General features: G+C 58.1%; 64 protein-coding genes, 1 tRNA gene and 1 pseudogene (2 of these 66 cut by a window edge). 42 read left to right on the top strand and 24 right to left on the bottom strand.

Annotated features, from left to right (window positions below):
• Positions 1 to 383: the 5' portion of a tyrosine-type recombinase/integrase gene (locus KFK14_RS19740; RefSeq protein ID WP_212608895.1), read on the bottom strand. It extends 820 nt beyond the left edge of the window; only the first 383 of its 1,203 coding nucleotides appear in the window; its start codon is at positions 381 to 383; its stop codon lies off the left edge, out of view.
• Positions 383 to 1,111 (bottom strand): TraY domain-containing protein, encoded by a 729-nt coding sequence (locus KFK14_RS19735; protein WP_212608894.1) that lies wholly within the window; start codon positions 1,109 to 1,111, stop codon positions 383 to 385. Before KFK14_RS19735 ends, KFK14_RS19740 begins: the two co-directional genes overlap by 1 nt.
• Before the next feature lie 117 nt (positions 1,112 to 1,228).
• Between KFK14_RS19735 and KFK14_RS19730 the strand changes: the two genes are divergently transcribed.
• The 14 genes from KFK14_RS19730 to KFK14_RS19665 all read left to right on the top strand — a co-directional run bounded on the left by KFK14_RS19730 (position 1,229) and on the right by KFK14_RS19665 (position 15,181).
• A complete protein-coding gene (locus tag KFK14_RS19730; protein WP_212608893.1) occupies positions 1,229 to 1,477 on the top strand; it encodes a YhbY family RNA-binding protein in 249 nt (82 codons plus the stop codon).
• A gap of 176 nt (positions 1,478 to 1,653) precedes the next feature.
• Positions 1,654 to 1,851: a hypothetical protein gene (locus KFK14_RS19725; RefSeq protein WP_212608892.1), complete on the top strand. Its 198-nt coding sequence runs from the start codon at positions 1,654 to 1,656 to the stop codon at positions 1,849 to 1,851.
• Entirely contained in the window at positions 1,844 to 2,176 is a 333-nt protein-coding gene (locus tag KFK14_RS19720; protein WP_212608891.1) for a hypothetical protein, read from the top strand. The genes KFK14_RS19725 and KFK14_RS19720 overlap by 8 nt, the downstream gene beginning before the upstream one ends.
• The gene (locus KFK14_RS19715) at positions 2,176 to 4,356 is read left to right on the top strand and encodes an AAA family ATPase (protein WP_212608890.1); all 2,181 of its coding nucleotides are present in this window, start codon (positions 2,176 to 2,178) and stop codon (positions 4,354 to 4,356) included. The genes KFK14_RS19720 and KFK14_RS19715 overlap by 1 nt, the downstream gene beginning before the upstream one ends.
• Positions 4,356 to 5,015, top strand: coding sequence for a hypothetical protein (locus KFK14_RS19710; RefSeq protein WP_212608889.1), 660 nt, complete (start codon positions 4,356 to 4,358; stop codon positions 5,013 to 5,015). The genes KFK14_RS19715 and KFK14_RS19710 overlap by 1 nt, the downstream gene beginning before the upstream one ends.
• Complete coding sequence (locus KFK14_RS24380; RefSeq protein ID WP_425516632.1) at positions 4,954 to 5,118, top strand: hypothetical protein; 165 nt, start codon at positions 4,954 to 4,956, stop codon at positions 5,116 to 5,118. The genes KFK14_RS19710 and KFK14_RS24380 overlap by 62 nt, the downstream gene beginning before the upstream one ends.
• Positions 5,119 to 5,340: 222 nt before the next feature.
• A complete protein-coding gene (locus KFK14_RS19700; RefSeq protein WP_212608887.1) occupies positions 5,341 to 5,670 on the top strand; it encodes a hypothetical protein in 330 nt (109 codons plus the stop codon).
• Between the two features lie 57 nt (positions 5,671 to 5,727).
• Complete coding sequence (locus tag KFK14_RS19695; RefSeq protein WP_212608886.1) at positions 5,728 to 6,624, top strand: hypothetical protein; 897 nt, start codon at positions 5,728 to 5,730, stop codon at positions 6,622 to 6,624.
• Positions 6,624 to 11,132, top strand: a complete 4,509-nt coding sequence (locus KFK14_RS19690; protein ID WP_212608885.1) for a thermonuclease family protein — start codon at positions 6,624 to 6,626, stop codon at positions 11,130 to 11,132. The genes KFK14_RS19695 and KFK14_RS19690 overlap by 1 nt, the downstream gene beginning before the upstream one ends.
• Positions 11,133 to 11,667: 535 nt before the next feature.
• Complete coding sequence (locus KFK14_RS19685; protein WP_212608884.1) at positions 11,668 to 11,805, top strand: hypothetical protein; 138 nt, start codon at positions 11,668 to 11,670, stop codon at positions 11,803 to 11,805.
• Between the two features lie 372 nt (positions 11,806 to 12,177).
• Positions 12,178 to 12,447: a hypothetical protein gene (locus tag KFK14_RS19680; RefSeq protein ID WP_212608883.1), complete on the top strand. Its 270-nt coding sequence runs from the start codon at positions 12,178 to 12,180 to the stop codon at positions 12,445 to 12,447.
• 481 nt (positions 12,448 to 12,928) lie between these two features.
• Positions 12,929 to 13,255: a hypothetical protein gene (locus KFK14_RS19675; RefSeq protein WP_212608882.1), complete on the top strand. Its 327-nt coding sequence runs from the start codon at positions 12,929 to 12,931 to the stop codon at positions 13,253 to 13,255.
• A 162-nt stretch (positions 13,256 to 13,417) separates the two neighbouring features.
• On the top strand, positions 13,418 to 14,236 hold the full coding sequence (locus KFK14_RS19670; protein WP_212608881.1) for a TIGR04255 family protein: 819 nt from the start codon (positions 13,418 to 13,420) through the stop codon (positions 14,234 to 14,236).
• Between the two features lie 474 nt (positions 14,237 to 14,710).
• On the top strand, positions 14,711 to 15,181 hold the full coding sequence (locus tag KFK14_RS19665; protein WP_212608880.1) for a hypothetical protein: 471 nt from the start codon (positions 14,711 to 14,713) through the stop codon (positions 15,179 to 15,181).
• A 65-nt stretch (positions 15,182 to 15,246) separates the two neighbouring features.
• Here the strand turns inward: KFK14_RS19665 and KFK14_RS19660 are convergent, their stop codons facing one another.
• The 6 genes from KFK14_RS19660 to KFK14_RS19635 all read right to left on the bottom strand — a co-directional run bounded on the left by KFK14_RS19660 (position 15,247) and on the right by KFK14_RS19635 (position 17,925).
• The gene (locus KFK14_RS19660; RefSeq protein ID WP_212608879.1) at positions 15,247 to 15,681 is read right to left on the bottom strand and encodes a hypothetical protein; all 435 of its coding nucleotides are present in this window, start codon (positions 15,679 to 15,681) and stop codon (positions 15,247 to 15,249) included.
• Between the two features lie 253 nt (positions 15,682 to 15,934).
• Positions 15,935 to 16,234, bottom strand: a complete 300-nt coding sequence (locus tag KFK14_RS19655; RefSeq protein WP_212608878.1) for a hypothetical protein — start codon at positions 16,232 to 16,234, stop codon at positions 15,935 to 15,937.
• A 27-nt stretch (positions 16,235 to 16,261) separates the two neighbouring features.
• Entirely contained in the window at positions 16,262 to 16,657 is a 396-nt protein-coding gene (locus KFK14_RS19650) for a hypothetical protein (RefSeq protein WP_212608877.1), read from the bottom strand.
• Between the two features lies 1 nt (position 16,658).
• Positions 16,659 to 17,033 carry a hypothetical protein gene (locus KFK14_RS24120; protein WP_246524712.1) on the bottom strand — a complete coding sequence of 125 codons (375 nt, stop codon included), beginning with the start codon at positions 17,031 to 17,033 and terminating at the stop codon, positions 16,659 to 16,661.
• Positions 17,030 to 17,266, bottom strand: coding sequence for a hypothetical protein (locus KFK14_RS19640; RefSeq protein WP_212608876.1), 237 nt, complete (start codon positions 17,264 to 17,266; stop codon positions 17,030 to 17,032). The genes KFK14_RS24120 and KFK14_RS19640 overlap by 4 nt, the downstream gene beginning before the upstream one ends.
• Entirely contained in the window at positions 17,263 to 17,925 is a 663-nt protein-coding gene (locus tag KFK14_RS19635; protein WP_212608875.1) for a hypothetical protein, read from the bottom strand. The genes KFK14_RS19640 and KFK14_RS19635 overlap by 4 nt, the downstream gene beginning before the upstream one ends.
• 423 nt (positions 17,926 to 18,348) lie before the next feature.
• Between KFK14_RS19635 and KFK14_RS19630 the strand changes: the two genes are divergently transcribed.
• Positions 18,349 to 18,582, top strand: a complete 234-nt coding sequence (locus KFK14_RS19630; protein WP_212608874.1) for a hypothetical protein — start codon at positions 18,349 to 18,351, stop codon at positions 18,580 to 18,582.
• Between the two features lie 139 nt (positions 18,583 to 18,721).
• Here KFK14_RS19630 and KFK14_RS19625 read toward each other — a convergent pair whose 3' ends face one another.
• The 6 genes from KFK14_RS19625 to KFK14_RS19600 all read right to left on the bottom strand — a co-directional run bounded on the left by KFK14_RS19625 (position 18,722) and on the right by KFK14_RS19600 (position 20,485).
• Positions 18,722 to 18,910 (bottom strand): hypothetical protein, encoded by a 189-nt coding sequence (locus KFK14_RS19625; protein WP_212608873.1) that lies wholly within the window; start codon positions 18,908 to 18,910, stop codon positions 18,722 to 18,724.
• The gene (locus KFK14_RS19620) at positions 18,907 to 19,539 is read right to left on the bottom strand and encodes an SOS response-associated peptidase family protein (protein ID WP_212608872.1); all 633 of its coding nucleotides are present in this window, start codon (positions 19,537 to 19,539) and stop codon (positions 18,907 to 18,909) included. Before KFK14_RS19620 ends, KFK14_RS19625 begins: the two co-directional genes overlap by 4 nt.
• Complete coding sequence (locus KFK14_RS19615; protein ID WP_212608871.1) at positions 19,532 to 19,750, bottom strand: hypothetical protein; 219 nt, start codon at positions 19,748 to 19,750, stop codon at positions 19,532 to 19,534. Before KFK14_RS19615 ends, KFK14_RS19620 begins: the two co-directional genes overlap by 8 nt.
• Positions 19,747 to 19,989 carry a hypothetical protein gene (locus KFK14_RS19610; RefSeq protein WP_212608870.1) on the bottom strand — a complete coding sequence of 81 codons (243 nt, stop codon included), beginning with the start codon at positions 19,987 to 19,989 and terminating at the stop codon, positions 19,747 to 19,749. Before KFK14_RS19610 ends, KFK14_RS19615 begins: the two co-directional genes overlap by 4 nt.
• Complete coding sequence (locus tag KFK14_RS19605) at positions 19,976 to 20,260, bottom strand: hypothetical protein (RefSeq protein ID WP_212608869.1); 285 nt, start codon at positions 20,258 to 20,260, stop codon at positions 19,976 to 19,978. Before KFK14_RS19605 ends, KFK14_RS19610 begins: the two co-directional genes overlap by 14 nt.
• A gap of 66 nt (positions 20,261 to 20,326) precedes the next feature.
• On the bottom strand, positions 20,327 to 20,485 hold the full coding sequence (locus tag KFK14_RS19600) for a hypothetical protein (protein WP_212608868.1): 159 nt from the start codon (positions 20,483 to 20,485) through the stop codon (positions 20,327 to 20,329).
• Between the two features lie 106 nt (positions 20,486 to 20,591).
• Here KFK14_RS19600 and KFK14_RS24280 point away from each other — a divergent pair, with 106 nt between their 5' ends.
• From KFK14_RS24280 to KFK14_RS19570, 7 genes are all read left to right on the top strand, one after another.
• Positions 20,592 to 20,723: a hypothetical protein gene (locus KFK14_RS24280; RefSeq protein ID WP_281417166.1), complete on the top strand. Its 132-nt coding sequence runs from the start codon at positions 20,592 to 20,594 to the stop codon at positions 20,721 to 20,723.
• Positions 20,724 to 20,912: 189 nt separating this feature from the next.
• A complete protein-coding gene (locus KFK14_RS19595; protein WP_212608867.1) occupies positions 20,913 to 21,077 on the top strand; it encodes a hypothetical protein in 165 nt (54 codons plus the stop codon).
• 110 nt (positions 21,078 to 21,187) lie between these two features.
• A tRNA-Tyr gene (locus KFK14_RS19590) sits at positions 21,188 to 21,281 on the top strand.
• A 163-nt stretch (positions 21,282 to 21,444) separates the two neighbouring features.
• Complete coding sequence (locus KFK14_RS19585; protein ID WP_212608866.1) at positions 21,445 to 22,731, top strand: tyrosine-type recombinase/integrase; 1,287 nt, start codon at positions 21,445 to 21,447, stop codon at positions 22,729 to 22,731.
• A 431-nt stretch (positions 22,732 to 23,162) separates the two neighbouring features.
• Entirely contained in the window at positions 23,163 to 23,531 is a 369-nt protein-coding gene (locus KFK14_RS19580) for a hypothetical protein (RefSeq protein ID WP_212611287.1), read from the top strand.
• The gene (locus KFK14_RS24370) at positions 23,512 to 23,697 is read left to right on the top strand and encodes an RNA polymerase sigma factor (protein WP_212608865.1); all 186 of its coding nucleotides are present in this window, start codon (positions 23,512 to 23,514) and stop codon (positions 23,695 to 23,697) included. Before KFK14_RS19580 ends, KFK14_RS24370 begins: the two co-directional genes overlap by 20 nt.
• Before the next feature lie 361 nt (positions 23,698 to 24,058).
• Positions 24,059 to 25,345: a tyrosine-type recombinase/integrase gene (locus tag KFK14_RS19570; RefSeq protein WP_212608864.1), complete on the top strand. Its 1,287-nt coding sequence runs from the start codon at positions 24,059 to 24,061 to the stop codon at positions 25,343 to 25,345.
• A 264-nt stretch (positions 25,346 to 25,609) separates the two neighbouring features.
• Here the strand turns inward: KFK14_RS19570 and KFK14_RS19565 are convergent, their stop codons facing one another.
• Both KFK14_RS19565 and KFK14_RS19560 read right to left on the bottom strand, forming a co-directional pair.
• The gene (locus tag KFK14_RS19565; protein ID WP_212608863.1) at positions 25,610 to 26,926 is read right to left on the bottom strand and encodes a PQQ-dependent sugar dehydrogenase; all 1,317 of its coding nucleotides are present in this window, start codon (positions 26,924 to 26,926) and stop codon (positions 25,610 to 25,612) included.
• Entirely contained in the window at positions 26,923 to 27,348 is a 426-nt protein-coding gene (locus KFK14_RS19560) for a DUF2231 domain-containing protein (protein ID WP_212608862.1), read from the bottom strand. The genes KFK14_RS19565 and KFK14_RS19560 overlap by 4 nt, the downstream gene beginning before the upstream one ends.
• Positions 27,349 to 27,536: 188 nt before the next feature.
• Here KFK14_RS19560 and coxB point away from each other — a divergent pair, with 188 nt between their 5' ends.
• The 7 genes from coxB to KFK14_RS19525 all read left to right on the top strand — a co-directional run bounded on the left by coxB (position 27,537) and on the right by KFK14_RS19525 (position 34,176).
• Positions 27,537 to 28,508 carry a cytochrome c oxidase subunit II gene (gene coxB / locus KFK14_RS19555; protein ID WP_212608861.1) on the top strand — a complete coding sequence of 324 codons (972 nt, stop codon included), beginning with the start codon at positions 27,537 to 27,539 and terminating at the stop codon, positions 28,506 to 28,508.
• Positions 28,505 to 31,027, top strand: coding sequence for a cbb3-type cytochrome c oxidase subunit I (locus tag KFK14_RS19550; RefSeq protein WP_212608860.1), 2,523 nt, complete (start codon positions 28,505 to 28,507; stop codon positions 31,025 to 31,027). The genes coxB and KFK14_RS19550 overlap by 4 nt, the downstream gene beginning before the upstream one ends.
• A complete protein-coding gene (locus tag KFK14_RS19545; RefSeq protein WP_212608859.1) occupies positions 31,024 to 31,404 on the top strand; it encodes a hypothetical protein in 381 nt (126 codons plus the stop codon). The genes KFK14_RS19550 and KFK14_RS19545 overlap by 4 nt, the downstream gene beginning before the upstream one ends.
• Entirely contained in the window at positions 31,401 to 32,000 is a 600-nt protein-coding gene (locus tag KFK14_RS19540; RefSeq protein ID WP_212608858.1) for a cytochrome c oxidase assembly protein, read from the top strand. The genes KFK14_RS19545 and KFK14_RS19540 overlap by 4 nt, the downstream gene beginning before the upstream one ends.
• Before the next feature lie 116 nt (positions 32,001 to 32,116).
• Positions 32,117 to 33,079, top strand: coding sequence for a c-type cytochrome (locus tag KFK14_RS19535; protein WP_343227771.1), 963 nt, complete (start codon positions 32,117 to 32,119; stop codon positions 33,077 to 33,079).
• 63 nt (positions 33,080 to 33,142) lie between these two features.
• Entirely contained in the window at positions 33,143 to 33,631 is a 489-nt protein-coding gene (locus KFK14_RS19530) for a sigma factor (protein ID WP_246525069.1), read from the top strand.
• A 212-nt stretch (positions 33,632 to 33,843) separates the two neighbouring features.
• Entirely contained in the window at positions 33,844 to 34,176 is a 333-nt protein-coding gene (locus KFK14_RS19525; RefSeq protein ID WP_246524711.1) for a pyridoxamine 5'-phosphate oxidase family protein, read from the top strand.
• A 174-nt stretch (positions 34,177 to 34,350) separates the two neighbouring features.
• Here KFK14_RS19525 and KFK14_RS19520 read toward each other — a convergent pair whose 3' ends face one another.
• Positions 34,351 to 34,572: a hypothetical protein gene (locus KFK14_RS19520; protein ID WP_212608855.1), complete on the bottom strand. Its 222-nt coding sequence runs from the start codon at positions 34,570 to 34,572 to the stop codon at positions 34,351 to 34,353.
• Between the two features lie 205 nt (positions 34,573 to 34,777).
• Between KFK14_RS19520 and KFK14_RS19515 the strand changes: the two genes are divergently transcribed.
• The 4 genes from KFK14_RS19515 to KFK14_RS19500 all read left to right on the top strand — a co-directional run bounded on the left by KFK14_RS19515 (position 34,778) and on the right by KFK14_RS19500 (position 37,840).
• Complete coding sequence (locus KFK14_RS19515) at positions 34,778 to 35,350, top strand: hypothetical protein (protein ID WP_212608854.1); 573 nt, start codon at positions 34,778 to 34,780, stop codon at positions 35,348 to 35,350.
• 416 nt (positions 35,351 to 35,766) lie between these two features.
• Positions 35,767 to 36,483, top strand: coding sequence for a glutathione S-transferase (locus tag KFK14_RS19510; RefSeq protein WP_212608853.1), 717 nt, complete (start codon positions 35,767 to 35,769; stop codon positions 36,481 to 36,483).
• An 86-nt stretch (positions 36,484 to 36,569) separates the two neighbouring features.
• Positions 36,570 to 37,052: a VOC family protein gene (locus tag KFK14_RS19505; RefSeq protein ID WP_212608852.1), complete on the top strand. Its 483-nt coding sequence runs from the start codon at positions 36,570 to 36,572 to the stop codon at positions 37,050 to 37,052.
• A gap of 365 nt (positions 37,053 to 37,417) precedes the next feature.
• On the top strand, positions 37,418 to 37,840 hold the full coding sequence (locus KFK14_RS19500) for a VOC family protein (protein ID WP_212611240.1): 423 nt from the start codon (positions 37,418 to 37,420) through the stop codon (positions 37,838 to 37,840).
• A gap of 251 nt (positions 37,841 to 38,091) precedes the next feature.
• Here the strand turns inward: KFK14_RS19500 and KFK14_RS19495 are convergent, their stop codons facing one another.
• The 3 genes from KFK14_RS19495 to KFK14_RS19485 form a co-directional block, all read right to left on the bottom strand.
• The gene (locus KFK14_RS19495) at positions 38,092 to 38,643 is read right to left on the bottom strand and encodes a M23 family metallopeptidase (protein ID WP_212608851.1); all 552 of its coding nucleotides are present in this window, start codon (positions 38,641 to 38,643) and stop codon (positions 38,092 to 38,094) included.
• 31 nt (positions 38,644 to 38,674) lie between these two features.
• Positions 38,675 to 39,757, bottom strand: a complete 1,083-nt coding sequence (locus KFK14_RS19490) for a L,D-transpeptidase family protein (protein WP_212608850.1) — start codon at positions 39,755 to 39,757, stop codon at positions 38,675 to 38,677.
• 72 nt (positions 39,758 to 39,829) lie between these two features.
• A complete protein-coding gene (locus KFK14_RS19485) occupies positions 39,830 to 40,405 on the bottom strand; it encodes a murein L,D-transpeptidase catalytic domain family protein (RefSeq protein ID WP_343227770.1) in 576 nt (191 codons plus the stop codon).
• A gap of 872 nt (positions 40,406 to 41,277) precedes the next feature.
• Between KFK14_RS19485 and KFK14_RS19480 the strand changes: the two genes are divergently transcribed.
• The 8 genes and pseudogenes from KFK14_RS19480 to KFK14_RS19450 all read left to right on the top strand — a co-directional run bounded on the left by KFK14_RS19480 (position 41,278) and on the right by KFK14_RS19450 (position 50,827).
• Complete coding sequence (locus KFK14_RS19480) at positions 41,278 to 41,547, top strand: hypothetical protein (protein WP_212608848.1); 270 nt, start codon at positions 41,278 to 41,280, stop codon at positions 41,545 to 41,547.
• Between the two features lie 285 nt (positions 41,548 to 41,832).
• Positions 41,833 to 42,210 carry a hypothetical protein gene (locus KFK14_RS19475; RefSeq protein ID WP_212608847.1) on the top strand — a complete coding sequence of 126 codons (378 nt, stop codon included), beginning with the start codon at positions 41,833 to 41,835 and terminating at the stop codon, positions 42,208 to 42,210.
• A 1,836-nt stretch (positions 42,211 to 44,046) separates the two neighbouring features.
• Positions 44,047 to 44,634 (top strand): RNA polymerase sigma factor, encoded by a 588-nt coding sequence (locus KFK14_RS19470; protein ID WP_212608846.1) that lies wholly within the window; start codon positions 44,047 to 44,049, stop codon positions 44,632 to 44,634.
• A pseudogene (locus tag KFK14_RS24365) lies at positions 44,634 to 44,780 on the top strand (FecR/PupR family sigma factor regulator); the annotation flags it as partial. The gene KFK14_RS19470 and the pseudogene KFK14_RS24365, both read left to right, overlap by 1 nt.
• Before the next feature lie 210 nt (positions 44,781 to 44,990).
• Entirely contained in the window at positions 44,991 to 45,617 is a 627-nt protein-coding gene (locus tag KFK14_RS24115) for a FecR family protein (RefSeq protein ID WP_246524710.1), read from the top strand.
• Positions 45,618 to 45,715: 98 nt separating this feature from the next.
• On the top strand, positions 45,716 to 48,292 hold the full coding sequence (locus KFK14_RS19460) for a TonB-dependent receptor (protein ID WP_212608844.1): 2,577 nt from the start codon (positions 45,716 to 45,718) through the stop codon (positions 48,290 to 48,292).
• The gene (locus KFK14_RS19455; RefSeq protein ID WP_343227769.1) at positions 48,286 to 50,415 is read left to right on the top strand and encodes an Atxe2 family lasso peptide isopeptidase; all 2,130 of its coding nucleotides are present in this window, start codon (positions 48,286 to 48,288) and stop codon (positions 50,413 to 50,415) included. Before KFK14_RS19460 ends, KFK14_RS19455 begins: the two co-directional genes overlap by 7 nt.
• A gap of 136 nt (positions 50,416 to 50,551) precedes the next feature.
• Positions 50,552 to 50,827 (top strand): HU family DNA-binding protein, encoded by a 276-nt coding sequence (locus KFK14_RS19450; protein WP_212608842.1) that lies wholly within the window; start codon positions 50,552 to 50,554, stop codon positions 50,825 to 50,827.
• A gap of 48 nt (positions 50,828 to 50,875) precedes the next feature.
• Here KFK14_RS19450 and KFK14_RS19445 read toward each other — a convergent pair whose 3' ends face one another.
• From KFK14_RS19445 to KFK14_RS24275, 4 genes are all read right to left on the bottom strand, one after another.
• The gene (locus KFK14_RS19445; protein WP_212608841.1) at positions 50,876 to 51,058 is read right to left on the bottom strand and encodes a hypothetical protein; all 183 of its coding nucleotides are present in this window, start codon (positions 51,056 to 51,058) and stop codon (positions 50,876 to 50,878) included.
• 126 nt (positions 51,059 to 51,184) lie between these two features.
• Positions 51,185 to 52,885, bottom strand: coding sequence for an asparagine synthase-related protein (locus KFK14_RS19440; RefSeq protein ID WP_212608840.1), 1,701 nt, complete (start codon positions 52,883 to 52,885; stop codon positions 51,185 to 51,187).
• A 74-nt stretch (positions 52,886 to 52,959) separates the two neighbouring features.
• Positions 52,960 to 53,616, bottom strand: a complete 657-nt coding sequence (locus tag KFK14_RS19435; RefSeq protein ID WP_212608839.1) for a lasso peptide biosynthesis B2 protein — start codon at positions 53,614 to 53,616, stop codon at positions 52,960 to 52,962.
• Between the two features lie 68 nt (positions 53,617 to 53,684).
• The gene (locus KFK14_RS24275; protein WP_212608838.1) at positions 53,685 to 53,813 is read right to left on the bottom strand and encodes a benenodin family lasso peptide; all 129 of its coding nucleotides are present in this window, start codon (positions 53,811 to 53,813) and stop codon (positions 53,685 to 53,687) included.
• A 222-nt stretch (positions 53,814 to 54,035) separates the two neighbouring features.
• Between KFK14_RS24275 and KFK14_RS19425 the strand changes: the two genes are divergently transcribed.
• On the top strand, positions 54,036 to 54,117 hold the start of the coding sequence (locus tag KFK14_RS19425; RefSeq protein ID WP_212608837.1) for a hypothetical protein. Its footprint extends 143 nt past the window's final position; the window shows 82 of its 225 coding nt (coding positions 1-82); it begins with the start codon at positions 54,036 to 54,038; its stop codon lies beyond the right edge, outside the window.

Below are 54,117 nucleotides of genomic sequence, written 5' to 3'. Positions count from 1 at the left end.
AACTCAGGCACCAGTTGCTGGCGAAGATGGCGTTTCTTGTTCGCCATGTCCTTCCCGTCTGTCTGCTCCATGCGCTCGATATATTCTTCTGCGGCTTCGGCGAAGGAGCGGTGGAGCTTGCGGCCGGTAGGCAGGTCCAGGCGGCCCTCTCGCGATTTTGTCCGGAAGGTCTCGATGGCGCGCTCCGCCTGTTCCCGCGTGACCCCGTCACTTTCCCTACCGATGACACGATGGATGCGGGTTCCATCGACCATAACGTTTACGAGGTAGCGGACGTCGCCATTCTTCATTCGCTCGGCAGTGATGCCATGCTCATGAAGTTTTTCGCCACATTCTAAAGCACGCACCGCTGGACGTGTTAGGCGAAGAAAGCGAATGGACATTAAACTGCCTTTGTCTGGCGTGCGCGATCTAAATGCAGCGGGTCTAAAATCTGTTTTACGATGTCCCGTCCCCGATCGCTTTCTTCGTCATACAGTTCGCAAGCCGTCTCGAGTAGTCGCTCAGCATGGTCGCACTCGTCGGCCGCTGCCGAAAGCGCTTCGGTCATCGCCGCATACTGAGCATGCTCTTCGTTCGTTTTAGGAAGTGTCAAAACCATACCGTTGAATTTTGGACTTGCTGCGAGAAGTCGTTCAGCGCTTGTTTCCGGCGCGCGAAGTGGCCAAGCATCGTCAAATTCCGCTTCCAGTTTCCTCATTTTTGAGCGTGCTGCCTCCAGCGACTTTAAAGCTTTCGCGATTTCCGAGCTGTTAGGTGGCAACGGCCGCCAAGAGGAAAAGTATCGTTCCGTCAACATTTTGGCGGCGGTCCAAGTAGCGTGATCCTCATGCCAAGGCCTCCCCGAAAAAGCCTCTGCGCGGGAAAACTCGTTGGCGAGCCCAATAAAGAACGCGATATTTTTCCCGCCCCCCAAATCTTTTTCCCAGCTCAAAGACTGCTCAAGCCGTCGCTCGATTTCTTGAGTTAATGATTTTCCAGACGCTGTCGCGGCAGCCTCCAAGCGCCTCTTCACATCAGCGGTGGTACGAACGGCGATTGCTGACCGCTTCGCTTCGTCGCGCTCTGGGGGCCTTCCACCGCTCTTTTTAGAAGTCTGCCTGTCTGACATTCCGAAACCTTCCCGATGTTTCCGCAATGTATGTATTGCATGATCTTGCCTGTCAAGGAATGATCAGGTAGGTATTAGTGCAATGCAGATATTGCAGGAATATCTTGGAGGGTTAGTATGGATGATCAGGTTCATAGCGAAGCAGCCCCTGCGACAGCTGATGGTGGTGTCGAACTGGTAAAGGTCCGCGTATTACCAGACGGGCGGGTGGATCGCCGCAATGCTGCAGCGGCACTTAACCGTCGCCCGAAGACCTTGGCGGAATGGCAGTCAAAGGGTTTTGGACCACGTCCGTTTTTGGTGGGCGGGCGCGTCTTCTACAAATGGGCTGAAGTGCAAGCCTTTGCCCGCGGTGAAGCGGCCTAACGTCATGCCACACAAAAACGCCCCCGCCCGTATGGGCGAAGGCGTTGGTGAGCCGGGAAGCTTCACTAGCGCATATAGCATCGAACAGACTCGCCATCAATTCTTGGCACGTCGCCTCGGTATTTCTTTTAACCGCGCCGTTCTGATTGCGCCGCTCGTTTTCGGGGAGGCCGCGCATGGCTAGTCAACCCGATCACAAAGTCGTTGTCCGCCGCATTGGCTCCGGCTTTTCCGTCCGCATTGAACCGCCGATCGAAGGCGAGGATCTGAACGGGGATTTCGACAGCTATAAGAATGCCCGCGGTTGGGCCGGTGGCATCCGGATGACGCGGGGTTTCCGCCTCATTGATGAAACGGAGGTGGGCCATGAATAATGGCTATCCCAACAACCCCGGCTTCCGCAAAGGATCGCCAGACACCTCCTCCGCTGCAGCGGTGTCGATTTCGGAAAGCGCCGCCAGCATTGAGGGCCGTGCGCTCCGCATCATCCGCGACGCTGGCTGGTGGGGTGCGACCAGCGATGAGGTGGCCGACAAGCTCGGCCTGCCGAACCACTATGCCGCCCGGCCTCGCATCTCTGGCCTGCGGGCGCGGAAGGAAATAGCGGACAGCACACGTCGCCGGACGAACGCATCCGGGCGTCGCGCTGCCGTCTGGGTGCTGCCGGAATTTGCGCCAGCGAAGGCGGGCGTCAGCTGATGGCCACCTCTCCCATCGATTTCGCGAGCATGATGCCGCAGGTTGCCGTTCATTTGCTGGGGGAGCCTAAGCAGATCGCTGGCGGTGAGATGCGCTACGGCACACACGGCAGCTTATCGGTCAATCTGGAGGACGGCACTTTCTACAGCCATGAGGAAAAGGCTGGCGGCGGCGTTATCGACCTTATCATCCGCCAGGTGGGCGGTGACAGGGTAGGAGCCCTCAAGTGGCTGGAAGAGAATGGGTATAAGGAGCCGTTCGAGCAGCAGGATAATGTCCGGCAGATCGGTGACCGGCGCAAATCTGTCAGCATATTCTACGACTATTGCGACGAGGACGGAGCCGTTCTCTTTCGTGTCGAAAAGCGGGGGAAGGGGTTGTTTCCTCCATTCCTTCAGCATGGTCCAGACGGCAAAGGTGGTTTCCATGCCGTCCCCAAGTGCATGCAGGGTGTCCAGCGTGTGCCATATCGCCTGCCGGAACTGGTTCGGGCAGATCCGGGTGAGATCGTGTTCCTGTGCGAAGGCGAAAAGGATGCCGACCGACTGGCGTCACTGGGGCTGATCGCGACAACGAACCCCGGTGGTGCGGGTAAGTTTACGACTGGCTATGCGGCTAAACTGCGTGGGCGGCGTGTCATCCTACTGGAGGACAATGACGACGCCGGTCGCAATCATGTCGAGGTGGCCGCAAACTCGCTCAAGGACGTGGCGGCCGTGACCGCGATCCTGAAGCTGGACGGCCTGCCGCCCAAGGGCGATGTGAGCGACTGGCTTGATGCCGGTCACACAGTAGATGAACTGAAGGCGTTGGCGGAAGTGGCGCTGAAGGCGGGAGATGCTACCGAGACGTTTCCGCTTGCCGACCTGTCGGTCTGGGATGCGACCCGCGCTACGCCGAAATCCTTCATCATGCCCGGTCTTGTTCCTACTGGAGAACTGACCCTGTGCACGGGTGCGGGCGGCGCGAACAAATCGACTTTCGGCCAGCAGCTAGCGACATGCTGCGCCGCCGGGAGGCCTATGCTCGGGATCGACGTTGTCCAGTGCCCGACCCTTTATCTAACGTGCGAAGATGATGAGGGCCGTCTGCATTGGATGCAGGAAGGCATCTGCCGCGCGGTCGGTGCACGGATTGGCAATCTGGCTGGCCAGCTGCACCTTGGCAGTCTGCGCGGTCGGCTCGGCAACGAACTGGCGACGTTCGATGGGGAGGGACGCTTGCGCCCGTCGCCATCGTTTTACCAGCTGCGCGCGACGATCGTCAGGAGCACGGCTCGCCTCGTCGTGCTAGACAATGCCGCACACCTTTTCGCCGGCAATGAGAACGACCGGCAGCAGGTCACCGCGTTTGTGAACCTGCTTTATAGCCTGTGCCTGGAATTGGGCGTCACCGTCATTCTCGTCGCCCACAGCAATAAGGCCGGCGATAGCTACTCCGGATCGACCGCCTGGCTCAACGCTGTCCGTTCCCAGATCGTCATCACCCGTCCTGATGATGGGCTTGATCCGGACGAGCGCGTCCTGACCGTTGGCAAGGCAAATTATGCTCGGCAGGGTGAGGAGCTGCGTTTCCGCTGGCATGACTTCGCCTTGATCCGAGACGAGGATCTGCCCGAAGAGAAGCGCGGGGAGCTTGCCGAGAGCATCAAGGTCGCAGGGGCGAACGCCGCGTTCCTGAACTGCCTTCGCGCGCGAGCCGCGCAAGGCGAGGGTCGTGGCGTTGGTCCTGCGTCCGGACCCAATTACGCCCCCAGCCAATTCGAGGGAATGCCCGAGGCAAAGGGCTTCGGAAAGCAGGCATTGAAAGCGGCGATGGACCGCCTCTTCTCGCTCGGGAACATCGAAACCTACAGCTATCAGAACAAGGAAAAAGCCCGCTCGGTCACCCTCATCAGGGAGGTCCCCGATCTTCCCCGGATGCCTTCCCGAACGCTTCCCGAACACGCTTCCCGAACGGCCCCGAACGCCGCCCCGAACACCCCCGCACACACACCTCCCCCCTACGGGGGGAATGGCGCGGCCCCTCAGGCCGCCGCGCCTTCCTCCTCCGATAGGTCAAAAGCGGCTGAAGGGCAGGGTGATCGAGGGGTGTCGGCCAAGGGCATGATCCTCGCGCCGGGCGAGAGTGATGCTGATCCAGTTCCCGGATGGGAAGAAGATAGGAGGCCGAGGTTCTAATGGAGGAAAAATCCCAAGCCGAGGCGAACGACCTAGCAGCTGTGAATGAGCGTAATGCGCTCACTGCCAAGCTCGCCCTCTCGCCCTTGATGCGGAACGCGACGATAACCCGCGATTTTGCCAATCCGCTGGTCGGTGATCGAGATTCCGAAATTACGGATACGGTTGGCGCGCTTGCTGCGATAGCCACATCAGTCGGTTCGGGAGACCTCGCCCAAGTTAGCGCCACTCTGACGGCCCAGGCGTTGTCTCTGGACGCGATATTTACGCAACTCGCGCATCGATCTGCAGAAAACCTGGGTAAATATCCTGAGGCGGCGGAACGATATATGCGACTGGCATTCAAGGCCCAGTCGAGCAGCCGTGCAACACTTGAAGCACTGATACGTCTGCATTCGCCGCGCGAGCAAGTCGTGAAGCATGTTCATGTGAACGAAGGCGGCCAGGCGGTTATTGCCGATAACGTCCACAATCACCCCCCGGGAAATTTTGAAAAAAATGGAGAACAATCGCATGCAGCCGCAACCGAAAGTCTTGGCGGATGCGCCGCGCTGCCTAGCCCGGACCCGCTCGGGAACGGAGTGCCAATCCCCAGCCGTGAAGGGGAAACGCAGATGCAGGATGCATGGCGGGACGAACCCAGGCGCACCAAAGGGTAACAAAAACGCGCTCAAACATGGCGCGTACACCCGCGACATTATCGAAAAGGTGCGAATGGTAAAGGCATTGGCACGGTTTTACCGGCTAACCGAGATCGACTGATCAGCGCGCCCTCAGATAAATAGAAAAGACCTCTTGCGCCGCTTGTTTCAGTTTGTCCGCACATTTGGAGGTGGACATGAGACGGCAGGCGTTCGAGGCGAAAGTTCATTTTCGGATCAGTGAAGATCTTTTGGCCCGAGCAGATGCGCACGCGCGCAGCGAGGGCATGACGCTGTCTGAACTGTTCCGACATTCTCTCCGCCGCGAAATCAGGGAGGGAATATGAGCCTGCTAGGTGACATTCTTTCGGGAGGGTCATTCGAAGATGCACCCGCAACTGACCCAGATCTGATCAAACAGATCGAACTTCAGCACGAAATTGATTTCGACAACGCCCTGGATTTTTTCTCTCCGACAATCAGGTGGCTATCCGGCGAGATTGCGGATCAATTCCTCCTCGACCGGAATAAAATCGAAGAACATCTATTCGGCATTCCTGATGAGCATGTTCGGTATTTGGTCGAGCCGTTTGGGTGGGTGTTTCTCGCCCATCACGCCGCTCGTGCGCTTGGATATCCAAATCCTCCCCAGCTGAAAATCAGACGTCACTAGGAGCTTCCCATGCCAGTAAATTGGAACCTCGCTCTCCAGCAAACTGGGCGTGAAGCAATGGACTACATGGACGCATTTCATGCGGGTCAGAAAGCGACCATTGATCGCAACGAGCGCATTCGGATGGAAAATGCCCGCAAAGCGACCAGCGATTATTTCCAAGCAACGCATAGGCCCGGCATCATGTCGATGACAGTAGAGGACAATGGCACGAACTTAAACGAACAGAGCGCGCCAGCGGCACAGCAGCTCGCCCAGATTGGTATGCAGGGCCAGATGGCACAGCAGGACGCGCTAAACCGGGTAGCCCAATATGATCCTGATCGCGCTTTCAAGCTAGAAGCAATCGACCGCGCTGCCCGCAAAGAGCAGCTGGAATTGGAGTACCAGCTTAATGGCATGGCTATGCGTGAATTGGTCGGCGTTCATGACCAGGCGACTTATGATGCTGCGACCCGCCGCGCGAGGCGAGTTTACGCGCGCCACGGAGTGGATTTTGATAGCTTTGGGCTTCCGTCTGAATATGATCCAGATGTTGTTCGTGATCTTAGGCTCCGGACGCTCGCCGTTGATAAGCAGTTCGCAGCAGAACTGGGCCGCGAGCGTTTTGAGCATGACGCTCAAGATGATGATGCTGATAACGCGCGTGCCGATCTGGAGACCGAGGATCGCATCGCTGACCGTGCGGCTCGGCGCGACCTTACCGCTCGAAACATTAATCTCGCTGACGCGCGTGGGCGACGAGGGCAGGATATCGCGTCGGCTGATCGGCGTCGCGGGCAAGACATGACAGACAGACGTATTCGAGAAAATCCTCCCTCGCGATCGTCTCAATCTGCTCGGCCGCCAGCGGGTACAAAACCCCCAAAGATTTCCTCCCCTGCGGATCTCGCCCGTCTTAAGAAAGGCGACCTGTATGAAGCGCCGGACGGTAGCATCCGGAAGAAAAGCTGATGGCGCAGGGCTGGTGGGAGAAGGACGAAGCGGTCAGCCAGACACAGGACGCTACACAGTCCGAAAACTGGTGGGCGAAAGACGAGGCCGTCAAAAAGCCACGACAGCAAAAGCGGACTGGTGCCGAACCTCCCAACCCAGTCGCCTCCCCTACGGGCATTGTGCACGATGGCGACACTTTCCAGATGCGGGGCGGAGGGAATGCGCGCCTATATGGATATGACGCCTTCGAACTGGATCAAACGGGTCGGTTTCTATCGGGGAATAACGGTGCAGAACTGCGGCCGATTGGAAAGCAGTCGCGTGATTTCTTGTCCGCTAGGGTGTCACCTGCAGGTGTCGTAACTCCTACCGGCACGCAGTCCTATGGACGCCCAGTCGTTACCCTCGATGAAAATGGACGCGATCTCAGCGAAGAGGCTCTTCGCGCAGGCCAGGGTTTGGCGGCTCCTGAATATCTTCGCAAAGACCCTGACCTTTTGCGTACCTACATGGAGGCGGAACGTTTCGCCCGACTGAACAGGCAGGGCGCTCATGCTGGGCAGTTCCAGTCGCCCGCCGATTTCCGTGCTGGCAAGCCTGACCCTTGGGCCGCAGCGGAGGATGGCCACTATGGGAACAGCGTTGCTGTCTTTCCTGATGAGCCTACGCCATTCCAAGGCCTGCGCCCCGAAATCGAGCAAGGGTACATGGCGGTTGCCAAAGATCCCAAAAGCACGGCTGCGGACCTGACGGCTTACGCCAAGGCGAACGGGTTTCAGATCGATCCGAAGGTTGCTGATCGCTTCATCGCAGAGCGGAACAAAGGCCGTGATGTGGCCGATGGTGTTGAGTATCAGGATATTCCACAAGTCATAACCAATCCGGGCGATGGCGCGGTTGGCGCTGGTGTGCGTGGCCTCGCTGATCCCGTGAACATGCTCGACGAGATTGGTGCCGTTCTGGATTCGCTTGGCCTGACGGACGGCAGAGAGAATGTCTGGACCAGCGACCGCCGCTTTGGCGACGTGCTCTGGAACAATATCGACCAGAACCGCGCCATCATCGCTTATGATGAGGCTGAACACCCTTATTCGCGGTTCGGCGGGCAGCTTGCTAGCGGTCTTGTTTTACCTGGCGCGTCGGTAGAGGGCGTTGCCGCCAACGCTATCCGCGAAACCCTTGCCGCCGGGGGATCACGCTATGCTGCGCAGCAGGCAGTCAAAGCCGCTGTTCGACGCCGATTGGCCGTGGCAGGATCGGCTGAGGGTACCTTGGCGGGTTTTGGCGGCGCTGAAGGCGGTATCGTAGATCGTTTGCCATCTGCGGGCGTTGGTGGTCTGACCGGCGCGGTGCTTGGTGTCGGCGGCGGTGAATTGCTGAATGCTGCAATGCCGATTGGGCGCACTGTCGTGAACCGGGTGCGTAGTCGCTCAGCCACCGACCGGGCGGACGCAGTTGTCACGCGTGGCGCGGACGACACCGCACTGGCATCACAGCAGATCCCGGAAGAAGATCGCTGGTGGGATGCCGACGAAGTCATATCGATGGAAAATGAGGCTGCAATCCCTTTCATCAGTAGTCCAAGAATAATCGACCGCATCGATGTAAACGACCGCGCCCAACCACTGCTTGATCCCGCCAAGGACATGGCGCGGATGCAGCAGGCGGAGCGCGTGAACCCAGCCGATGTCCTTCCTATCCCGTCGAACGAGGTTGCATCGCTCGACGAAGCGGCGGCGATCAGCGCGGGGCAATATCCTCCGGTCAAAGCGCCGAACGAAATGGATGAACTGGCCCGGCGCGATCTGCCATCCCCCGTCGATGCAACGCGAAGCCTGCCGAAGCGCGGCCCGCTTGATCTCAACACCTTCCTACGGACCCGTGGCGGACTTGCCGACCAGGGCGGCGAACTGCGTCATATGGGCGTGACTAATGCCGGTCGCGATCTGGACTTCGCGAAGGGCGAGCAGCGCTTCGGCAAGCTGGTCGATAATGAAAATGGGATGACGCTAGATGACGCGGCAGACCTTGCCTGGCGGGAAGGCTATTTCCCAGACCATACCGAACGGCCGACTGTGGCCGAGTTTCTCGATGCGATCGACAACACCAATCGCGGCATAAATCGATCTTTTCGATCAGATGATCTTTCTGAGATCGATGCATTCAATAATGCGCGTGACCAGCGCATCGCCGTTGAACGTGGCAGGGACGAAGGCGCTCCACTGGTGGAGGATCGCGGCCAGCCCGTTACGATGGGCGATCTGGAAGCAAACCAGCCGCCGATTTCCGCTTATGAAGAATGGGGAGAGAACGCCCCTGACTTTGCTGGCAATATCCGATTGGGCAAACTGGATAGCCCGCAGGAGATCAAGCGGGCGCTGACGGTCACGGATCAACGTGTTGGTGGGTTCGACGCCGCGACCCGTGGGCGGATTGCCCAGGCCGAGACGCAGGAGCTTGCCAACGAAATCGGGATGACGACGCAGCAGCTTCTTTCTCGACGCAATGGGCAGGCTTTCAATGCTGAGCAGGCACTGGCCGCCCGTCAGATATTGGCCAAGTCCGGCAATGAACTGGTGAATATGGCGCGGGCGATCCAGCGTCTCGACGATCCCGGCGAAGTGAAGCTAGCCGCATTCCGGCAGGCGTGGGTGCGTCATGTCGCTATACAGGAGCAGATTGCAGGTATCACCGCAGAAGCGGGCCGGACGCTCGCCCAGTTTCGCATGATCGCCGATGGCCGGAACGTGCGGGGCAATGTCCTCAACGCCCTGTCGGAAGGTGGCGGCGGAAAGGATCGCCTGAAAGCCGCGGCGGATTTGATTTTGGAGAACGCCGACAATCCTGGCGACATGAACAAGATGGCGGCAAAGGCGCTGAAGCCCAAGTTTCTCGACAAGATCAATGAATATTGGATCAACAGCTTGCTGTCCGGTCCCGCTACCCATGTCGTCAACGCCGTGTCGAATACGATGACGGCTTTGGCGCAGATCCCCGAACACGCCGTTGCTGCGGGCATCGGCGGGGTGCGGCAGCTTGCTCTTCAACAGCGCCGCGCAGACCGCGTGTTGTTCTCGGAGTTGGGAGCGCGCAGCGTTGGTCTTCTTCAGGGAACCAAGGAAGGCCTGGCCCAGGCGGCACGCACTTTCCGGACCGGGGAAGGATCGGATTTCGGAAACAAGGTCGAAGCGCGCATGGACGATGCGATCTCCGGTCTGAAGGGAAAGATCATTCGCACCCCTACTCGCATGCTCAATGCCAGCGATGAATTATTCAAGGGCATGGCACGCCGGATGGAATTGTCCGGTCTGTCTGTCCGGAAAGCATATCAGGAAGGGCTAAAGGGGGAAGAGGCCAAGAAGCGCGCTGCGGATCTGCTTGCCAATCCCACTGAGGAGATGCTGGATCGGGCGTTTGATTATGGCGGCTACCTCACGTTCCAACGCCCGCTTGGTGAAGGCATGCAGAGCTTCTCGCGTTTCGTACAAAAGACGCCGCTGATGAAATTCATTGTGCCGTTCGTTCGCACGCCAACGAATCTACTGAAATTCGCCACGGAGCGGTCACCGGCGGCTCCAATCCTCAAGGAGTGGCGGCAAGACATCGCCGCCGGTGGTGATCGGCGCGACCTTGCTGTCGCGCGCATGCTGGTCGGAACGGGCGTCGGGGCTATCGCGGCGGAAATGGCCGCGACTGGCCTTATCACCGGTAACGGCCCTGCTGATGAGCAGGCGGCTCAATTACTCAGAGCTGATGGCTGGCAGCCCTACAGCATCAAGCTGGGCGACAAATATGTCTCCTATTCCCGCCTTGACCCGTTCGCCACTACCTTGGGCGTGGCTGCGGGAATGGTGGAACTGCAAGATTACATGACCGAGAAACAGCAGGATAAGGTAGGAGCCTTGATTGCCGCGTCGGTTATGCAGAATCTGTCGAGCAAGACCTGGCTGTCGGGGATGAGCGGCTTGATTGAAGCGGTGAATGATCCCACCAGATACGCCGACACTTTCCTTCAGCGGTTTGCCAGTTCCTTCATTGTCCCCGCAGGCGTTGCCCAGCTCGCCCGCACTGTTGATCCGACTATGCGGGAAGCACAGAGCGTGCTCGACGCCGTGAGAGCGCGTGTCCCCGGTCTGTCGTCATCTCTGGAAGCGCGTCGAGATATATGGGGACAGCCGATCGTTGCGGAGGGCGGCGTCGGCCCAGATATCATCTCGCCCGTGCGGCAGTCCACCCGGAGGAGCGACCCGGTTACGAATGCCCTACTGGATGCGGGTGTCCACCTATCCAAACCTCAGAAGAAGGATATGACTCCGCGCGAATATGGCCAGTTTCAGGAATTGTCCGGCATCAAGGCAAAGGGCTGGATCGCTGATCTGATTGCGGCCGCCGACTGGAAGACTATGGACACCGAGGATAAGCAGCATGAGGTGTTCGAGCTTTTAAAGGCCGCGCGTAAAGAAGCGAAAGTTGAGCTTTTCAATTCTGTTAACAACGATCCTTTGGCGTCTTCAAGTAACCGATGATGCGCTGTTATGGCCGCTTGATAGCAAGGAATAACGGTCTCCCTGCTGGCGGTACCCTGACGCGCGACAGATTTTGGGCGGGCCTAGCGCAATAGCTATCCGCTGTCCGAGCAACCTATTTTCTAGTTTCGATTAAGGCACCGCGCCCGCGAAATTTGTACAGCTCCCCCGTTTCTATGCGGGGGAAGCAATGAGCAAATACAGCGCAAGCGACGGGTATATCGATGGGTGGCACTCGATCAGGCCGCAGACCATTCCTCAAATTCCGCCCATTGAGGTGCCTGAAGGCGTCAGCCCGTATAGCTACGGTTTCGATCTCGGACGGATGGCAGCGTCCAAGCCACTGCCTCGAAAATGATGTGCCAACCGTGCCATTATGGGGCGGCGTGCCAGCATTGATTTAAATGGGTCGATCGACTTTGGTTGAATGTGTGCAAGCATCAAGCCAGCCGCTCATGTCCCTTCAGGTGAGCGATGGCTAGGCCCGGCAGGCACCCGCAAGTCCTGCCGGGCCGATTGGTTGTGGGAGATCATATTGAGCGAGGATGTGGGACTCATTGAAGCCGCCATTGCAGCCATGGTGGCCGCTGCAATTTTCCCGATTGCGTGGATACGACGGAAGCTGAAGCAATTGGGTGAGGCTTTGGACTTTGAAGATAAGAGCCATAACTAACTGCCCCTACGGAACTAACATAGGTAAATACACTGTCCTTTGACTCTCGCCAGTGTGAGGATCATTCTGTCGGTATCGACTCGATCCGCTCAAGCAAAGAGTCGGCCGACAGTAGGTGGAAAGCTGCCGCTTGATCAGGGAGCTTGGCCATGATTCCCAACGATCGCGACTATTATTCCAGGCGGCATGCAGAGTGTTTGGCTAGGGCCGAAGTCTGCGCCGATCCCGCCGTAGCGAAAACTCACCGCGCATTTGCTGATCGCTATGCCTTGATTTTGAGAACGATGGACGAGACGCCATCAGAAATTCGCGGGTTCCATTAGCAGCGATTGCCGACTGACCGCATGTTTTCCATCAATGATGGAGTGGGCTATGGCAATTCCCTGGCGCGCAGCCTCCGCACTACAATGGCAATCGGACCCGCATGTTTATTTTGGCACGCTGGAACAGTGCTGCACGAAATTGGCGGCCGCTGGTAATCGCGACCGCGAAGGCGCTCGAATTATGTGCAATTCCGCTATCAAGGTCGACGGAGAAGATTGGGCTTCTCATAGCGTTTCAGGGCCAAGGCTTCAGCAACTCATAAACGTTCACGTTCGGCGCACAGAACTGATCGACCGGGGCAAGGCGTCAGGCAACTGATCGTCCCGCGCGGTTTAGTAATTCAAGCGCAAGGTCTGCTCCTTTGTCCCACGCTAGAGTGAAAGCTAGTTCGCTTCCAACGTTAGCGTGACAGCCTTGCGAAACCATCCTTCGCATTGTGCGGGCAGAAAGCCTGTGATGCGGTATTCCTGCCCATCATGCCAATGAATGTCACCTAGCCGTGGCGGCAGATGCTTCATCCACACCATCGTCATTACCAATAGCTCTTCAGACTCGGTTGACACAGTTCCCCCCGGCGGGAGGGCATAGGTGGTTAAATTCCCAAGCTCAAGGATGGCTGGTAGCAAAAAGCCCCGCGCCACTTAAGGCAGCGGGGCAAGGGAGGGACGGGCCGCATGGATGCCCGCCCGGAAAGAGCGCGAGGGGCGGAAGTTAGTTCCACATTGGCGCAAGCGAAGTTGCCAAGCCTGGACTCCCGGCTCGTGGCGCGGCAGGCTGATGCGGCACCGCAGGAGCCGCCATGCCACACAAGATCAACGAAGAGCTGCGAAAGAAGATGTTCACCGCGATCGTGGAAGCTATCGCCAAGACATCTGCTCCTGCACCAGAGGATCGGGAGGCTTATGGCGACACGCTCATTATCCCTGTTGCCGAAGCCTGCGACGCGATGATCGACGTGATGGCGGGGTTTTTGGAGTCGCGGCTGGATGCAGTGAAGCCGAGTGACCTACGGGAGATTTCAAAGACGGTGGCGGTAACCTTGCGGGCGCGGATGCTGGCCATTAGGGCAAGGAGGGAAGATACTGGCGGCTCTGGATTGCCGGTGATGGCGATCAGGGCAAATTGAAGGAATGCGCGTCTTAGGGCCTCTGGGGATCTCCGAGCGATCAACGCATGCGGTTCGCACAGGCGGAGCTTGTTTTTTGTCCGTCGAGGCCCACTCGTGCTTCCCGTGTTGATTTGAAGCCATTCGATGGTACATCACGGGCGGAATCCGAAAGGAACGCATTTGACGGCCCGTTTTCGACTAAGTTCGCCGCCAGTTAATGAGGTGGCGTTTTCTGCGGTCATGGGCCCAGTAAACCCGGCCCTGCTGCCTTCCTACGCGCTAGATCTTTTTGATGTGGCTGGCACCCATCGTTTTTTTGCTGATCGTTTTCCTGGTGTTGAACGGCAAGTTCCGGTCGGCCAAATGGAGGTGGCCGGCATGCTCGGAGCACCGCCGGTATTACTTGACGAAGGTAGGGGAATCTCACCACGGTGGTGGTTTGTAAGTGAGGATCGATCCGAGGTCCTTCAGCTCCAAGATCGCTTCTGGTCATATAACTGGCGAAGAGAGCAGCCATTTTCTTCCGAGGCGTATCCTGGCTTCGACGATATTTCTGCCCGTGCAATCTCGACTGTCGAGACGCTGTGGAAAGCATCAGAGGCTATCTCGAAGCAAACTCCTGTTCCGGCCGGCTGCGAGCTGATGTACAGCAACCTAATCCTTATGCAGGACGACGTCGGCAATGCACGCCGCATAAGTGATTTCCTCGCATTCTACAGCTCTACAGATACCATCAATAAGATGGGCTGGAATCTGAGCTGGAACGAGACGATCGGAGATAGCGAGGCGGCAATGTTGCGTTTCAAAGCGGGGTTGGGGGGCTTCCTCCATGATGATAGCGCGCAAGTGATTCCGGTTTTACAGCTGCAATTTGTAGCGGGCAGGCAGGTTTCAACTTGGGAAGAAGCATTTAGCTTTTACAACGTCGCGCACGAATATATCATCAAGCGGTTTAATGAGCTGACGACCGAAGCGGCAAAGAAAGAGTGGAACGCCTAATGTCTCTTGCACCTTTTGCCCATTTGCCGAGCGCGCTTACACTGGCTCTATCGACCCCCGGAGCATCAACGGCTCCAATCGATCATGCCCCCACACTGAAAGCAGCAGGAGCGGCCTTGCCATATCAGTGGCAGCAGGCCCGCGCCGCTTGGTACGAGGCGGCCGCTTTGGGTCTAAAGATGCTTGGCAGAAACTGGGATGGATATGACGCTCCAGCGGTGTCCCCTTTGGTGGTTGAGCAGCTAGTGGCGGTTTTGAGGCAATCGCTGCCCTCAGGAGGGCGCGTGGGCTCGCTTGTGCCGGGCGCAGATGGGTCTGTTCAAGCTGAGTGGCATCTTCGAAATGTTTCACTTGGCTTTGTGGTCGATGAAGATGCGTCGATGTCTGCCTGGGTCCGTACGCCGGCACACGAGTACGAGCGGCATGGCGTGGCTGCGATAGGCTTGCTGACTGAGATGGCTAATACACTTCTCAATGTGTGACCCAACTTCGCAAGATTATTTTTCGCATGTTAGAAGCGATGATCTTGGTATCCAAGATGAGCACAATCTTATTCGTCATTGCAAAACGCCTTACCAGGTGGTGCCCTGCCCGATTAACGGTCTTAAGGTTTCGTCCCAGGCCTTCACTACACGCAAGGAAGATCCAGGCGTTTCGATTGATATAGAATGTCTTCTTCATAAAGCTGGATTGCCGAGTGACGCGAGATTTGGGGAAATGCCCGGCACTGTTGCGATGGTTGCGGTCGCCGCCAAGGTTGCCCGTTCCGCTGCCCTCGGCGCCGCATGGACGCCAAAGCCTGAGGTACCAGAACTGTCCGATGCCCAGGGCGCTGCAAACCCATATCATGGAGAAGTCATCGTGTTAGGCCTGGGTTCTTCAGCGCGCAAACGGGCTAGTCGTGCATTGAGCGAAAGCGCCGTGCTGGTTCGTTCGGAAATATAAGACAGCCCAGCTATGGTGGGACCGGAGCAATATTGACTAGCGCTGCCCCTCTATCCGACCATCTGTCACCGCCCCGCAGCTTCCCCCGCCTCAAACCTGCGCTTGCGCGTGTCGCGTGGCGGTATGGTCGTGATCGTTGCGGCATATTCGGCGAACAGGATGAGGATATCAGACAGGGGGAAATGCTCGCGCTTACCTTCGATCCAGGCCAGCAGGTCGATGATCAGCAGCACCCACCACAGCACGCGAAAACCGAGTAGGCTGAGCCGAGGCAGATCGGCCCGAAGACCGGCGCTGAACATGAGGAGCAGACAGAGAAGCGCCGTCAGAACGCGGTCAAGCCAACCTTCAGCATGATAGAGGATCCATAGCCCGGCAGTCAGCCACAGGGCGCGCGCCACGGCATATTGGCTCTGGCGGGTGGCCTGACAGACCCGCACGATGATGGGCACGAACAGGGTCTTTCCCACCCACAGATCGGCTTCACGAATTGCGCCCATGCCCTGCCATAGCGTCTTGCTAGCGGAACATCCACGGCCTCGGGTTTCCGGCGCGCATCACAAAATAAGAAAAAGCCCGGCTCCACAAAGGAAACCGGGCCAAGGTAATGGGAAGATTATCCTCCCACGGGTCGCCGGAGCTTAATGCCGTGGGATGGTTACCGGGAGGTTAAGGTCAGGCAAATTTGCATGACCTATCGGCTAATACACGTTCTCCGGGTTGCATCCGCTGTGATTTGCGGCCCGCCTCTAATTATTTCTCCTCAAGAAGGTCGTCGGAAGGGTCGGTGACGGGCACGAGGAACAGAACATAATCATCAATTTCCGCTCCAGCCTTTTGAACGGCGGATTGGAATGCAGCAAATTCTTCAGGATACGGGTCTCGAAGGAAAAGCTCGTCTATGCCATTCCAGAGCGGTTTTCCTTCGGTCTCGAGGCTCATCAGATCTGATCGAAAAAAGTCCTCCTCAACTATTTGCTCCGCTTCAATCTGGCTTTCTGCTCCTAAAGCGACAATCGCTTCGCCTCGAATTTCAAGGATATGCACACTCATCTTATTCCTCCATTCTTACTGAAGGCGCTAATATTCATTTTCCGGATCGTGGCCCTCGTCTTCCACCCCCGCGTCAGGATCGGAGACAGTGCAGCCCGGCCCCTTGTCCATCATCAGGAATTTAGCGCAGGGTTCATCCTCAGCCAACGTGCCATCCTCTTCATCGCCAGCATGCTCGCCTGCGTCGCTGATCCGGCAGCCAGGGCCAGGACCAGCATCAAACTTGGCTTGTTTCGTCAGGATGAAGTCGTCCTCCAGATTCGTTGCGTTCTCTAGGTCCGGGTCACCGTCGGCGATGTCGAGCAGATCGATCGCCACGGATATGAAAGCAGCCAGTTGATCCCGATCGAAGCGGCTGAGGATGCGGGTGACGGCGGCTGGTGGTGCTTGCAGCGCAACAGGGTTGTTCAGGACTGTAGCCATGTCAGCGGCCCTCCCTGCTTGCCGCAGCCCGGTCGATGTAGGCGCGATTGATGTAATGAAGGACCCGCAAGCGCGTTTTGTGCCGGGGTGTTCGGCCTCGCCGTAGATCATAGATCAGGCGTGGGTCGCCTGCGGCATCCCGGCCGAACTTGCTTTCAGTGATACCGGTATCTCGGACAAACTGGTCGATCGCTCGGAGGAGATCGAGGCGATCCGCATCCGTTTCAAGCACACCGGCAAGCGGAGGCTGCTGTGTTGCTTCACGCGGCTTAACCGCCTTGTGAACCTTCTCACGCTTGAATGATGCCTGAGACGGCGCATAGATTGAATGCGGCGGCAGGCAACGCGCGGGCGGATTGTGACGGAGGGCAATCATGCTTCCACCTCCCTTGCCGAGCGGCCTTCGATGGTGGCCGTAACTCCTGCCCACAGATAAACGTTCTCTCCGAGCAGATTGTAGAGCCGCCGCGCTTCGATAATCTCGGCGTCGCTGCGGCCTTGGACAGCCCAGAAAAAGCGTGTTTCCCGGCCGTCCATCATGTAGCCGCCGCCAACTGCTTCGAAGCAGGCCAGCCAGTCCTCGGCGCGCGTTGGTGCAATGACGTTCATGCTGCACCTCCCGCGAACCGCCGGACATCGTTCAGGAACGGCTCCACATAGTCGCCGCTGTAGGACGGTGTGCTATCGCCGGTCTTCGCCTCTGCCCCGAAAAGATACTCGGCCTTCCACAGCATAGCGGCGGCATGCGGAGCGGGCATCTGCAGAAGTTCATAGCAGGCTTCACATTCGGCATCGACGAGTGCGTCGTATCGATCGTTGATCGCGTCAGCATCCAGTTCCGCCTTCAGAGCTTCGAACCGTGCATGTTCCTCCTTCAGGGCTTCGATCTTGGGTCGGATGAAAGCATGAGGATCATGAGCGTGGTCCTCCAGATCGAATTGCTCGAAGTCTGACGCCGGGATGAAGTAGCGGCAGGGAAGACCGACGCCTGCTTGATGCGTGAAATTGTAGGTTGGGCGGATGGCATTGACCTGCGCATGCACGGGGTCATGAACCTCTCGCCCAAAAGTGTCCGCAACTTCCTTGCATTTCAGGTAATGGGCCATCGCGGCGTCCCATGCGGAACTATCAACTGTGGCGGCAACTGCCGGGACAGCGCACGCCGCGACTGGCACGACAGCGAGAGCAGCGACGAGGCCGCGGCGCGAGATTGATGGTAAAGTGGGATTGGCGGGCGCAATGCTCCGCCCTATGGAAGATGTAGCCATTATCGATCTCCTTAGGATCGGTTTCGGTTAGGCCGAAGTAGGGAAATTCCACTTCCCCTCTTCGGCCGCCCTGGTGTGAGCGACACCAGTAATCACAGTTAATCGGCTTGCGTCAAGCTGTATTTGGTGTAGATGAACCCAATGCCGATGAATCCCGCTCAATGTCGCATGGCGCGAACCGCTCTCATGATGACCAATGGGGGACTAGCGGAGCGCGCCAAGGTTGGCGTTAACACGGTGTCGCGTTTTGAGCAGGGCCAGGATGTTCGATTGTCTAGCGTCAACGCCATGAAGGCTGCGCTTGAGGAAGCGGGCATCATTTTTATAGCCGCTGGTGAACTATCATCTGGCGCTGGGCCGGGAGTAAGGCTGCGTTAGACGAACGCGCGTTGACGAGATTGGCTTGTCCTGCATAAAGATCGCATGGGCGAAGATGGCTTATCAACCACGATCACCGATCCGTCTGCGGTCTTGGCTGGCCTGTCTGCGATTTGCGCAATCATTGCGGGCTGCCTGTTGTTGAAATTGGTGGCGCGGGTGGAGAGGCAGTCTGCCAAAGGACGATCAATGCCTCTGAGCGCGGCAACGGAAGCATTTATTTTCCTCGGCCTGGCCTGCCTATTGGGAGGCGGCGGATATCTTCTCCGGCTCTTTTGAATGTCTTCCGGCCCGTTAAACAATCGCGGCGCGCTGCTAGCTCGTAAAGCCATACTGCAATGCGTCGCAACGTGTCCACGCCGTGAAAAGGACGTTTCGTCAGTTTCGGCAGTTAGCTGGGTAGGCATATTTCAGGAAATTATCGTGGCCGCGCTCGATCAGCCTCAATGAGGGCCTTCGCCTTCTGCCGCAAATCCTGGCGGCTTTCCCCCGGCTCTGCATAGGCCGCAGCGTCAATCGGGTCCGTCTCTCCGGGCCGCCGCACGCGAACGACCCCAGGACCATAGGATATTCCATAGCCGCGATGGACCTCTTCCCAGATGGTCACGCCTTGGCTCGCGTCGGATACACCGGCCCGCGCATCCGCATCTGATCTGCTGGATAGGGCCGCTGTAGGTCCACGGCGTCTTCATGGCTCCCGTGCAGCCATCGATCCCAATCCGTCTCATGCAGGACGGTGATCATGGCCTTAGGATGGACTGGCGCGACTAGCTCGTTCGGATCGCACGTCACCATCGCGAAATGCTTGTCGTCTCCTAGCTGTTGCCAGAAGCCAGCAACCGCGAATATAGGCTGATCGACCACATCGAACCAATATTCCCCGCGCACCGGCTTCTTGCCGTCGCCCAGATCAGTGGGCTTGGGTGCCCACTCACAAAACTCCGTTAGCGGCACGAGGCAGCGCTTTGCCGGATCGGACGCCAGCTTGCGCCACTGCGGCAGCGCCAGATTGCGGACGTTCGTCATCGGGAAATTCGCCATGCCGCCCAGGACATCCCAGTGCATGACGTCAGCGACCCGCTGGCCTGCTTCCTCGCGCACGACATAGGTCCGCGACTTCGGAAAAAGCTCCACAGGATTGAATCGGTTATCCATAGGCTTATCCACAGGGAACAGCGCATTGAACCGCGTGAATATTGTTTCCGGCTCGCCTCTCTGCCTGGCGCGATTACACATGACTGTACGCTCCGGCATCATTGGATCTATGGCTGTCCCTTAGCAGATTGATGGTCACGCGGGCATGGGTTCGCATGACATATTGCCAGTAGCCCGTCGCATCTTCCCATGTGCAGGCGACGTCCCGAGGGAAGCTGGCCCACAGACCCTGCGCCACGTCCTCGATCAGCCCGTCGATGTCATTTGTTGAGCAGAGGCGGCAGCGGGTCATTCGGGTTGCTTGGATCGGTCGGTTGGATGCGGCAATGGCGCGGCCCTGCGGACCTGGAGCCGCTCGAACCGCACCGCGATCCGATCGACGATATATTGACGAGCGGCGGCGGACTTCAGTTCATTCTTCCCGGCCCACTCCCGCAGCGCTCCACGCGACATCTGCCCTATGGCAAAATCAATCTCGAAGCGGATCTGGTGGGGCGTGAGAATCTCCGGGAAGTCGTCAGAGGTACTCACTGGCTTCGGCGTCGGCGCGGGCGATAAACTCGATGTCGTCCGCGAACTGGGCGCGGATTTGATCGACCGTCTTGACCGTCATACCATATTTCGAGGCATAGGCCTGCATCGCCTGAGCCACGTCGTCGATCGAATGAAACGGCTGATCGAGCTTCGTCAGTGTGTCGTCAGCGTGGCTGATCCAAATATTGAAGCTTCCATCGTCAAAGCCATAATCAACGGTCGGGTTCTGGCCCTCAAAGGGGCGCTGTATCTCAGCGACGGGGTTCATTGCTCATTCCTTCCGCGAATCACTATGGAAGGAGGGTAGAACGAAATAAGAACAAACGGAAGAACGTCAGAAGCTGATCTCGCGCTTTCCCATCTCTTCAATGACGGCGAGGAGCAGACCTGAGGGATTTTCCGTCTCTTCCTCTGACGCGGTTTCCCACGTGTCGATAAGCTGTTCGTCGGTCCAGGTCGCAACGGTGGCAGCATGATCGAGCGTTTCAGACACAGGCGTTTCTCCATTAATGTCGGCGGCGAGGCAGTGAGTTTATACGAGCACGTGGAAACATAGGATCCCTCAGGCGCTTCATTTAATTCATGCATAGGAGGCACCCATGAGCGACCCAAAGGAAGCCGACACTGAGAAGCCGACAGAAGCGGATAAGGACAAGGCAGCTAAGCAGCCACCCGCAGAGCATGACGAGCTGCTTCCTGACGACATGGAGGACAAAGGCAACTTTGCCTGACGCCGACGTGAGGCAGCAGATAGAGTTAGCCGCACCTACTGTCCCTATTGACCCTATCGTCCCAGGGTCTCTTGCCGCGACTCAGACACGTTTGGTAATATAGCGCTCGCCATCGACACCCTTGTTTCGAGGGCCGGGCAGGACAGTGCGCGACCGTCCTGCCCGCTTTTTGAGGTTGGGGGAGGCAGCATGTTCGATATGATCGATCGCGCATATTATGAACGGCGGGCGCGTGAAGAGATCGAGAAGGCGGAAAACTGCCTCGATCCGGTCGCCCGGCGGACGCACCTCATAATGGCCGAGAGATATCGACAACAGGTTCGCGAGTTGTCGGGCGACCGGGAAGAGGCTTAGCTCGGTTCTGCTCGTCAATTCCTGTGTAACCGCGCCCGGAATTACACAGACGTTCCCGGAATGTTTCAGAATGCCGGAAAAAGCAAAAACCCCCGAAATTGCTGGCTAAAGGACACGCTGGGAACAGTCCGGATAGTTACTCCACTCGACTGTAAATCTGCCCGGGTTTCCCGTACGCTGGTTCGAATCCAGCCCTGTCCACCAATCCCCCATTCTCAGCCATTCTCAACAGTCCGCTCGGATTGACATTTTTGGCGGTTTTCTACCCTTTATCAGCGTTGCTTGTTCGTAGCCGTCCGCGTGCCTCCGGCGCAGCCGAGGTACTCAGACGAGGTATCGAACTTCGAAAACGAGGTATTGGGATACGATGCTTACCGATGCAAAAATCCGCGCCGCACAGCCAGGAACCAAAGGCTACAAACTGTTCGACGCCCAACGGCTCTATCTTTTTGTAACGCCCAAGGGCGCCAAGTCATGGCGCATGAACTTTGCCTATGACGGCAAGAACGTGACAACGACCTTCGGACAATATCCCCGCATGAGCCTTGCCGAAGCCCGCTCGCTGAGAGACGAAGCGCGTCGACAGCTTGAGCAAGGCCTTAATCCGGTCACAGTTCAGCGCATGAAGGTAGAGGCGAATATCCAAGCCTCTCGCGAAACCTTTGAGAAGGTGGCGCGCGCATGGCATGCAAACTGCTTGCCGCAATGGGCGAAAGTCCACGCTGCTGACGTGATTCGGAGTTTTGAACGGGACGTCTTTCCGCGAATCGGTACGCTGCCCATTTCGGGGATCACGACTCCGACCATTTTCAAAGTCCTCCGAGAGATTGAGGACCGTTCCGCAATCGAAACGGCAAAGCGCGTTCGTCAGCGCATCTCTGCCGTTTTCGTTTACGCTATAGCTGCAGGCCTCGCCACGGCTGACCCAGCAGAGAAGGTAGGAGGGGCGCTCAAGCCCTTGCCGCGAAAAGGCAAGCAGCCAGCGATTACGGATATCGTACAGCTGCGGACAATGCTGAAAGATTTAGACGACGATTATGCCCGCCCGGTTACGCGCCTCGGTATGCGTCTGATTGCTCTCACGGCGGTGAGGCCCAGTGAGCTACGCGGAGCGACGTGGGGCGAATTTGAAAATCTGGAGGGCGAGGAGCCGCTTTGGCGCATTCCGTCTGCCCGAATGAAGGGCGATCTCGACCGGAAAGTGGAGGAGGGCGGCGATCACCTCGTGCCATTGGCCAAAGAGAGCGTGACGGTCTTGAGAGCCGTTCATAAGCTGACCGGCGAATTTCAACTCGTATTTCCCAATGCACGGAATATGCACCGGCCTATGAGCGAAAATGCCTTAGGCTATCTGCTCAATCGCGCCGGATATCATGGGCGGCATGTTCCACATGGGTTTCGGGCGTCGTTTTCGACCATCATGAATGAATGGGCGTCGAAGCACGGACAAAAGGATGATCGTGCCATCATCGATCTGATGTTGGCGCACGTTCCTGCTAACAAAGTTGAAGGCGCTTATAACCGAGCCGCTTACTTGCCGCGTAGGCGCCAACTCGCTCAAATTTGGGCGCAAATGATTTCTGTGGATTTAGCGGAGCCAGCAGACTTGTTACACCTGCTTCGGCAGCGCGCGAACCCTAATGGGTTCGAATGATTAAGCTACGAATGCCGGTCGGTTTCAGCCTTGCCAACCAGGACCATCTCTTGGTCGCATGGCAAGTCGAACTAACAGCGCGGGCCACCAGGTTGCGACCCCTATGATGCCAACGCAAAGTCCATGCTGAAAATGAGCCGATTTTGCGTGAATTTCACGCAAATCACACGCAAATATTTGGTTGCGGTGAGTGGTACGCCTGAGGGCCTGAATCAAAGCTTCGCAGCGGGTTAGCATCGTTAACTTCAACTGAATTTCGTGCTCGCGGCTGCTCCCGGGCAGTTGAAGTGACTTCAATTGAAGTTTTAGCAGCTTGATTGGCGCCTAAAAAACTCCCTTTCTAAAAGGGCCGGCGACGCGGAAGCGATCGATCTATCGATCTGCGATCCTGTGGCCGCTGGACAGTTTCAGCAGAACGGGGGGGCAACATAATGCGCGACACCGAATTAGCCGAAGCCTTTCTCTCGAATGCCTATGGATTCCTCGAGCCTGATCTGACCTCGCTCGCGATATCGCTTGAGCTTGGCTTAAAATCTTACCTTCTCCATCGCGGCTACTCCGATGATTGGAACGCCCGCCACATTCGCCACGATCTACGCATGGCGCTCGATCTTGCTGTCGAAGAAGAGTTTGGTGGTGTTACGCCGGCTCTGGAGGCGTTGATCGATGCCTTCAGCCCAATTTACCGTGAGCTACATCTGGATCGCTGTTTGCAGGCCGCAGAAGCCCCGCTGGTGATGATAGCCAGCGAAGCCACACGATCAATGTTGGACGAAATTAGTGACGCAATCCATCAGTGAGGCACTGGCGGCGCTGCCGCAGCCGCAACGCGCCATATTCCTTCTGCATGCCTGGCATGGATTGTCGTATGTTCAGATCGCGTTTTGCCTCAACCTTGAAGTCTGCCAAGTCGAGCAATCGCTAGCCGGAGCCCTGTACGCTTTGAGCGACACTTTCGATTCGTAGGCCTTCGGACGATGTCACCTTCCCTATTGGCTATCAGCTGAAGCCGCAAACCTGTCCCTCGAAAATAGGAAATATGTCCCGACAAGTACGGCCGCGTGCCGTCCCGTTGATTGATGACGACGCTGAAATTAGCTTCTGAGCCATCAATTTTAATTGTTATCAAAGGAAGTCGAACCCTTGTTTCAGCCGTGAAAGCGCTCGTGATTTCGGAATACTGTACGCAGTAGCACGCAAGGGAATGGTCCATAATAGATTGAAAAGTTTATATTTTTATAAATTTCGTTCTGTTGCGATTTCCGAAGTCCTGATATGGATATTGATGATCTATTGATGACGTTTTTCGTATTTCTGGTGAGGGCAGATGGCACGTCTTGGCAAGGAAGAGCGAATTGATCAGCGGGCTTCTCGCCTGCGATTGAAGCCACGCCATCTGCCCTACTGGCGCACAGTCAGCAAAGGGCTTCATATCGGGTATTACCGTGGAAAGAGAGAGGGCAGCTGGTTCGCGCGGTATAGGCCTGCCGGATCAAACCATGACTATATCAAGACGAGGCTCGGCAAATGCGATGATCGGATCGATGCCGACGGCGAAGGTATCCTTGATTGGAAGCAGGCTCTGGCGGAGTGCAACAAATGGATTGATGGTCTGCATGGGGATGATGAGCAGCCAAAGGATTTGCACCTTACAATCCGCGACGTTGTCGTCGCGCATATCGCAGATCGAGATGCGAGAGATAGTGAGAGGGCGGGGCGCCCCACGCGGTCGACAGCATCCTCTAAGCTAAAGCCGCATGTCTTGAATGACGAGATTTTAAGCCGGATTCTGCTGGTAGAAATCAGTGAAAGCGACCTGCGAAACTGGCAACGTCGGCTCGTTCAGCTCAAGGGCAGCAGCAAGCAGCGCGTGATGGCCGAACTCAAGGCGGCATTGAATTCCGTTTATGAGGAGAAGCGTCGCGTGTTGCCGCCGGACTTCGCGATCCGGATAAAGCATGGCCTCAAGCCCGTTTTCGCCGAAGCTTGCCAGAATGAGAGTGTCGCCCGGGAAGGTCAGGTGCTTGAGGACGACATGGTCCGCAAAATCGTCAAGGCAGCCATAGCCAAGGATACGGAGGGCGACTTCGCGATGGTGGTCATGTTAATGGCAGCTACGGGTGCCCGTTTTGCTCAGCTTGTCCGTATGCGGGTCGCCGATGTGCAGTTGGATCAAAACCGCTTGCTGGTGCCTGCATCGCGGAAAGGGAAGGGTAGAGCTAAATCCGCGATCAGAGTTGCCGTGAGCAAGGACGTAGCAGACGCATTGCGGATTTACTGTGCGGATCGTCCGGCCGGGGACATCCTTTTGGAACGCTGGCATCATCGGCAGACCGGGCCAATTGCGTGGGAAAGGATAACGCGGCAGCCCTGGAAGACACCGTCAGAAATGCGCCGCCCGTGGAAGACGCTGGTGGATGAGCTCAAAATCCCGGATGTCGTGCCTTACGCCCTGCGACATTCCTCAATCGTCCGGGCTATCAAAGCCGGGCTGCCGATCCGGCTGGTGGCCGCCACACATGATACGTCGGTAGCTATGATTGAACGACACTATGCCCGCTGGATCACTGACGATCTCGACGAACTGTCAGCGCGGGCGGTCATCGCGCTGTAAAAAGGTATTGTCATGCCGATACCGCTTTTCGATATCCATAGCATCACCTTCACCAGTGATATTATTTAAATGACGCGGGTGCCTGCGCACCGAGCGTCAAAATGACGCCTGAGAAAACAATTTCTCGGCAGCCTCTGGATTCGCTTGGATGATCAGAGACCTGCGGATTGCGATATTCCCGACTGCCAGGGAATTGGCGTTTGGCACACGGTAGCCGACCATATCTAAGACTCGCGAACTTCATATCCCGGCGGAGGATAACGCCTAGGGTCTTGATTCCGGCGCAGGAGCAACGCGCCACAGTGTATTCGAGAGATCGTCTGCCACGAGGAGCGCGGATCCGACAGGGTCATAAGTGACGCCCACCGGACGGCCGCGCGCATGACCGTCCTGGAGAAATCCCGTCAAAAAATCGACGGGCTTACCCACGGGGCGTCCGCGGGAAAAAGCAACCCACACGACCTTGTATCCGGAAAGATCCTGTCGATTCCAGCTACCATGTTCTCCGACAAATGCGCCCTCCCGGAATGCCCCGCCCAGACCATCGCCACTTACGAAGCTCAGTCCCAGCGCAGCCACATGGGAGCCGAGTGCGAAGTCGGGCCGGATGGCCTTGGCGACTTGGCTAGGGTTTTGGGGAGAGACCCGCGGATCGACATTCTTGCCCCAGTAGCTGTAGGGCCAGCCATAAAATGCGCCGCCCCGCACGGAGGTCATATAGTCAGGCACAAGCTGCGGCCCAAGCTCGTCGCGTTCGTTAACGACTGCCCAGAGGGCCTTCGTCTGAGGCTGGATAGCGAGCGCCGTTGGATTGCGAATGCCGCTCGCAAATTGGCGATGCGCGCCCGTCATCCGATCGATCTCCCAGATCACGGCCCGATCTTCCTCAACCGCCATGCCGCGCTCACCTACATTGCTGTTGGAACCGATGCCTACATAAAGCTTAGTTCCGTCCGCACTTGCCGTCAGCGACTTCGTCCAGTGGTGGTTGATGCGCGAGGGTAGGGTCGTCAGTACCGCTCCAGGCGATGTGATGCGCGTCGCGCCATCGCTATAAGAAAAGCGGAGCAAGGCGTCTTGATTGGCGACATATAGGCTGCCGTCCACATAGGCGAGCCCATAAGGCGCGTTGAGTCCGGCGATGAAGGTTGTGCGCAGCTCGGCTTTGCCATCTCCATCCCGGTCGCGCAGAAGCGTGATGCGATTACCGCCTTTCTCCGGCGTTTTCCCCCAACTTTTGATGTAGCCCGCAATGACATCCTTTGGCCGCATCTTAGGAGCATCCGATCCGCCGGATCCTTCGGCCACAAGGACGTCGCCATTGGGAAGCACAAGGGCCTGACGCGGCACCTTGAGGTCTGTCGCGAAGGCGGTCACCACATATCCCCGAGGTGCGACCGGCTTCTCGCCGTTCCATGGTGCGGGCGACGCGATTTTCATCGGCGGAACAAGCGTCTGGCGCTGATCGGGGAGATCAGGTGTCTGTCCAGTCTGGTCAATGCCGGGCTCACTGCTACCGCACGCCGCGAGGGTCAGCGTGACCACAATCGTCGCCGACTTGAAAAAGGGATTGTAGGTCATGCGCCTGACTCCAAGGTGCAGCTATGCGTCATCCAGCTTGCCGCCAGCGCCAGCAAAGCGCTCAGGATGGACAAAGTGAGCCCGGTAGCGCCAACCGAACTCCATGCGTCGCGGCTGTGCTGGAATGCGTTGACCAAGCCCAAAAGCCAGGAAAGTCCCAGCAACAGGACAAATAGCCGCATGTTCGTGCGGCGCAGACAAGTGTGCAGGGCGGCGATGACAGCCCACAGGAGCGCGACCCCGCCTCCTATGAGCGCGCCGAAGATCAGCCAGGCTGAAAAGTTGGTCCACTGAATTTCTGCAGTTTGTAGATAGGCGATGTCCGTAAGCAAGCCTGTCGTAAACAAGGCGACGGGAAAAGCCGTGAAGATCGCATGGAGCGGGTGGAGGAGTGGCCTACCGGCCGGGGTTATGCTTGCCAACTGACGTCTCCGGCATGAAGGTTGTCACCCACCAATGCGCAAGCTTGCGCTTGGTTGCCGATGGGCATCCCGGCTCCGCGATCGGCGGCGATTGTTACGTTTCAGAAGCAATTGAACCGCATTGCCGCGAAGGCGTTGGTCAAGTCGGTGCCGTGTCGATTGCGCCACGCCAATGGGGTTGATGATGTATGGGCAGAGTGAAGGGATTGGCTGTGTTGCTTTTCCTGCTCTCCGGCTGCAACGAACATCAATCGACGCTTGCGCCATTTGGTGCCGAGGTGCGCGATATCCGGTCGATGTTCGTCGTCCTGGTGACCGGCGCGCTGGTCATCCTGCTGTTCGTTGCGGCGCTCTATGTTCGCGCGGTCCGTGCGCAGGAAGGGCGGCTTAGCCACGAGGCGGGCATGCGCATGGTGCTTTGGGTCGGCGCCATTGGACCTGCGCTCGTTTTGACCCTTCTTCTCCTATATGCCTTGCCTGCGATGCGGCCCCGCGGAGCCTCAGCGACGGATCTCGTCATCGCCGTCCGCGGCGAACAATTCTGGTGGCGGGTGGCTTATCATGGAAATGGCGATGGTCAGCCGCTTGTCTCTGCCAATGAAGTACGGATCCCGGTAGGGCGCACTGTCGCTTTTGAGCTGACGGCGAGTGACGTCATTCATAGTTTTTGGGTCCCGGGTCTGGCGGGAAAGATGGATATGATCCCCGGGAGAACCACTAGGCTCGTCGTCAAGGCGGAGAAGGCGGGGCGCTATCGTGGGGTCTGCGCCGAATTTTGTGGCCTCAGCCACGCGCTTATGGCCTTTGATGTCGTAGCCATGGAGTCAGCCGCATTCGACGCCTGGCACGAACGCAGCCGCAAACCTGCCGAGATTGCGGAACGCGAAGGACGGGGAGCGCAAGCCTTCGACCGGCATGGCTGCGGCGCCTGCCATGCCATCCGCGGTACCCCACATCGCGGCGTGATTGGTCCCGATCTTAGTCGTTTTGGAGAGCGCGCAAGCTTGGGCGCAGGTACATTGGCGCCAACGCGCGATGCTATTGCAGCCTTCATAAGAACGCCGCAGGATAGCAAGCCCGGCGCGCGCATGCCGGATTTTGCGCAACTGAGCACTGCGGATGCACTCGCCATCGCCGACTATCTGAAGGCGCTCAGATGAGTCTGCACGACCAAGACGATCCAGGCCTGCGCGCAGCGCAAGAGGAACGGCTCCGTGCGGTCTGGGCACCGCCCCGGGGGCTTTTCCTGCGATGGACTGACACCAATAATAATCAGGTCGGCATCTGGTACGTGCTGACCGCCTTTGGTTTCATGCTGTTTGCCGGCGTACTCGCACTCATCATGCGCGCCCAGCTGGCGGTCCCCGACAATGACCTTGTGGGTGCAGGCACTTTCAACCAACTGTTCACGCTTCACGGCTCAATGATGATGTTTCTCTTCGCCGTGCCGATGTTCGAGGCCGTGTCCATCATACTCCTGCCCCAGCTCCTCGGCGCGCGGGACCTACCATTTCCACGCCTCTCGGCGTTTGGCTACTGGTCATTCCTAATCGGCGGCGTCTTCGTGTCGGGTTCGATCTTCTTCGACGCTGCGCCGGATGGTGGCTGGTTCATGTATCCACCACTTACTACCCGCACGGACCTGTCGGGCCTGGGGGCAGACATCTGGATGCTGGGGCTTTCCTTCATTGAGGTGTCCTCGGTCGCGGCTGCCGTCGAACTGATCGTCGGCGTTCTCAAGTGCCGACCCCCCGGCATGCGGCTCAACCTCATGCCGCTCTACGCCTGGTATATCCTGGTTGTGGCGGTTATGATCCTTTTTGCCTTTCCGCCACTGATCGCGGGCGACATTCTGTTCGAGATGGAACGGCTGCTGGGCTGGCCCTTCTTTGATGCAAGCCGTGGTGGCGACCCGCTTCTGTGGCAGCACCTCTTCTGGATATTCGGACATCCGGAAGTCTATATCGTCTTTCTGCCATCGATCGCGCTGTTTGCCATGTTGGTGCCGACTTTCGCACAGCGGCATCTGCTGGGCTATCCCTGGATTGTCCTTGCCGCCGTCGGAACTGCCTTTCTTTCTTTTGGCCTTTGGGTCCACCACATGTTCACGACCGGCCTGCCGAAGATAAGTCTTGCCTTCTTCTCGGCCGCGTCGGAAGCCGTCGCGATCCCCACGGGCGTCCAGATCTTTGTTTTCATCGCGACACTGTGGGCGGGCCGGGTCACCTGGTCAACGCCACTGCTTTATGCAACCGGCAGCCTGGGCATCTTCGTCATCGGGGGGCTTACCGGCGTCATGGTCGCGATAGCCCCCTTTGATTGGCAGGCGCACGACACCTATTTTGTCGTGGCCCATCTCCATTATGTCCTGATCGGCGGCACGCTGATGCCGATCTTCGCCGGCCTCTATTATTACTGGCCGCTCGTGACGGGAAAGAAGCTCTCGGACCGCCTTGGCCGCACAGCTTTCTGGATGCTCTTTGGAGGCGCCAATCTCACCTTCTTTCCGATGCACCTTTCCGGCCTCATGGGCATGCCCCGTCGCGTCTTTACTTATCCGGAGTTTCTGGGGATCGGCGGCCTCAACCTTGTATCGAGCATGGGCGCTTATATTTTCGCCGGCGGCGTGGCTATCATCTGTTTGGATTTGTGCCGATCGCCATGGCGTTCCCGCGCGCCGCGCAATCCCTGGAACGCTGGCACGCTCGAATGGCTTGCACATCCCGAGGACGAGAATTGGGGTATCCGTTCGATCCCGCTTATCGAGAGCCGTTATCCGATCTGGGATCAGAAGGATTTTGTCGCGAAAGTCGATGAAGGGCGGTTCTTTCTGCCCGATGCCGAGGAAGGACGACGGGAAACTATCGTCACGACTGTTCTCGACGCAAGGCCTCTCGCAGTCATTCGACTAGGCACGCCCAGTGTTATTCCTATGTTGACGGCAGTTGCGCTTGGCGGCGTCTTCATTCTCACCACCTATCATCTCTATGGCTTGGCACTCGCGTCAGCCGTTTTGACGCTGGCCTTCATTCTCTGGTGGCTTTGGAGCGGCACGGCGGAAATTCCGGAGAAATGTTCCAAGCCCATAGGTCACGGCATTGAACTCCCCCTCTATCTGTCAGGCGTATCCTCGCCCGGCTGGTGGGCAATGTTCATCACGATGATGGCAGACGCTACCGCCTTTTCGGGTCTGGTTTTTGGATATTATTTTTTCTGGACGCGGCATGACGATTTTCCGCCCGTTGCGATGTCTGCGGCGCCGGGCATCTTCTGGCCGATGATCGCCATGTCACTGGGTCTGCTAAGCTGGGCGGCGACGTTAGCTGCCAGAGAATGTCACGCACGGGCGTTTGTACGCTTTGGACGGCTGCTGATTGCCTTCGGCATTTTGGTGAGCATTGCCGGCATAGGCGCGGGACTGGCTGGCCCTTGGGCATCCGGCATGGATCCAACCGCACACAGCTATCCAGCGATCGTCTGGACGCTCGTGATCTGGACGGTGGCCCATGCCGGCGTCGCTGCAATCATGCTCTCTTATGCTCTTGCGCGCAGTGTAGCTGGTCGGATGACGCCCGAGCATGACGCCGATCTGCGGAACGTGACCGTCTATATGCACTTTCTCGCCCTGACCGTTGTCATCGCCTATGGAACGATCGGTCTTTTTCCGGAGGCGGTATGAGCGAGCGACCGCCACATTGGCACGAGCGGCTTCAAGTCACGCTCTGGACATTGATTGTCCCGCCTTCCGTTTGGGCTGCACATTTCCTTTTCTCCTATCTCTGGGCGGCCATCAACTGCGCGAAAGTTGGCCGATTTGCGACATTCCCCACGCTATTTGTCGCCGGAACGGCGCTTGCCCTGGGGCTGATCATTCTTTCGGGATGGATTGCCTGGAAACAGGGACGCGTTCCCGGCGAATCACCCCCACATCAGGACGGCACAGAGAGCGACCGCCTGCGTTTTCTTTCAAAATCGACGTTGCTGCTCGCGGGGCTGAGTTTCGTCGCTGTCGGCTTCACGGCGCTTCCGGTCATCTTCCTGCGAGATTGTCTGTGAGACAAGTGGCGCTCATCTCAGGCTTCCTTCTGTTGCCAACTGCCTGGCTGATCGCGGTCAGCGGCATGGGCATGATAGGACATATGGGGGCGCATATGATCGCTGTCGCCGTCGCGGCGCCACTCATCGCCTATGGACTTGCGGGGACGCGCGCCGACCCCGCTGTACGATGGCCGTCCGTCGTCGCGCCGATGGCGATGATGCTGATCGAGTTCGCGACGGTGTGGCTGTGGCACGCCCCCGCAGCGAGAGCCGCAGCCGATGCTTCGCTCCTCGTGCGCGCGCTCGAACAACTAAGTTTCGGCCTCGCCGGCCTGTTGCTCTGGTCTTCGGTCCTGAAGGCACCTGCACGGGCGTCGGGCATCGGTGCGCTCCTCCTGACGTCCATGCATATGACATTGCTGGGTGTGCTGATCGGTCTGGCGCCGCGGACTCTCTACTCGGGCGCACATGGCGCCACTCACGGCTTGGACCCGCTGACCGACCAGCAGCTAGGCGGCGTCATAATGCTATTGGTGGGCGCGGCTGCCTATTTTCTTGGGGGACTGGCTCTTCTCGCCAGTCTCTTGAGACATCGTCCGGTGTCGGCGGCATGAGGGTCCGTATCACGCTCCGGCGCGTAATAGCTGGCCTTGCGGGCATCGGGCTTGCCGGGCTGCTATTCGCTTGGTCAGGTCTGCTTCAGGTGTCTGCGTCCTCGGGACATTGGCGTGTGACAGACTGGTTTTTGCATTTTGTCATGCGCAGCTCAGTGCGGACGCACGCCCTGTTTGAGGAAATACCGCAAAATTCGGCGGCATCTCCCGGCGACGAGGCGCTTGTCAGCGCAGCAGGCCATTATGCGCAGGCCTGTGCCGTCTGCCATGGCGCGCCAGGGGTCGCGCCGTCGCCAGTCATGCAAGCCGCCACGCCACCAGCTCCGGACCTCGCCAGGACCGCAGGGGAATGGAATGATCGCGAACTTTTCTGGATCGTCCGTCACGGCGTGAAATATACCGGGATGCCCGCCTGGCCCGCAGATCGTCCCGACGAGGTGTTGGCCATGGTGGCGTTCGTGCGCACCCTGCCGACGATGTCACCAGGCCGTTATCGTGCGCTGACAGGAGCGGTCATAACGCATAGCAATGTGCAGGCAGGCCCAGCGAACATCAGGTCTGCTTTATCCGGCTGCATCGCTTGCCACGGCTCTGACGGTTTGGGCCGAGGACAGGGCGACATTCCTATCCTTGCGGGGCAGTCATTTGCCTATCTTCGCCGCGCGTTGCTGGATTTTCAAGGTGGCAATCGACCGAGCGCCGTCATGGCCGTGGCTGTGCGAACGCTGTCGCGAGCCGACATTGACGCGTTCGCAGCTTATTTTGCGGCGCTCCCTGGATTGCGGCGGGCGCCATCAAAAACGTCTGGACTGCTTACTCATGGTGATCCGGAGCGACAATTGCCGGCGTGCATGAGCTGTCATGGTGTCGGGAAATCAGGGCCTTTGCTGGCCGGGCAAAAACCCGCCTATGTGGCGACGCGGCTGCGCCAATGGCGCAGCGACACCGCTACGGTCGATGCGTATAAATCGCAGGCGACAATGGCTGTCATCGCGCGTCGGATTCCCGATGAGGATATTGACCAGATTGCGAAAAGTCTCGTCATTGATGCGGCAGAGGCTGGTCCGGGAGGTCGGTAAGGGAACCGATACCATCGCGAAATGTTTTTGGAGATCAGTACGGCATCGGAGATGAGGATGATCATGAGTGCACCACTCACCACCGAGGCCCCGCCGCTTTCAGATCGTGCGTTTAAGGACAAGATGATTACCGTTATTCCGCAGCTGCGCGCATTTGCACGTGGCTTATGCGGCAATCGCGATACGGCCGATGATCTTGTTCAGGAAGCGATGCTCAAGGCATGGGCCGCGCGAGAGCGTTTCCTGCCTGGTACCAATTTCCGTGCCTGGACATTCACGATCCTGCGCAATCTTTATTTCAGTCAGATCCGGCGAGGAAAATTCGTCGGCGACTGGGACGATCTTGTAGCCGATCGCCTCCTTGCGGCGCCGGCATCGCAGGAAAAGACATTGGAACTGCATGATCTCATCGAACAGATGCTTGAGGAAGGGACGCTCGAGATCCCTCGTGAGTCATTTGAAGGCTCAGCTACGGCTGTGAGCGGCATTTTCGCCTTTCTCGACCAGATACAGATGAGACGGTCAGGGATGGCTCCACTCGTCATGGCCTGAGCGCCCCGCGAGAAGTTGGATTTTGCAGCGGCGCAAGCACTGAGAAGATGAATGCGTCCAATGGGAAAGTCAGAGATTTCCTTTGCGTGCCTACTATGAGCGCGTCTATTCCCGATTTTTTGGCGATGCCGCGGTCAAATGCATTGCTTCTGAATATCCGATTAGAAGAGGACTGACGCCAGACCCTCACTGTTCACGGTCTTTCCGAGAGAATGAAGGATATCGATTTCGCTTTGCTCACCACGCACACGCAAGGCGGCGCTATCGGCAATCGGCCCATGAGCAATAGCCGCGAAGTTTGCTATGACGGAGATGCTTGGTTCTTCGCGATGGAAGCGACGCTGATGATTGACGACATCGCCACCGATCCCAAGGCCAGTCTCAGCTACAGGGAAAGTCCGGGATTTTGGGCATGGAGGCCATTCTTCCTGGCGATGGAAGGCCATAGGAGCCTGATAGGGGATAAGGTAGCGCGTGCCCAACACTGCGCCAAAGGTTTGGAGCGCTGGTGGCCTGCAAGCATCGAAACACCTCGTCTTCATTAAAGAGGGTCAGTGGCGAGCGCGCCCATTATCGGGATGGAGAGGACGAAGGCGAGGGCCCAATGAGGGCGTGAGCGACAATCTCCTGACAAGTGACGGCAGGGATCGCTTTGAGCAGCCATGCTGATCCCTGTCCTGTCTTCACACGGCCGTGATCCGTCTCGACCCGTTGGCCAATCAATTTGTAGCCTCCTGGGCCGTGTTGGTGGCGGTGACATCATCGGCACCTGTCTGACTGGTCTTGAAATAGCCGGTGCCTACAGCGATGACGAGCAGCAAAATCACTAAGCTGAGGCTCACGATCAGGATATTGCGCGTGACCCGCGTACGTGAGCCGCTCCGTGCCTCGGTTTCAGAAAGATGTGTAACCGTCTTTCCGCCAGACTTTTCCCTCTGCATAAAAATCTCCTTCTCCCAGAATAACGGGCCTTTTCATTCCCGGTTCCGCTGACACAGGACGAGATATTTCGAGCAGATTGCGGGCATTCTCTGATCGGTCGGCTTACTTTAGCTGCACCGCTGGTTGGCTGAATGGGGCGCTTACGGCTGGCTGATCTTGTTCATATGTCGGGAACTCAAGCACCGATGGGTGGATTTTATGGCTATGGCGAAGCTTAAGGTTTTTCGAACGCCGATCGGCTTCCACGACGCCTATGTCGCCGCGCCAAGCCAGAAGGCAGCGCTCTCTGCATGGGGAGCCGATGCAAATCTATTCGCCCGGGGCATTGCCGAGCTGGTCACCGAGGAAAGGCTGATGCGGGCGCCGCTCGAGAAGCCTGGAGCCATCATCCGCGTGCCGCGGACAGCAGAATGCGCGGTCTCCAACCCGCAAAGTGATAAGACTTCCCGCAGAAAGCGTGTGGCCAAACCAGCATCCCCTGCGATGTGCGGTAAGGTGAATCCTTTGGCAAAAGCCGCGCCGAAAACGGCGTCGCCATCCAAATCCGGGCCGCGGCCAAGCCGGGCAAAGCTCGACAAGGCCGAGAAGGCGCTCGCGGACGCTGACATACGCTTTGCCGAGAGGGAACGGACGTTGAAAGCGCAGGAACAGGCGGCCAAGGAAGAACGCCGACAGCTTCGCGCGCGCCACGATAAAGATATGGCCACGCTTAGGCAAAAAAGAGACCGTGCGAAAGCGGACTATCGCGACAAGCTGGAAATCTGGGCCGAACATTAGCACGCATCCATGCGCATAAGTTCCGCGCGCAATGAATGCGGCTGCTGTTCACTGCTGCCGGCTCTCAGCATGGCCGAGCGGTGAAATAAGGCTCACTGCGTGGCTTTTTCAGCGGTTCAATAATGTCGCGGATGACAGCCTGATTGCGGCGGGTGCCTATCGTCGACTTCTGCACGAATAGGTCGACCGGTCTCCCGCAGGCGGGTTAGGAAATGAAGGGATCGCTCGGATTGCGACGACGTTGGATTGTTCAGCCAATCAAGCCGCGCGAATGCCATCTATCCTCGTGCCTCTCTTTGACGCGCGGTCAAGCCGAGCCGCGCTCGCTTCGCCAGGAACGCGGGCACCTGAGAATGCGTTCGACAGGCAACAGCCTGGCTCGGTTCGCCGTGTCATATCGAAATAAGGGATAGCGGATGGCCGATTATGAACTCTATTACTGGCCGGTACCCTTCCGTGGGCAGTTTGTTCGCGCCATATTGGCTTATGCCGACAAAAGCTGGGATGAACATGATAGTGACGCCATCGCCGCTATAATGGAAAGAGCGCCAGCCGTCCAACCCATCGGCTTCATGGGCCCTCCCATAATCATCGAAAAAGCTTCAGCGTTTGCCGTGTCGCAAATGCCCGCAATCGCCCTCTATCTGGGCGATGCATTCGACCTCCTCCCTCCCGATCCCCGCAACCGCGCATTGACCAGCAAGATCGTCAATGACGCCAATGACGTCATTGACGAGCTGACGCTGGATGGCGGACGGGAAATGTGGACGGACAAAAAATGGACCGCATTTCTGCCGCGCCTGGAGAAATGGATGGCGATCTGGGAGTCTTTGGCTGCATGGAACTGCGGGGGGAGCGGTGAGGGCGGATATCTCCTCGGAATGCGAAAGGCCGGTGTCGCAGACATCGTGACCGCGACCCTATGGTCGACGATGGGATATCATTTTCCCGCGATAGAGATGATGCTGGCGGAAAAGGCGCCGCTGACCCATGGTCTGGTCCGTCGCATGCAGGCAGCTCCTTCCCTTGCCAAACTGCAAGCGGACACGATCGCGCGCTATGGCGACGTTTATTGCGGGGGAGACATCGAGAAGTCGCTCCGCATGGTTCTAAGGGGAAGGCCCGAGCGGTGAAATGCTCGTCGCGAACGCGCAAATCAGCCGTCAGACGATCTAAATTCGATTATCCAGATGGAGAGGCGCTTTAAAAGGAGAAGGACATGGGCTCGAAAATGCGGACGGTATTGTGGTTCGATCATGGCGAGGCGCGCAAGGCAGCCGAATTCTATGTGAGCTTGTTTCCAGATAGCGAAGTCGGCGCAATTATGAAGGCACCCGGCGACTACCCATCAGGCCATAGCGGCGACGAATTGACCGTCGATTTCACCCTACTGGGCATGCCGTTTCAGGGACTGGCCGGCGGTTCGCAGTTCAAGCCTAACGAGGCAGTCTCCTTCATGATCGAAACCGAGGATCAGGTGGAAACCGATCGCTACTGGAATGCGATCGTCGATAATGGCGGCGCGGAGAGCGCCTGCGGATGGTGCAAAGATCGCTGGGGCTTCTCTTGGCAGATCACGCCGCGGATTCTCAATGAAGGCATAAATGATCCCGATCCTGCGACCGCCAAGCGCGTCTTCGACGCCATGATGACTATTCAGAAGATCGATATCGCCCAGATAGAAGCCGCCCGAAAAGGGTAACACCGTCTCGCCAGGGACGGGGCGATGCTGATTATGCTTCAGGTCGGAGCCCGGAAATGGGGACAGTTGGCCGGGCTCCGCTATCTCAGAACGGCCTGTCGGCAATGATATTTATTGGACTTTGGTCGACAGATTCTGTGGGACCGGTTCAGTCGTGATAGGGGAGATCGTTCTTGGGCAAAGACGAGAATTGCCAATTTCCGATTGCGGCAATGCGCCCAGATAGCCGCATCTGCGGCGTCGAAAAAGGCAGATGGGTGTTAGTCCCATAATCGCGAAAGCGAGACTGCCCTTCGTCACGGGGCTGAGTCCGACGGCCTGTAACGCTCGGCCATCACGTTCGAGCCATTAAAGGATGCGTGAACATGCAACAGCAAATCTCTGTTATCACCTTGGGGATCGACGATCTCGCACGATCGAAGCGCTTTTATTCAGAGGGATTTGGGTGGGCTCCTGTGTTCGAGAATGCGGAAATCGCATTCTATCAGATGAACGGCTTTGTGCTGGGGACGTGGCTTCGTCCGGAGCTGGAAAAGGACATGATGCAAAACAGTCTCATGCGGCCAGGCGCTTTTTCTCTGGCTCATAATGTTGGCGCGCGGGAGGATGTATTCGCTGTCATGTCTGCCTTGGAAAGCGCCGGCGGCAGGGTCCTGCGTCCGGCCGATGCGCCCGATCATGGTGGTTTTCGCGGCTATGTCGCCGATCCTGACAACAATGCCTGGGAAATCGCATGGAACCCGGCCTGGTCGATCGATGCGCGGGGGCTCGTCACTTTTGGCCTCTAGCGGAATGTGCACAAAGCGGTCGCGCAGGCGAGGCTGCTCCGCCATCCTGCAGGCTCGAACACCGGCTGCTTGTGGGACAGATGACAGAATGAGCCCCGACGTCGCGGGTCTGTTCGGTTCACTTCGAGGATGAAGCGCCTCGACGCGCGCGCGAGGCTTCAGGCTGAGCCGCAGGCCATCGCTGGGTAGCTCGGACTGGCGAATGTTTTTCGGCCGGAAAAGCACTGCCGCTGTTTTGGCCAAGAACCGGCCTATCGTATAAGCAACGGGTAGGGATTGACCGGCTCTCCCTCAAACCATCGCTGCCGTGGAAGCATGCGATTGACGGCGAAGTGCAGATGCGGAGCGCTTGCGAGCGCATTGCCCGTCGCGCCGACCGTGCCGATGGGATCGCCGGAATGGATGCGCTGCCCTTCTTTCAGCGCCGGATCATAGCGATCCAGATGGGCATAGTAATAGGTCCACCGCCGGTCCGGCGAGCGCACATAAACAGTGTTTCCGCCCTTGGCGCTGACAAACAGCTTCTCGACGACTCCGTCGGCGGCTGCCACGACCGGCGTACCGCGCGCCGCCATGATGTCGATCGCATCGTGAACCCGCTGTCCCACTTCGCGGCTCTGGCCAAACGTGTCGACCAACTGCGCGCGTTGAACGCCAGCGACCGGGATATGGAGGTTGGAAACAGAGTCTGCATGTTGTTCGCGGCTGCCGTCCGCAATCGTAGAGGGTACTTCGGGCGCGTCGGCTGGAACGATCACCACGCAATAGCGTAGCATCAATACCCCGATCCCCAAGAGCAGCATGAGGAGGATCCAGCGACGCGCGCTCAATGGCTCATTTCTGGAACACCGCCGGCGTTCCGACCTTCACCATTTGCGCGAGGCGGGCTGCATCCCAATTGGTGAGGCGCACGCAGCCATGGCTTTCCGCCCTGCCGATGGTCTGCGGCTCACTGGTGCCATGGATGCCGTAATGCGGTTTCGAGAGGTCGATCCATGCGACACCCACTGGTCCATTTGGACCGGGTTTTAGCATGACATCGTCCTTTGCGTTGCTGACATCCCAGAAGAGTTTGGGATTATAATGAAAGTCGGGATTGCGGCTGACGCCCTGGATCTTCCATGTTCCGATCGGCAGAGGGTCGTGGCTGCTCCCCATGGTTGCGGGAAACTGGGCGATGAGTTTTCCCGTTTCGTCGAAGGCGCGCAGCACGCCATCCGATTTGTCGACGATCACTTTGGCCGCCTGCGGCTGGTCGGGAGCAACAGCCAATAATTGCAATGTGCGGTTCCATCCGCGCTCATCCTTGCCGAGTGTCTTGGGATCGACATCGCGTACATTGGGCACGGTAATCACCGTACCCGCGGCGAAGGTCACATTCGGGTTCAGTTTGGCAAGCAATTCGGGCGTTGTATGGAAGCGTTCGGCGAGCGCTTCGGTGAGATCGCGATATCCGAGAAATGCGAGCTTCGCCTGCTGCTCGGCATCGCCCGGAAAATTCGGGATGAACGGGCCTTTGGCGAATGCCGCAGGTATCGCCGTTCTGCGCAGTGCGGGAATATCGCGCCAGCGCTCGAGCGCTTTCTTTGTTGCATCGTCGAGCGCTCCGGTTTCTGGCAGCCCCAGGGCCTGCTGGAAGCCGCGAAGCGCAAGCTTGAGCGACTGCCCGTCCTGTCCATCGATGACGCCTGGCGAGAAGCGCAACTGGTCGAGCACCAACTGAACTTTGAGGAGCGGCATGTCCGCCGGTGTGGCTGCCGGCTGGGCGTCGGCAAAACTCAATGACTGATAGTTGTTGGCGGGGGCTGCCTTGGCTTCCTTGCCTTTGGCTTGATTGGTCGCCGCTTCGTCCGAGACAATATGGCAGCCGGCGAGCAGCACGACGCCGGCGAGGAAGGGATAGAATTTCAAAGACATGCTCCTCTCGACTTATCCGACAGGAAACGTGCTTAAAGCCAAAAGGCTGCGAGAAGGGTGAGGGCGGGTCGATCAGGCCTTAGCGGCAAAGAGGAGACGGCCCTTACCGAGATGATCGAAGAGCGGGGTTAGATCCTTTTCTCCAACCGCGAAGCATCCCTGACTGCGCCCGAGCTTACCGTGGGTCGCGATCATATCCGCGTTTGCATACCAGGCGCCATGAATGACGATGGCCCGGTCAAAGGCATTGCTATTGGTCGGATCAAGGCCGACCAGCCGCTGCGACGGCCCATGTTTCCCAACATAATAGTCGGATGTCGCGAAAGCACCGCGCGAAGATGCGTTGGAATCAAACGCATTGGAGAAGCGCTTGAGCCATCCGGTATGATCAGGGTCCGAACCGCTGCCATGCGCGACAAGCAGGTTTAGGACGCGGCCGTCGCTCAGATTAACGATGTGGAGCCGAGATTTGCTGGATGCGAGGCTGAAATCTGCGATCGCGATCCGGTCATGCCTTTTGATCGCAGCGCCATGTTGGTCCAGCGCGGTCATAGCTGCCGCAAACAATTCCGGCCGAACCCCGGCGGCGGCCTTGATCTTCGCTGAGCCCAACGTCGCGCGCAGGCGCGGCTTCACTCGCTGCGACATGGCAGGGAGCGAGGATGGAACCATTAAGGTTGCGGCTGTCGCGACCCCGAAGCCGATCAGGCTTCGACGGCTGACAGAGGCGATCGCGCTATCGCGATCATCAGCTTTCTCTTGCACGTGCAGGGCTTTAGCAGATTATTCTAGACAGAGCATGAACAAATTTCTGGGCATCGCGATGGCTGCGCTTTTCGGCTACGCAGCAGTTATTGCCTGCCCATGGTGCGGGTCAGCGCGCAGGCTCAGAACGTCTTGGTCTCATGTCCTCCGGTGACTGCTGCATCCGCTATTTACCCCGTTGGCTGGGTGCGCAAGAAGGTCAAAGCTCTCAGCGATGCTCTGAATTTCCATGACAAAAGTCACAACCGATTTGCATCCGGTCCTTAATCTAGTTGTATCAGCCAAACTTTGACTCAATTACTTTTGAAAGTCATGATCCTGCCCATCGACTCGATACGCACGAGCAAAGAGTCGACCGACAGTAAATGGAAAGCTGCCGCTTGATGAGGGAGCTTCGTCATGACTTCCAATGATCGCGAATATTATTCCAAGCGCCGCGCACAATGTTTGGCTCGCGCAGAAAATTGTGTCGATCCTTATATCGCGAAAATCCACCGGGCATTGGCAGACCATTATGCGACTGTTTTGAAGACCGGAAGCAATAGCGCCCGCGACCCTCGAAGTGTCCATTGATGGGCGACGTTGGCGCGATCGAAATAGGGATCGCCGCAGCGGTGGTTGGCTCGGCTTACCCCGTGGCATGGCTTGGTACCAAGCTGCGGCAACTCCGGGCGGCGCTTCGTTTTGAGGATCAGAGCACGAACTAAACCCAGCGGCGTCGGCAGTCATGCATATATTCGATGATGGAGGGTATTATGACGATACCTTGGCGCGCGGCCGCCGCGTTGCAGTGGCGAATGGATCCACATGTTTATTTTGGTTCGCTGGATCAGTGCTGCGTGAAACTTGAAGCTGTCGGTAATCAAGAGCGCGATGGCGCCCGGATTATGTGCAATTCCGCCATTAAGATTGATGGGGAGAGCTGGGCCTCTCACAATGTGTCGGGACCGAGGTTGCAGTTGCTCATAGACAGGCATCAGCGCCGCCTGCAACTGATCGAGATGGGAAAGGCCGTCGACCAGTGATAGAGGACATCGGCTTTCTCAAGGCGATCGTTCGCGAGATCGTGAACGCAGCCCTGTCGCCTTTTGCCCGGCTGCGCCGTCGTTTCACCAGGAGCATGGGCTAGTTGGCCAGCGATCAAAAAGGCCCCGCATCATTCAAAGCCGCGGGGCAGGGGGCGGGCTGCGTGAAGCCCATAGAAATAGCGCCACGGACAGCGATTGGCTCTTTTCGAGGTTCATATAGCCAGCCGGTTCAAATCCTCTCCCGGTGTGTTAAGGTGGGTCAGGGACAAGGGGCGGCAGAATATGATCAGCCGAGACTATAGCGATGAAGACGGGATCATACTGGTAACTGCCACTGGCGCATGGAACGAGCATGACGTCGATCAACATTATGAGGCGTTACGACTGGAGATAGCCGCTCGCCGCGAAACAGGCCTTCCCATTTTGCTGCTGTCCGATGTGACGCAGGCTAAGCGGCAGGCGCCTGCGGTCGAGCGACGAACGATGTGGCAAATTGAACAGACGTTCGCACCCGGAGATCGTTTAGCTGTGCTTGTTACCGACGCAGACGACAAGGCGCATGTCCGTGGATTGTTGGGAAAGGCGGACATGGCCGCTTTCAGCTCAAAAATCGCCGCGCAGATGTGGCTGCTCTATGAAGGGTTGGAAGCGCCACGCTGAATTGCGATGCTGGGCGTTCCGATGATGGCTATCAGGCCGAATTACGCTATTGTGAAGTTGGCTTGCAATTCGGGCGGGAGTTTGTTCGCTATTTCAGAGACAGCACCGATCCGTTAGGGCAGTTCCCCATCATCATTTGCAGGCCCGCTTCGGCTTCGATGAGTCGATAGGCATGCTTGGGTAATCGGAGGATTGCGGCATCCAACGGTCCGTCACCTTCACGGATTGCCTTGGACCATAGTCTGCGGGGAACGCGCAATTCGATGGGTACGCATCCCGCAACCGCCGAAAATGCCACCTCGCAATCGGTGGCGGCTTGGCCGCGGAAGCGTTGGATGGTTACTATATTGTTAGCCATATGCGCACTACGCGCGAGCGGCGAAATCGTTCATATGCCCAAATAGCCCGGATCTGTGAGAAGCGGGCCAAGTGGCGGGAATGCGCGGATTTGACTGAGCCTATACAGCGTTGCTGCGCGAGGATTGACACCAAACCGGCTTATTTTTCACTATCGCAGTCGCGGCCACCCTTATCTTTTGGTTGGGGGCCACAACGCCGGATCCGCGGCGGCTCCGATTTCGCAGTTAAATGGCCGTTAGGCTGAGCATATGTTGGAATTACCAGCCGAATTGAAGGTGATTGCAGTCTTTGCAATCTGCAGGCGGCCTTAAAGCGATATTATTGGCCAAGGGGGTATCGCGGAGATATCTATGCATGAAGACAAGCTGAAACAGTGGCGCTACATCCAAGCACTGGAGCATATCCGCCGCCGAATGGCTCAGGAAAGGACTGAAAAAGTCGATGCTGCCCGGGACTATGGATTCGCTGGGTCAAGTGCAGCGACCGGAACTACCCTTCCAACGAGGTCATCTAGGCTCGATGCTCGCTGAAGACTTTGCCCTGAGTGCTTTGGCTATGTAAACTCGGACTGATTTATAGTGTATTTTCGCGACTTTTATCGTCGCGGCGCCTTTTACCAATCTCACCTGCTCCCGTGCGCGAATAGAAAAGTAACGAAAATCGTCAATATTCATATCGGCATTCTCGTTGAATTGCGGCCGAAATTCGCCACCGGCTTAGACCGGTCACATTCGTATATCTCCCCGTTCTCGCTGGCGATTATCTAACTGGAGGTGACCTCTCTAGATATTCTATCAGAGTACGGTAATTTGCTATGTGCCGTGCATCTCCAAAGCTATGGAGTGCTCAGCGGGAATATCCAACTGCCAACGGACTCAATGGATATGAGTGAGCGGGGATGAAGCAAGGATGCTTTATCCTGTTGCATGGATGTGCGGTCTCATGCAGTCAAAAAAACGCGACGAATATTGCGCAAAAGAGCTGCGCTGCCTGTTTACCGCATCGGTAGTTGCATGCGACGTCAATGCCACGCTGCCGTGCTGATCGAAACTGTATAGCGCATTATTCAAAATTTTCCCGGTTTTCAGAAATACTCGCTCAACATCGACGTTAGAACTCGACTTCTCTCATTTTGGCAAAAGGCACATAATTGGCCCGAAATGGTTGTAATACTGCCACTATCTTATGGTCTTGCTATTTCTTTTATCCCTATTACTTTGGCTGGGCGTCGCAGCTTTGCGGCGTCGAGGGTTGAGCACCTCGTTTGAGAAAATTGGATCCGACAGATAGTGGCCGGGTGGCCGATGCGCATGTCCAGGCTGCTTGCAGCTAAAGGCATTGGCCATGTTCTCAAGCATGCTCAACACCCGGCTTGGGCCGGAAGCCTCGATATTTTGGCGAGGCAGGCATGTTCGATCCAATATTCAATTTTTGCACCTACCCATATGCCGATCAGCGATCGCACCGAGGCGTCGGATGCGCCTGAATTTCGGAGATTTGGGCAGTTATTCGCCAGAGCCGCTAGCCGAGGATAGCCCTCTGCCACCGGAAGACCGGGTAGTGCTGGGTTCTTTGGCTACCTTGGAAGGCCTCTATCATGAAAAGGGGCCGAAGCTCCGCCGCTTTTTCGGGCGCCGGGTCGATCGTCAGGATACAAATGATCTTGTCCAGGAAAGCTTCGCGAGGATGGCGTCTGCGATCCGCAGGTCGAGCGCCATCATCGACGATCCGGAGGCCTATCTCCAGCAAATCGCAACAAATATCCTGCGCGATCGCGCTAACTCGGCTCTGCAGCGGTCGCTTTCATTGCATGTGCCGATTGATGAGACGGAAGTTGCCGCTCCCGACCCTATCGCTGCGCTTGAAGCGCGCGATACGCTTAACCGCCTGCAATCCGCGCTATTGCGGCTCAAGCCAAAGACGCGCGAGGTGTTTCTTGCGCACAGGGTTGACGGCCAAAGCTATCGGGATATCGCGGATCGGCAAGGTTTGAGCATGAAGGGGGTCGAGTGGCATATGCGCAAGGCGATCGGCCATCTCGACCGCGTCTTGAGGTCGCGCTAATGTCCGACCCACAAGGGTCTCCCCGCACTGATGCGATGATACGGGAGGAGGCTGTAGCATGGCTGGCGCTGTTGCGAACAAGCCCCGCTGCGCAGGAACAGGAGAAATTTACGCGCTGGTATACGGCCGATAGCCGGCACGCGGATATCTATGACGCGCTTTTGGACGGATGGGACGTCATGGCGCGGATGAAGCGCCCTGAAATCAATCGATCCGAAGCTTATGTCGGAGGCAATCTATCCGGGAGAGGGGGGAGCAAACTGCTGGCCCTCGCGGCGACTATTTGTCTGCTTTTGGCAGCGTTTGGATTCTATCGTGCCGGTCTCCTTGGGTTGGGATCTCCGCGACCTGCGGAAATGGCAAGCCAGGTTGGAGAAATCCGGACCTTCACACTGCCCGATGGTTCGAAGATCATTTTGGATACGAACAGCCTTGTCGCCATCCAATATAGCGGATCGGCGCGGCGTCTTATCCTTGAGCGGGGCCGGGCGCGGTTCGACGTCGCGCATGATGCCGACCGGCCGTTCATCGTCGGCACCCGCGCTGGCGAGGTCATTGCCCATGGCACGGTTTTCGATGTGACGGTTGAGGGCCAGCGCACCTCGGTTGCGCTCCTGCGGGGTTCTATCGAAGTGCGGCATATCGGACGAGAGGGGAAGGGCCGATTCCTCAAGCCTGGTCAATGGACCGCTATCGCGCCTTCGGAGCCGGCGACGCCGCCATTGTCATCCTCCGGAGAAGAAAGCCGCTGGCCGTCGGGCATGCTATCCTATGAGAATGCAAGGCTTTCCGACGTGATCGCAGACGCCAATCGATATGCGCTTCATCCCATCCGGCTTGTCGATGCCTCGACCGGCGCGCTGCGCTTCACCGGCACGTTTAAGGCGCAGGATACGGCGCGACTGGCGCGCCTCGTGGCGGAAAGCTTGTCCCTCACCCTGACACAGGATCCAGACGGGGGATTTGTCCTCGGCATGCGCTGAGCGAAAGATGAGAAAAAAGCGCCAGGGTAAATCACACCTAGCCTGTCCAACCCCTCAAGCGATGCCGCGTCGGCAAATCGCCAAAAGGGGGAAATTTCGTGATCATCATCCGTAGCGCCGTTTTCGCGGCTTCCGTATCAGTCGTGGCGATCGCCAATGTTGCGCTCGTCCCCAGGGCCATCGCGCAAACAGCCGCCGAACAGGATTATCGTCTGCCGGCCCAGCCGCTCGATGCATCCTTGCGCGCTGTGGCGCTGGCGTCGGGACGCAATATCGGCGCTCCGGCGCTGCTTATCACCGGGAAAGTTGCGCCTGCGCTCATCGGGCGCTTCACTCCAGAGGAAGCCGTTGCGCACCTGCTCAGAGGATCCGGGCTTCGGTCGCGCGTGGTCGATGGCGATCTTATCATCGCGCGCGACGTTCCATCACTTGGCGACGAGAGTGCTGGCGACCAGAGCGAAGCCATCATTGTCACTGGCAGCCGCATTCGAGGCGCGCGGATTGCTACTCCCGTCATCCGACTCGACCGCGAGGATGTTTTGCGGAGCGGCCAGACAAGCATGGCGCAGGTTGTCCAGAATTTGCCGCAGGCCTTCGGCGGCGGCCAGAATCCGGGGGTGGGCGCCAATGTTCCAGCCGCCAGCGGCATTAATGTCGGTGGCGCCACCACCATCAATCTGCGCGGGCTTGGCAGTGACGCAACGCTCACCCTGCTGAACGGCCGTCGTCTTGCCTATAATGGCTCTCGTCAAGGCATTGATGTATCCGCCATCCCGCTTGGCGCTGTTGATCGCCTGGAGGTCGTCGCAGATGGCGCATCGGCGCTTTACGGGTCCGATGCTGTCGCTGGCGTCGCCAACATCATTCTGCGCCCCGACTTCGACGGCCTGCGCCTCGATGCGGAAGGCGCTCTGGCCACGCAGGGCGACTGGTCCAACCAGCGCTATGGCCTGACGACCGGCACGCGATGGGCTTCGGGCGGCCTCATCGCCTCCTATGAATTTGCGCGCAGCCCAGCGCTTCGCTCCAATGACCGCAGTTTCACAAGCGCCAATCCAGGGCTGACCATCTTTCCGCCGCTCAAGCGCCATGCGCTCGTTATTTCCGGACATCAGGGGCTAAGCGACAGCCTCAATTTTGCTGTCGATCTGCTCTATAATCATCGCCGGTCGCAGATCGACTATCCGCTGAATAGCGAGGGCGACCTGGCGCTCAGCCATATCGAACAGCCCTCAACCAGCCGTTCCATCGCAATTGCGCCGAGCCTTAGCCTGACCCTGCCTGGCGATTGGAATGCCAGCCTGTCCGGCGTCTATGGCAATGAGCGCACATTCCTGCGCTCACGGGTCTTTGAAGGCGCCGAGCAAATCGCCACCCAATTTGTGTGCTATTGCAACAGTGGGCAGTCGGTTGAGCTGGGCGCCGATGGCGGACTATTTCGCTTGCCAGCCGGCAGGGTGCGCATCGCTATTGGCGCCGGCTATCGGCGCAATCTTCTCAATGCCGATCGCGGCGCCGACAATGTCGCCAGCGTGCGCCGGGATCAGGACAGCTATTATGGCTATGGCGAACTCAGCGTGCCACTCGTCGCGCCGGAGATGCAGTTTGGCCTCATCCATCGCCTCGATCTGAGCGGTGCCGTGCGATATGAGCGCTATCCCGGCATCGACAGCGTCGCCACGCCCAAATTCGGGATCATCTATGCGCCGTCGCGCGACGTTGATCTCAAGGCGAGCTGGGGTCGGTCCTTCCGCGCGCCATCGCTGCTGCAACAAAATCAGGTGCCGTCCGTCTCGCTCTATCCCGTGGCGAGCCTGGGCGGCACGGGTTACGCACCTGACGCGAGTGCGCTGCTCATATCCGGCGGCAATCCCGGCCTTACGCCAGAGCGCGCAGAGACATGGACAGCCTCGATCGATATCCATCCCGCTGTGATCGAGGGCGCCCGCTTGCAGCTAAGCTATTTCCACACCCGCTATACTGACCGCATCGTCTCCCCCATCTCCTTCTCCACCCAGTCGCTGTCCAATCCGATCTATACCGGATTGGTAACGCTTAATCCGTCCCAGGCTATGGCTGCCGGAATTATCAATTCAGCGCTGCAATTTACAGATCTCACCGATGATGGCGCCGACCCGTCCAACGTCGTGGCGATCGTCGACAACCGTAACCGGAACAGCAGCCGTCAGACGATCAAGGGTGTGGACATCCTTTTGGACTACCGTTTCCCATTTCAGCAAGGGGAACTGACCGCAAGCGCCAATGCCAGCTATCTCCATGTCGTCCAGCAACTGATTGCAGGGCAGGCGGAAACGCCTCGTACGGGCGTGCTGTTCACGCCGCCGCATTGGCGGGGCAGGGGATCGCTCAATTGGCGGCGCGGCTCGCTCAACCTCAATGGCGCGCTCAACTATATTGGCGGCGTCGAGGACGATCGGGTTGGCGACGATGTCCGAGTCCGCGGCATGACGACAGTCGATCTCACCGCGCAAGTCCATCTCGAACAGCTTTGGGGTGCTTTCAAGTATATCGATCTCAGCCTGTCAGCACTCAATGCCTTCGATGTGAAGCCGCGGCGGATCGCCAATTACGACATGTATGACAGCACCTATGACTCCACCAACTATTCTCCCATCGGGAGGGTGTTGAGCCTCGGCATCAGCACCACATGGTGACCCGACAGCGCCATGCCCCCGGCCGCGCCCATCCCTTGCGCGCGATCGTCCTCCTGATGGCGATGGCCGGCTCCCAGCCGGCCATCGCACATTGTCCCGACCTGCTTCCGTCTCAAATCGCGTCCGTGGAGCATAAACGCTTGATCACCGCTGATGATCTGATTGGAATGCGGGATATTGGCGAGCCCGACCCGGCGCAGGTCGATCAGCCCAGTCCCCTGGCGCTGTCTCCGGATGGAAGGAGGATGGCATTTCTCATCCGCAGGGCCGAACCTGCCACAAACAGCTATTGTATCGGGCTTGTCGTAATGGGCCTTGATGGACATAGCGATCCACGGCTGATCGATAGTGGGGGCGAACTGATGATCGCCACCACTGTCATGCGAGGCATGCGGATGCCGGTCGGCGTTGCAGAGCCGTCAATCCCACAATGGTCGCCAGATGGGCAATCCATCGCCTATCTTCGTCGGGATAAGGGCCGCACCCAACTTTGGCGCGCCCGACTTGATGGCTCCGGCGCGAAGGCAGTCACCGATGCCCCGGTGGATGTCGAGGCTTTTCTCTGGAGCAGGAATGGCCACAACCTCCTTTTTGCAACGCGCCCAGCCACCCGCGCCCTGGAATCCGCGATCGATAAGGAGGGAGAGGGAGGCTGGCATTATGACGGGCGGACCGCGCCCCATCTTGGCTTGAGGCCGCAAATCGCCAGCGACGTGCCATTACAGATAGAGAGCATCGATCCGGATAGGGGTGTGCTTGGGCGCGCCAGCGCAGAGGAGGCATCCTTCTTTGCAGCCTTCGGGCAGAGTAGCGATCTTCCCCAAGCAAGATCGGTCGCTGGCAGGCGCGCCTGGGTCGAGCCTGAAGGCGATATGCCCCTTTCTCCCCTCATCCTCCATGCTCAGGACAGCGAAGGCAGGGATATCGTCTGTCGTGACAGCGCGTGCCAAGGCGGCATGATCGGGCTGTGGTGGGAGAAGGGTGGCGGCACGATCTTGTTTCTGCGTCGTGAAGGCTTGGCGCGGGACACTATTGCGCTGTATCGCTGGATACCGGGCGGGCAACCGCGCCTGCTGTTTCGAACGTCGGACCTGCTGACCGGCTGCGCGCTACGTGGCGACGCTTTGCTCTGCCTTCGGGAAAATAGCGTGACGCCGCGCCATATCGTTTCGGTCGACGTAAAAAATGGGAAATCGCATACGCTTTTTGATCCCAATCCTGAATTTCGGGCAATAAGGCTGGGGTCTGTCGAGCGGCTCCGGTGGAAAAATGATCGCGGACTGGCGGCGCGCGGCGACCTCGTCCTGCCGCCTGGCTATAAAACAGGAGAGCGGCTGCCGCTCATCATCGTCCAATATAATAGCAATGGCTTTCTACGCGGCGGCACCGGCGACGAATATCCTATCCACCTTTTCGCTGCCCACGGATTTGCGGTTCTAAGTTTCGAACGCCCCGCAAGCGCTGCGACCCTGGCGCCTGGGATCAAGAGCTGGGCTGATTTTGCGACGGCCAATCAGAAGGACTGGGCTGATCGGCGCAGCCTGCTTTCCGCGCTGACCGTCGGCGCGGAAATGGTGATCGCGCGCGGCATCGCCGACCCAGAAAGGATCGGCCTTACCGGTCTCAGCGATGGGGCCTCCTCCACCCGTTTCGCGCTCATCAACAGCAGGCTGTTCGCTGCCGCCGCGGTCAGTAGCTGCTGTACCGATACCCATACGGCGATGACCTATGCAGGTCTTGCTTTTGCTGATGACCAGCATGAGGCCGGAGCGCCTTTTGCATCGGAAGGGCGGGATGATTATTGGCGGCCCTATTCGCTTGCCCTCAACGCAAAGACCATGAACCGTCCCTTGCTCATGCAGTTGGCGAACGAGGAGGCATTGCTGGGCCTTGAAAGCTTCACCGCCCTCCATGAGCAGCAGCAGCCGGTAGATCTTTATATCTTTCCCGACGAACATCATATGAAATGGCAGCCTGCCCATCGCAAAGCCATTTATGTGCGCAATCTCGACTGGTTTTCCTTCTGGTTTCAGAAGCGGATCGATCCGGATCCTGCCAAGGCAGAGCAATATCAGCGCTGGATTCAAATGCGCGAGAAGCGGGATGAAACTGCTCAGCCCTAGTGCGGTCGCGCATTTCCTCCAGCCAGATTCCGGCAGCTATTTACCATGGTTCAGCCCGGAATTAGGCGATTCTGCTCGACGTCGCGCTCTGGGCTTGCCATCTGCTCGCCATCGATTCTGACGATGGAGATACTGTATGAACCAGGCTGAACTTGTTGATGCTCTTGCGGCTGACCAGGGTATCGCGAAAAGCGATGCCAAGAAATTTCTCGATGCTGCATTCGGCGTGATTGCGTCCACCGCCGCTAAGGGTGAGGAAATCTCGATCAACGGCTTTGGCAAGTTCAAGGTCAAGGACAGCCCCGCCCGTGACGGCCGCAATCCGGCCACGGGCGAGACGATCAGCATTGCAGCCTCGCGCAAGCTGGCCTTCTCTCCCGCAAAGGCTCTTAAGGATAAGCTGAACGGTTGAGCCTGTTCGGTCTCAAGCCGCCGGCACTCCCGGCGGCCTGAGAACCACTTAGGCTATGTCGCTTGGGGCATTGGCGCCATTGGGCCGCAGCGAGGCGGCAATCATGGCGGCGACCGCTTCTTCGGCGCGCAAGCGGACGAGATCATCCTTCACATTGAGATCATGTCGTATCCATTGCGGCAGGCGCGTGAGCACATGCGTGAACTGTTGAGCAAGCTGTGGCTGGGTCATGACACATCCTGTTCCGCCGCGGATTGTTAGGGCAACAGCCTCCTGCGGACTATGGATTGATGATAGCGCCCGGAGCTGCTGTCCGCCATGACAATCGCGAAACTCTGCGTCCCTTAAGTGGACAAGTCAACCATTCGTCGCAGTTATACCTGCGCCACCGCCGCGCCAGGCCCGCGCCCATGTCTCTACGTCGATGAGCCGAAGCAGGCGTCCTGTGTCGGGCGGCGCGACCGTGCCGGTTGAGCGAAAGCTGCCCTCGATCGCGTGCCGGTCGAGAATGCCCTGCGCAGCGAGCAGCCCGTCCATCAATATCTCCCGCAAGCGGGCATGGTGACGTTCGAAAATCTCGCCGGTAAAACTGTCCGTCGTGCCCTTGGATCTGCGTTCGGCGATTTGCGGCGGCAGTTCGCGCGCAAAAGCGCGCCTTGCAACCATGCGATTCTTGCCGTCTTCAAACCAGCGCCAGGTGGGTATGGAGAGACAAGCCTCGACCAAGGGCTGACCAAGAAGCGGCGCGATCATCGGCATCGGCATTTGCGGGTCCAGCCCATCGATATAGCTTTGCGCATAGGAGAGAAGCTTGATGTGCCGCATCTTGCCTGGAAGGCCTTGGCGAGGACGGACAAACCAGGGATGGGCTGGAGTGGCTGATGCCAAAGCGGCGGCATCACGAGAGAGATAGCTTAAATCTGGTTTGAAGGCGCCAGTCCTATTCCACGGCAGTGAAAGTTTAAGGGCCGAGCGGACGACGGCCGCAATGCTGACGCCTGCCATCTCACTAAGGTGTCGAGCGCCGCGGAACATCTCCCGTCCAGCGCCGCCAGTCAGTAGTCTGTCGGCAACTGGCGCTGCAGAATGCAGGCCGCAATAGACATTGTCGCCGCCTCCGCCCGAAAAGATCGCCTGAGCGCCCACGCTGTGCGCCTGCTCGATCGCGATCCGGGCTGATTCTTGTTCGAACATCCGCTTGGCCGGCCTTGGCAGGCGCGCCGCATCCGTGTGGTCTGGATCTATGCGGCGTACATCGCGCAGAGCTTCATGCAGCGGCTGGCCGACGGCCTGCGCCATCAGCCGCCCGAAATCCCGCTCGTCCCCGTGGCGGTCGCGGGCGACCAGCGTGGCAAGGCTATAGTCATTGCCTGAAGCCTGCAGGCCTGCAGCGACGATGGAGGAGTCTATGCCGCCGGACAGCATCAGCAGGACCCGATCATAGTGGCTGGCCCTCGCGCTGATGCAGTGGCCCGTGCTTTGTCTTATGCGTTCGCTCTCCTCAGCTGCGCTGCCATGCCGATCCATCACATGGTCCCAGGGCGACCATAATTGTTCAGCCCGTTCAAGACCCTCGCCGATGGTCAGCCGGTGCCCCATTTGCAAAGCGCTGATGCCCTCAAGGCAGGTCTCATCTGTTCTTATGTCCTGCCAGGCGAGTTCGTGCGCGACGGCGTCCCAGGCGATTGGCGGCCGGGCAATGCCCGCCAGGATAAGCATATCCATGTCGGAAGCGAGCAAGGTCGCCTGCCCATATCGTTTATGATAGCATGGCAGTTCGCCGAAGGGCGCCCGCACAATGTCGACTGACATGCCGTCGGCGCTACCGATTATGGCGATGTATCCGCCCCAATAAGAGGAGATGAGATGCTGGCCGCGCGATTGCCTTATGGCCTGCTTCTCCCTTTCTGGAAGGCTTGAAAGGGTCTGCGGATAGCGGCGATCGACAAGCGCGCCGATGATGATGCCCTGTTCCAGCGGGATGACAGGGCTGCCCGCGACCGCGACCATAGTCGATCCCCAGACATGGATCTGCATGCCCGGGTCAATGCTTCGCATGCGCGCTGCAATGTCAGGTCCGAGCGACGGAAAGACGTCCGTTCCGTTTGTCAGGACAAGAAAACGCGGCAGCATTAGACGACCAGGATAGGCGTGTAGCTGCGGACATTTTCATAGCGATCGTTGAGGAGCAGCGCATCCTGCTGGACCCAACTATGGGCGGCAAAGGGACGCATTTGTACTGCAAGGACAAGCTCTGCCGCGATGCCATGCTGCGCAAGACAGGAAGCAAGCGCCACTGAGCGGGAAAGGCATTGATCATGCGTGCGGATAAAGCGGGCGCTTTTGGCAAAGGCGGCGGCTATTGGCGGAAGCGCGGCATGATCGGCTATTGGTTCGATCATTCTCGCTTTGCGCGCCGCAATCGCTGCGATGCCTGCCGATAGCCCGCGGTAGCGGATCGTCATGCGCGCGCTGAGCAGCATCGCCAGCGCGGCGAGCAGTCGCAGCGGATTTGCCCGGCCGGGCTGGCGGTCCAAAATGCTCTGCTGCGGAATATGGGAGGGACAAGGAACAGGACGTGTCGAGGCGTTGCTGTCGAGAAAGCTGATCGGCAGGGAAGGCGGAAGGTCCGCGTCAGGGTCATGGCGGGATTTTGCGCGCCACAGCATCCTGAACGCTTCCTGCGCGGCAGGCGCTAGGGCGAAATAGCGATCGGCCTCCAGGTCAAGAAAGATCAGTTGACCGTCAATGTCGCAGAAGCTGACGCCAGGGCGCAAACCAAGGACCATGCGGAGTGCCTTTCAGCTACAGGCCATCACCGGAAACGCGCGGCCTTCTCGCCGCGCGTCCCTTGATTTCAGTCCTCGGAAAGACCCATGCGCTTTTGGCCGAGCACTTCGTCGCCGGTGCCATTAATGCCCTTGGTCTCAATGCTCGCAGCGCCCAGATCGATCAGAGCCTTCTCATGGTCAATGTCGCGTTCCATAACTTCACTCCTCATCATGTCGTCACATATCGTGACTGGAGAAGTGTAGAGCCATGGCCTGACTATCTGAATTTTATACGGAATTTATAATGAGAATGTTTTCCTTTGCGCCGCCTGGAACGGCGTTCTGGGAATCGCTGGCATGATTTGAAGATGGGGAATTTGCTCGCCGGGGCTACGTCTGATATGATGCGTGATGTTTGATGCGTGGACGGATGGAAGATGAGAACGACGCTTGCAATCGACGATGACGTGCTGCTCGCTGCCAAGGCGATCGCCCATCAGCAAAACCGTACATTGGGGG

Origin of the sequence: Sphingobium phenoxybenzoativorans, assembly GCF_018286635.1 — a bacterium.
GTDB lineage: Bacteria > Pseudomonadota > Alphaproteobacteria > Sphingomonadales > Sphingomonadaceae > Sphingobium > Sphingobium phenoxybenzoativorans.
Note: the sequence above shows the minus strand (reverse complement) of the source record. Positions and strands in the feature narration are given on the sequence as shown.

Excerpts from the sequence above, each read along its gene's own strand:
- KFK14_RS19565 (WP_212608863.1), bottom strand. The coding sequence starts at position 26,926 with ATGACCTACAATCCCTTTTTCAAGTCGGCGACGATTGTGGTCACGCTG.
- KFK14_RS24275 (WP_212608838.1), bottom strand. The coding sequence starts at position 53,813 with ATGGAACGCGACATTGACCATGAGAAGGCTCTGATCGATCTGGGCGCT.
- KFK14_RS24115 (WP_246524710.1), top strand. The coding sequence starts at position 44,991 with ATGGCAAGCCAGGTTGGAGAAATCCGGACCTTCACACTGCCCGATGGT.
- KFK14_RS19515 (WP_212608854.1), top strand. The coding sequence starts at position 34,778 with ATGGCGAAGCTTAAGGTTTTTCGAACGCCGATCGGCTTCCACGACGCC.
- KFK14_RS19485 (WP_343227770.1), bottom strand. The coding sequence starts at position 40,405 with ATGTCGCAGCGAGTGAAGCCGCGCCTGCGCGCGACGTTGGGCTCAGCG.
- KFK14_RS19640 (WP_212608876.1), bottom strand. The coding sequence starts at position 17,266 with ATGAACGTCATTGCACCAACGCGCGCCGAGGACTGGCTGGCCTGCTTC.
- KFK14_RS19495 (WP_212608851.1), bottom strand. The coding sequence starts at position 38,643 with ATGCTGCTCTTGGGGATCGGGGTATTGATGCTACGCTATTGCGTGGTG.
- KFK14_RS19455 (WP_343227769.1), top strand. The coding sequence starts at position 48,286 with ATGGTGACCCGACAGCGCCATGCCCCCGGCCGCGCCCATCCCTTGCGC.
- KFK14_RS19480 (WP_212608848.1), top strand. The coding sequence starts at position 41,278 with ATGACGATACCTTGGCGCGCGGCCGCCGCGTTGCAGTGGCGAATGGAT.
- KFK14_RS19630 (WP_212608874.1), top strand. The coding sequence starts at position 18,349 with ATGGGCGAAGATGGCTTATCAACCACGATCACCGATCCGTCTGCGGTC.
- KFK14_RS19635 (WP_212608875.1), bottom strand. The coding sequence starts at position 17,925 with ATGGCTACATCTTCCATAGGGCGGAGCATTGCGCCCGCCAATCCCACT.
- KFK14_RS19510 (WP_212608853.1), top strand. The coding sequence starts at position 35,767 with ATGGCCGATTATGAACTCTATTACTGGCCGGTACCCTTCCGTGGGCAG.
- KFK14_RS19500 (WP_212611240.1), top strand. The coding sequence starts at position 37,418 with ATGCAACAGCAAATCTCTGTTATCACCTTGGGGATCGACGATCTCGCA.
- KFK14_RS24280 (WP_281417166.1), top strand. The coding sequence starts at position 20,592 with ATGAGCGACCCAAAGGAAGCCGACACTGAGAAGCCGACAGAAGCGGAT.
- KFK14_RS19585 (WP_212608866.1), top strand. The coding sequence starts at position 21,445 with ATGCTTACCGATGCAAAAATCCGCGCCGCACAGCCAGGAACCAAAGGC.
- KFK14_RS19690 (WP_212608885.1), top strand. The coding sequence starts at position 6,624 with ATGGCGCAGGGCTGGTGGGAGAAGGACGAAGCGGTCAGCCAGACACAG.
- KFK14_RS19725 (WP_212608892.1), top strand. The coding sequence starts at position 1,654 with ATGGCTAGTCAACCCGATCACAAAGTCGTTGTCCGCCGCATTGGCTCC.
- KFK14_RS19595 (WP_212608867.1), top strand. The coding sequence starts at position 20,913 with ATGTTCGATATGATCGATCGCGCATATTATGAACGGCGGGCGCGTGAA.
- KFK14_RS19570 (WP_212608864.1), top strand. The coding sequence starts at position 24,059 with ATGGCACGTCTTGGCAAGGAAGAGCGAATTGATCAGCGGGCTTCTCGC.
- KFK14_RS19720 (WP_212608891.1), top strand. The coding sequence starts at position 1,844 with ATGAATAATGGCTATCCCAACAACCCCGGCTTCCGCAAAGGATCGCCA.
- KFK14_RS19665 (WP_212608880.1), top strand. The coding sequence starts at position 14,711 with ATGTGTGACCCAACTTCGCAAGATTATTTTTCGCATGTTAGAAGCGAT.
- KFK14_RS19660 (WP_212608879.1), bottom strand. The coding sequence starts at position 15,681 with ATGGGCGCAATTCGTGAAGCCGATCTGTGGGTGGGAAAGACCCTGTTC.
- KFK14_RS19435 (WP_212608839.1), bottom strand. The coding sequence starts at position 53,616 with ATGGTCCTTGGTTTGCGCCCTGGCGTCAGCTTCTGCGACATTGACGGT.
- KFK14_RS19445 (WP_212608841.1), bottom strand. The coding sequence starts at position 51,058 with ATGACCCAGCCACAGCTTGCTCAACAGTTCACGCATGTGCTCACGCGC.
- KFK14_RS19675 (WP_212608882.1), top strand. The coding sequence starts at position 12,929 with ATGCCACACAAGATCAACGAAGAGCTGCGAAAGAAGATGTTCACCGCG.
- KFK14_RS19730 (WP_212608893.1), top strand. The coding sequence starts at position 1,229 with ATGGATGATCAGGTTCATAGCGAAGCAGCCCCTGCGACAGCTGATGGT.
- KFK14_RS19490 (WP_212608850.1), bottom strand. The coding sequence starts at position 39,757 with ATGTCTTTGAAATTCTATCCCTTCCTCGCCGGCGTCGTGCTGCTCGCC.
- KFK14_RS19710 (WP_212608889.1), top strand. The coding sequence starts at position 4,356 with ATGGAGGAAAAATCCCAAGCCGAGGCGAACGACCTAGCAGCTGTGAAT.
- KFK14_RS19440 (WP_212608840.1), bottom strand. The coding sequence starts at position 52,885 with ATGCGAAGCATTGACCCGGGCATGCAGATCCATGTCTGGGGATCGACT.
- KFK14_RS19605 (WP_212608869.1), bottom strand. The coding sequence starts at position 20,260 with ATGAACCCCGTCGCTGAGATACAGCGCCCCTTTGAGGGCCAGAACCCG.
- KFK14_RS19655 (WP_212608878.1), bottom strand. The coding sequence starts at position 16,234 with ATGAGTGTGCATATCCTTGAAATTCGAGGCGAAGCGATTGTCGCTTTA.
- KFK14_RS19520 (WP_212608855.1), bottom strand. The coding sequence starts at position 34,572 with ATGCAGAGGGAAAAGTCTGGCGGAAAGACGGTTACACATCTTTCTGAA.
- KFK14_RS19525 (WP_246524711.1), top strand. The coding sequence starts at position 33,844 with ATGAAGGATATCGATTTCGCTTTGCTCACCACGCACACGCAAGGCGGC.
- KFK14_RS19545 (WP_212608859.1), top strand. The coding sequence starts at position 31,024 with ATGAGCGAGCGACCGCCACATTGGCACGAGCGGCTTCAAGTCACGCTC.
- KFK14_RS19650 (WP_212608877.1), bottom strand. The coding sequence starts at position 16,657 with ATGGCTACAGTCCTGAACAACCCTGTTGCGCTGCAAGCACCACCAGCC.
- KFK14_RS19620 (WP_212608872.1), bottom strand. The coding sequence starts at position 19,539 with ATGTGTAATCGCGCCAGGCAGAGAGGCGAGCCGGAAACAATATTCACG.
- KFK14_RS19580 (WP_212611287.1), top strand. The coding sequence starts at position 23,163 with ATGCGCGACACCGAATTAGCCGAAGCCTTTCTCTCGAATGCCTATGGA.
- KFK14_RS19695 (WP_212608886.1), top strand. The coding sequence starts at position 5,728 with ATGGACTACATGGACGCATTTCATGCGGGTCAGAAAGCGACCATTGAT.
- KFK14_RS19715 (WP_212608890.1), top strand. The coding sequence starts at position 2,176 with ATGGCCACCTCTCCCATCGATTTCGCGAGCATGATGCCGCAGGTTGCC.
- KFK14_RS24120 (WP_246524712.1), bottom strand. The coding sequence starts at position 17,033 with ATGATTGCCCTCCGTCACAATCCGCCCGCGCGTTGCCTGCCGCCGCAT.
- KFK14_RS19700 (WP_212608887.1), top strand. The coding sequence starts at position 5,341 with ATGAGCCTGCTAGGTGACATTCTTTCGGGAGGGTCATTCGAAGATGCA.
- KFK14_RS19505 (WP_212608852.1), top strand. The coding sequence starts at position 36,570 with ATGGGCTCGAAAATGCGGACGGTATTGTGGTTCGATCATGGCGAGGCG.
- KFK14_RS19680 (WP_212608883.1), top strand. The coding sequence starts at position 12,178 with ATGGCAATTCCCTGGCGCGCAGCCTCCGCACTACAATGGCAATCGGAC.
- KFK14_RS19470 (WP_212608846.1), top strand. The coding sequence starts at position 44,047 with ATGCGCCTGAATTTCGGAGATTTGGGCAGTTATTCGCCAGAGCCGCTA.
- coxB (WP_212608861.1), top strand. The coding sequence starts at position 27,537 with ATGGGCAGAGTGAAGGGATTGGCTGTGTTGCTTTTCCTGCTCTCCGGC.
- KFK14_RS19475 (WP_212608847.1), top strand. The coding sequence starts at position 41,833 with ATGATCAGCCGAGACTATAGCGATGAAGACGGGATCATACTGGTAACT.
- KFK14_RS19735 (WP_212608894.1), bottom strand. The coding sequence starts at position 1,111 with ATGTCAGACAGGCAGACTTCTAAAAAGAGCGGTGGAAGGCCCCCAGAG.
- KFK14_RS19615 (WP_212608871.1), bottom strand. The coding sequence starts at position 19,750 with ATGACCCGCTGCCGCCTCTGCTCAACAAATGACATCGACGGGCTGATC.
- KFK14_RS19530 (WP_246525069.1), top strand. The coding sequence starts at position 33,143 with ATGAGTGCACCACTCACCACCGAGGCCCCGCCGCTTTCAGATCGTGCG.
- KFK14_RS19450 (WP_212608842.1), top strand. The coding sequence starts at position 50,552 with ATGAACCAGGCTGAACTTGTTGATGCTCTTGCGGCTGACCAGGGTATC.
- KFK14_RS19550 (WP_212608860.1), top strand. The coding sequence starts at position 28,505 with ATGAGTCTGCACGACCAAGACGATCCAGGCCTGCGCGCAGCGCAAGAG.